50 protein-coding genes and 1 pseudogene (1 of these 51 cut by a window edge) are annotated in these 57,157 nt (G+C 71.0%); 43 read left to right on the top strand and 8 right to left on the bottom strand.

The features are described 5' to 3' along the window. Together ACIPWY_RS25125 and rpsD are read left to right on the top strand one after the other, a co-directional pair. On the top strand, positions 1 to 952 hold the 3' portion of the coding sequence (locus ACIPWY_RS25125; protein WP_383887680.1) for a replication-associated recombination protein A. 419 nt of this gene lie to the left of the window's left edge; the window shows 952 of its 1,371 coding nt (coding positions 420-1,371); the start codon falls outside the window, past its left edge; its stop codon occupies positions 950 to 952. A gap of 389 nt (positions 953 to 1,341) precedes the next feature. Then, positions 1,342 to 1,956 (top strand): 30S ribosomal protein S4, encoded by a 615-nt coding sequence (gene rpsD, locus ACIPWY_RS25120; protein ID WP_100597404.1) that lies wholly within the window; start codon positions 1,342 to 1,344, stop codon positions 1,954 to 1,956. Positions 1,957 to 1,986: 30 nt separating this feature from the next. On the opposite strand, the gene ACIPWY_RS25115 is transcribed toward rpsD, so the two are convergent. Then, positions 1,987 to 4,191 (bottom strand): ATP-binding protein, encoded by a 2,205-nt coding sequence (locus tag ACIPWY_RS25115; protein ID WP_393704057.1) that lies wholly within the window; start codon positions 4,189 to 4,191, stop codon positions 1,987 to 1,989. A 158-nt stretch (positions 4,192 to 4,349) separates the two neighbouring features. Between ACIPWY_RS25115 and ACIPWY_RS25110 the strand changes: the two genes are divergently transcribed. The 13 genes from ACIPWY_RS25110 (at position 4,350) to nusB (ending at position 17,240) form a co-directional block, all read left to right on the top strand. After that, positions 4,350 to 4,820 carry a DUF948 domain-containing protein gene (locus tag ACIPWY_RS25110; RefSeq protein ID WP_362910633.1) on the top strand — a complete coding sequence of 157 codons (471 nt, stop codon included), beginning with the start codon at positions 4,350 to 4,352 and terminating at the stop codon, positions 4,818 to 4,820. 7 nt (positions 4,821 to 4,827) lie between these two features. Further along, the gene (locus ACIPWY_RS25105; protein ID WP_383887675.1) at positions 4,828 to 5,187 is read left to right on the top strand and encodes a DUF6167 family protein; all 360 of its coding nucleotides are present in this window, start codon (positions 4,828 to 4,830) and stop codon (positions 5,185 to 5,187) included. Beyond that, positions 5,187 to 7,856: an alanine--tRNA ligase gene (gene alaS, locus ACIPWY_RS25100; protein ID WP_362910629.1), complete on the top strand. Its 2,670-nt coding sequence runs from the start codon at positions 5,187 to 5,189 to the stop codon at positions 7,854 to 7,856. Before ACIPWY_RS25105 ends, alaS begins: the two co-directional genes overlap by 1 nt. Continuing rightward, on the top strand, positions 7,856 to 8,320 hold the full coding sequence (gene ruvX / locus ACIPWY_RS25095) for a Holliday junction resolvase RuvX (RefSeq protein ID WP_362910628.1): 465 nt from the start codon (positions 7,856 to 7,858) through the stop codon (positions 8,318 to 8,320). Before alaS ends, ruvX begins: the two co-directional genes overlap by 1 nt. A 123-nt stretch (positions 8,321 to 8,443) precedes the next feature. Continuing rightward, positions 8,444 to 10,135, top strand: a complete 1,692-nt coding sequence (gene mltG / locus ACIPWY_RS25090; RefSeq protein ID WP_401535078.1) for an endolytic transglycosylase MltG — start codon at positions 8,444 to 8,446, stop codon at positions 10,133 to 10,135. Continuing rightward, positions 10,135 to 10,959 (top strand): shikimate dehydrogenase, encoded by an 825-nt coding sequence (locus tag ACIPWY_RS25085; RefSeq protein ID WP_362910624.1) that lies wholly within the window; start codon positions 10,135 to 10,137, stop codon positions 10,957 to 10,959. Before mltG ends, ACIPWY_RS25085 begins: the two co-directional genes overlap by 1 nt. Positions 10,960 to 11,114: 155 nt before the next feature. Next, positions 11,115 to 12,299, top strand: a complete 1,185-nt coding sequence (aroC, locus tag ACIPWY_RS25080) for a chorismate synthase (RefSeq protein WP_362910622.1) — start codon at positions 11,115 to 11,117, stop codon at positions 12,297 to 12,299. Then, a complete protein-coding gene (locus tag ACIPWY_RS25075) occupies positions 12,296 to 12,811 on the top strand; it encodes a shikimate kinase (RefSeq protein WP_362910621.1) in 516 nt (171 codons plus the stop codon). Before aroC ends, ACIPWY_RS25075 begins: the two co-directional genes overlap by 4 nt. Continuing rightward, a complete protein-coding gene (gene aroB / locus ACIPWY_RS25070) occupies positions 12,808 to 13,902 on the top strand; it encodes a 3-dehydroquinate synthase (protein ID WP_362910619.1) in 1,095 nt (364 codons plus the stop codon). Before ACIPWY_RS25075 ends, aroB begins: the two co-directional genes overlap by 4 nt. Positions 13,903 to 14,025: 123 nt before the next feature. Beyond that, a complete protein-coding gene (locus tag ACIPWY_RS25065; RefSeq protein ID WP_393704066.1) occupies positions 14,026 to 14,973 on the top strand; it encodes an AAA family ATPase in 948 nt (315 codons plus the stop codon). 93 nt (positions 14,974 to 15,066) lie between these two features. After that, positions 15,067 to 16,185, top strand: a complete 1,119-nt coding sequence (locus ACIPWY_RS25060; RefSeq protein ID WP_393704068.1) for an aminopeptidase P family protein — start codon at positions 15,067 to 15,069, stop codon at positions 16,183 to 16,185. A gap of 51 nt (positions 16,186 to 16,236) precedes the next feature. Beyond that, positions 16,237 to 16,803: an elongation factor P gene (gene efp, locus ACIPWY_RS25055; protein WP_362910613.1), complete on the top strand. Its 567-nt coding sequence runs from the start codon at positions 16,237 to 16,239 to the stop codon at positions 16,801 to 16,803. 2 nt (positions 16,804 to 16,805) lie between these two features. Continuing rightward, positions 16,806 to 17,240 carry a transcription antitermination factor NusB gene (gene nusB / locus ACIPWY_RS25050; RefSeq protein WP_100597416.1) on the top strand — a complete coding sequence of 145 codons (435 nt, stop codon included), beginning with the start codon at positions 16,806 to 16,808 and terminating at the stop codon, positions 17,238 to 17,240. Between the two features lie 165 nt (positions 17,241 to 17,405). Here the strand turns inward: nusB and bldD are convergent, their stop codons facing one another. Continuing rightward, positions 17,406 to 17,906, bottom strand: coding sequence for a transcriptional regulator BldD (gene bldD, locus ACIPWY_RS25045; protein WP_100597417.1), 501 nt, complete (start codon positions 17,904 to 17,906; stop codon positions 17,406 to 17,408). Between the two features lie 243 nt (positions 17,907 to 18,149). Between bldD and pyrR the strand changes: the two genes are divergently transcribed. The 14 genes from pyrR (at position 18,150) to ACIPWY_RS24975 (ending at position 35,117) form a co-directional block, all read left to right on the top strand. Continuing rightward, on the top strand, positions 18,150 to 18,725 hold the full coding sequence (gene pyrR, locus ACIPWY_RS25040; RefSeq protein ID WP_362910610.1) for a bifunctional pyr operon transcriptional regulator/uracil phosphoribosyltransferase PyrR: 576 nt from the start codon (positions 18,150 to 18,152) through the stop codon (positions 18,723 to 18,725). Between the two features lie 81 nt (positions 18,726 to 18,806). Continuing rightward, positions 18,807 to 19,784 carry an aspartate carbamoyltransferase catalytic subunit gene (locus tag ACIPWY_RS25035; RefSeq protein WP_362910608.1) on the top strand — a complete coding sequence of 326 codons (978 nt, stop codon included), beginning with the start codon at positions 18,807 to 18,809 and terminating at the stop codon, positions 19,782 to 19,784. A gap of 6 nt (positions 19,785 to 19,790) precedes the next feature. Further along, a complete protein-coding gene (locus tag ACIPWY_RS25030; RefSeq protein WP_362910606.1) occupies positions 19,791 to 21,077 on the top strand; it encodes a dihydroorotase in 1,287 nt (428 codons plus the stop codon). Next, positions 21,074 to 21,739 carry a hypothetical protein gene (locus ACIPWY_RS25025; RefSeq protein WP_401535067.1) on the top strand — a complete coding sequence of 222 codons (666 nt, stop codon included), beginning with the start codon at positions 21,074 to 21,076 and terminating at the stop codon, positions 21,737 to 21,739. The genes ACIPWY_RS25030 and ACIPWY_RS25025 overlap by 4 nt, the downstream gene beginning before the upstream one ends. Then, positions 21,736 to 22,878, top strand: coding sequence for a glutamine-hydrolyzing carbamoyl-phosphate synthase small subunit (gene carA / locus ACIPWY_RS25020; RefSeq protein ID WP_362910602.1), 1,143 nt, complete (start codon positions 21,736 to 21,738; stop codon positions 22,876 to 22,878). The genes ACIPWY_RS25025 and carA overlap by 4 nt, the downstream gene beginning before the upstream one ends. Next, on the top strand, positions 22,871 to 26,179 hold the full coding sequence (gene carB / locus ACIPWY_RS25015) for a carbamoyl-phosphate synthase large subunit (RefSeq protein WP_362910600.1): 3,309 nt from the start codon (positions 22,871 to 22,873) through the stop codon (positions 26,177 to 26,179). The genes carA and carB overlap by 8 nt, the downstream gene beginning before the upstream one ends. 57 nt (positions 26,180 to 26,236) lie before the next feature. Then, positions 26,237 to 27,346 (top strand): quinone-dependent dihydroorotate dehydrogenase, encoded by a 1,110-nt coding sequence (locus tag ACIPWY_RS25010; protein WP_362910598.1) that lies wholly within the window; start codon positions 26,237 to 26,239, stop codon positions 27,344 to 27,346. Then, positions 27,343 to 28,188 (top strand): orotidine-5'-phosphate decarboxylase, encoded by an 846-nt coding sequence (gene pyrF, locus ACIPWY_RS25005; RefSeq protein WP_362910596.1) that lies wholly within the window; start codon positions 27,343 to 27,345, stop codon positions 28,186 to 28,188. The genes ACIPWY_RS25010 and pyrF overlap by 4 nt, the downstream gene beginning before the upstream one ends. 472 nt (positions 28,189 to 28,660) lie before the next feature. Beyond that, positions 28,661 to 28,984, top strand: a complete 324-nt coding sequence (locus ACIPWY_RS25000) for an integration host factor (RefSeq protein WP_026246651.1) — start codon at positions 28,661 to 28,663, stop codon at positions 28,982 to 28,984. Positions 28,985 to 29,042: 58 nt separating this feature from the next. Then, positions 29,043 to 29,636, top strand: coding sequence for a guanylate kinase (gene gmk, locus ACIPWY_RS24995; protein WP_362910594.1), 594 nt, complete (start codon positions 29,043 to 29,045; stop codon positions 29,634 to 29,636). A 91-nt stretch (positions 29,637 to 29,727) separates the two neighbouring features. Next, positions 29,728 to 30,000, top strand: coding sequence for a DNA-directed RNA polymerase subunit omega (gene rpoZ / locus ACIPWY_RS24990; protein WP_005319902.1), 273 nt, complete (start codon positions 29,728 to 29,730; stop codon positions 29,998 to 30,000). A gap of 132 nt (positions 30,001 to 30,132) precedes the next feature. Next, entirely contained in the window at positions 30,133 to 31,383 is a 1,251-nt protein-coding gene (coaBC, locus tag ACIPWY_RS24985; RefSeq protein ID WP_393704075.1) for a bifunctional phosphopantothenoylcysteine decarboxylase/phosphopantothenate--cysteine ligase CoaBC, read from the top strand. 248 nt (positions 31,384 to 31,631) lie between these two features. After that, on the top strand, positions 31,632 to 32,840 hold the full coding sequence (metK, locus tag ACIPWY_RS24980) for a methionine adenosyltransferase (RefSeq protein ID WP_362910590.1): 1,209 nt from the start codon (positions 31,632 to 31,634) through the stop codon (positions 32,838 to 32,840). 126 nt (positions 32,841 to 32,966) lie between these two features. Next, the gene (locus ACIPWY_RS24975) at positions 32,967 to 35,117 is read left to right on the top strand and encodes a primosomal protein N' (RefSeq protein WP_393704078.1); all 2,151 of its coding nucleotides are present in this window, start codon (positions 32,967 to 32,969) and stop codon (positions 35,115 to 35,117) included. 470 nt (positions 35,118 to 35,587) lie between these two features. Here ACIPWY_RS24975 and ACIPWY_RS24970 read toward each other — a convergent pair whose 3' ends face one another. Next, complete coding sequence (locus ACIPWY_RS24970) at positions 35,588 to 36,127, bottom strand: hypothetical protein (RefSeq protein ID WP_362910586.1); 540 nt, start codon at positions 36,125 to 36,127, stop codon at positions 35,588 to 35,590. Positions 36,128 to 36,386: 259 nt separating this feature from the next. Between ACIPWY_RS24970 and fmt the strand changes: the two genes are divergently transcribed. From fmt to ACIPWY_RS24925, 9 genes are all read left to right on the top strand, one after another. Next, positions 36,387 to 37,331 carry a methionyl-tRNA formyltransferase gene (gene fmt / locus ACIPWY_RS24965; protein WP_362910584.1) on the top strand — a complete coding sequence of 315 codons (945 nt, stop codon included), beginning with the start codon at positions 36,387 to 36,389 and terminating at the stop codon, positions 37,329 to 37,331. Between the two features lie 34 nt (positions 37,332 to 37,365). Further along, positions 37,366 to 38,832, top strand: a complete 1,467-nt coding sequence (locus tag ACIPWY_RS24960; RefSeq protein ID WP_393704081.1) for an RsmB/NOP family class I SAM-dependent RNA methyltransferase — start codon at positions 37,366 to 37,368, stop codon at positions 38,830 to 38,832. Between the two features lie 360 nt (positions 38,833 to 39,192). Next, positions 39,193 to 39,879, top strand: a complete 687-nt coding sequence (rpe, locus tag ACIPWY_RS24955) for a ribulose-phosphate 3-epimerase (RefSeq protein ID WP_393704083.1) — start codon at positions 39,193 to 39,195, stop codon at positions 39,877 to 39,879. 78 nt (positions 39,880 to 39,957) lie between these two features. Next, positions 39,958 to 41,001, top strand: a complete 1,044-nt coding sequence (locus tag ACIPWY_RS24950; protein ID WP_362910578.1) for a sugar-binding domain-containing protein — start codon at positions 39,958 to 39,960, stop codon at positions 40,999 to 41,001. 67 nt (positions 41,002 to 41,068) lie between these two features. After that, a complete protein-coding gene (locus ACIPWY_RS24945) occupies positions 41,069 to 41,509 on the top strand; it encodes a ribonuclease domain-containing protein (RefSeq protein WP_362910576.1) in 441 nt (146 codons plus the stop codon). Then, the gene (locus ACIPWY_RS24940; protein WP_362910574.1) at positions 41,506 to 41,862 is read left to right on the top strand and encodes a barstar family protein; all 357 of its coding nucleotides are present in this window, start codon (positions 41,506 to 41,508) and stop codon (positions 41,860 to 41,862) included. The genes ACIPWY_RS24945 and ACIPWY_RS24940 overlap by 4 nt, the downstream gene beginning before the upstream one ends. 109 nt (positions 41,863 to 41,971) lie before the next feature. Further along, positions 41,972 to 43,414 carry a GuaB1 family IMP dehydrogenase-related protein gene (locus ACIPWY_RS24935; protein ID WP_362910572.1) on the top strand — a complete coding sequence of 481 codons (1,443 nt, stop codon included), beginning with the start codon at positions 41,972 to 41,974 and terminating at the stop codon, positions 43,412 to 43,414. A 337-nt stretch (positions 43,415 to 43,751) separates the two neighbouring features. Then, positions 43,752 to 45,224, top strand: a complete 1,473-nt coding sequence (locus ACIPWY_RS24930; protein ID WP_362910570.1) for an amino acid permease — start codon at positions 43,752 to 43,754, stop codon at positions 45,222 to 45,224. Positions 45,225 to 45,234: 10 nt separating this feature from the next. Next, positions 45,235 to 45,687 carry an Lrp/AsnC family transcriptional regulator gene (locus tag ACIPWY_RS24925; RefSeq protein WP_362910569.1) on the top strand — a complete coding sequence of 151 codons (453 nt, stop codon included), beginning with the start codon at positions 45,235 to 45,237 and terminating at the stop codon, positions 45,685 to 45,687. Positions 45,688 to 45,691: 4 nt separating this feature from the next. Here the strand turns inward: ACIPWY_RS24925 and ACIPWY_RS24920 are convergent, their stop codons facing one another. Next, positions 45,692 to 46,243 carry a hypothetical protein gene (locus ACIPWY_RS24920; RefSeq protein WP_362910567.1) on the bottom strand — a complete coding sequence of 184 codons (552 nt, stop codon included), beginning with the start codon at positions 46,241 to 46,243 and terminating at the stop codon, positions 45,692 to 45,694. Positions 46,244 to 46,545: 302 nt separating this feature from the next. Between ACIPWY_RS24920 and ACIPWY_RS24915 the strand changes: the two genes are divergently transcribed. Continuing rightward, positions 46,546 to 47,343 carry a carbon-nitrogen hydrolase family protein gene (locus tag ACIPWY_RS24915; protein WP_401535052.1) on the top strand — a complete coding sequence of 266 codons (798 nt, stop codon included), beginning with the start codon at positions 46,546 to 46,548 and terminating at the stop codon, positions 47,341 to 47,343. A gap of 59 nt (positions 47,344 to 47,402) precedes the next feature. Continuing rightward, positions 47,403 to 49,121, top strand: a complete 1,719-nt coding sequence (locus ACIPWY_RS24910) for a flavin monoamine oxidase family protein (RefSeq protein ID WP_401535049.1) — start codon at positions 47,403 to 47,405, stop codon at positions 49,119 to 49,121. A gap of 40 nt (positions 49,122 to 49,161) precedes the next feature. Here ACIPWY_RS24910 and ACIPWY_RS24905 read toward each other — a convergent pair whose 3' ends face one another. From ACIPWY_RS24905 to ACIPWY_RS24895, 3 genes are all read right to left on the bottom strand, one after another. Continuing rightward, positions 49,162 to 50,091 carry an LLM class F420-dependent oxidoreductase gene (locus ACIPWY_RS24905; protein ID WP_390016031.1) on the bottom strand — a complete coding sequence of 310 codons (930 nt, stop codon included), beginning with the start codon at positions 50,089 to 50,091 and terminating at the stop codon, positions 49,162 to 49,164. A gap of 104 nt (positions 50,092 to 50,195) precedes the next feature. Next, positions 50,196 to 50,900 (bottom strand): DUF5995 family protein, encoded by a 705-nt coding sequence (locus tag ACIPWY_RS24900; RefSeq protein ID WP_401535045.1) that lies wholly within the window; start codon positions 50,898 to 50,900, stop codon positions 50,196 to 50,198. A 101-nt stretch (positions 50,901 to 51,001) separates the two neighbouring features. Then, on the bottom strand, positions 51,002 to 52,408 hold the full coding sequence (locus tag ACIPWY_RS24895) for a solute carrier family 23 protein (RefSeq protein ID WP_362909045.1): 1,407 nt from the start codon (positions 52,406 to 52,408) through the stop codon (positions 51,002 to 51,004). A 204-nt stretch (positions 52,409 to 52,612) separates the two neighbouring features. Here ACIPWY_RS24895 and ACIPWY_RS24890 point away from each other — a divergent pair, with 204 nt between their 5' ends. Together ACIPWY_RS24890 and ACIPWY_RS24885 are read left to right on the top strand one after the other, a co-directional pair. Beyond that, entirely contained in the window at positions 52,613 to 53,893 is a 1,281-nt protein-coding gene (locus ACIPWY_RS24890) for an alginate lyase family protein (RefSeq protein WP_362909043.1), read from the top strand. Then, positions 53,841 to 54,270, top strand: a pseudogene (locus tag ACIPWY_RS24885) (acyl-CoA thioesterase). The gene ACIPWY_RS24890 and the pseudogene ACIPWY_RS24885 overlap by 53 nt, the downstream one beginning before the upstream one ends. On the opposite strand, the gene ACIPWY_RS24880 reads toward ACIPWY_RS24885, so the two are convergent. Next, positions 54,230 to 55,450 (bottom strand): MFS transporter, encoded by a 1,221-nt coding sequence (locus tag ACIPWY_RS24880; RefSeq protein WP_393706149.1) that lies wholly within the window; start codon positions 55,448 to 55,450, stop codon positions 54,230 to 54,232. The pseudogene ACIPWY_RS24885 and the gene ACIPWY_RS24880 overlap by 41 nt on opposite strands. 140 nt (positions 55,451 to 55,590) lie before the next feature. Between ACIPWY_RS24880 and ACIPWY_RS24875 the strand changes: the two genes are divergently transcribed. Next, positions 55,591 to 56,781, top strand: a complete 1,191-nt coding sequence (locus tag ACIPWY_RS24875) for an ROK family transcriptional regulator (RefSeq protein WP_393706148.1) — start codon at positions 55,591 to 55,593, stop codon at positions 56,779 to 56,781. Positions 56,782 to 57,157: the final 376 nt, after the last annotated feature.

Here is a 57,157-nt window from a genome sequence, read left to right as displayed (position 1 = left end):
GCCGGCCGTCGAGAACCGCTGGGTCACCCTGATCGCGGCGACCACCGAGAACCCCTACTTCTCGATCATCTCCCCGCTCCTGTCCCGCTCCCTGCTCCTCACCCTCGAATCCCTCACGGACGACGACCTGCGCGCCCTGCTCCGGCGGGCTCTCGCCGAGGAGCGCGGTCTCGGCGGCGCGGTCACGCTCCCCGATGAGGCCGAGGCGCATCTCCTGCGCATCGCGGGCGGCGACGCCCGCCGTGCCCTCACCGCCCTTGAGGCGGGCGCGGGTTCGGCCCTCGCCAAGCAGGAGAAGGAGATCACCCTCCAGACCCTGGAGGAGTCCGTCGACCGCGCCGCGGTCAAGTACGACCGGGACGGCGACCAGCACTACGACGTCGCGAGCGCCCTGATCAAGTCCATCCGCGGCTCGGACGTGGACGCCGCCCTGCACTATCTGGCCCGCATGATCGAGGCCGGTGAGGACCCCCGCTTCATCGCCCGCCGCCTGATGATCTCCGCGAGCGAGGACATCGGCCTCGCCGACCCGACGGCCCTGCCCACGGCCGTCGCCGCGGCCCAGGCCGTCGCGATGATCGGCTTCCCCGAGGCGGCGCTCACCCTCAGCCACGCGACGATCGCCCTCGCCCTGGCCCCGAAGTCGAACTCGGCGACAACGGCGATCGGCGCCGCCATGGAAGACGTCCGCAAGGGCCTCGCGGGCCCCGTCCCGCCCCATCTGCGCGACGGCCACTACAAGGGCGCGGCCAAGCTCGGCCACGCCCAGGGATACGTGTATCCGCACGACGTCCCCGGAGGCATCGCCGCCCAGCAGTACGCGCCGGACGCGGTCAAGGGAAAGCGCTACTACCAGCCCACCCGGTACGGGGCGGAGGCCCGGTACGCGGACGTGGCCGAGCGCGTCCGTGAGCGCCTCACCGGCGAGCAGCCGGGCGCGGCGGACGGCTGACGGCGCGTTTCTCCGCGCGCCACCCGCCCCGCGTGACCCCGGTCCACAGCACTCCTCGCCACCCTGTAAACTTCCCGAAGCGCTGCGTCTCGCGTCCGGCCCCGGCCGGCACCACCAGAGCGGGACATGCAGCCGGAACCCCGACGCCGCAAGGCATGGGGATCCAGGAGCGTCGCGCACCGTCGATAGGTGTCGCGGGCAGCCCACCACCATCCCGGACCCCCGGGAAGCGGTCGGTGGGCCACTCGCGTGCTGCACGTATGTGCCCAGACCAGGGAGCGGCTGCCTGCCCCGTCCGCAAGGACAAGGCGGGTTTCCCCGGCTGCGGATGCGACCTCCCTTAACCCTGGTGAAGCCGTATCCACACAGAACAATGAGGTGTTTGGTTCATGACGAACCAGTCCCGCCCCAAGGTCAAGAAGTCGCGTGCCCTCGGTATCGCGCTGACCCCGAAGGCCGTCAAGTACTTCGAGGCCCGCCCCTACCCGCCGGGCGAGCACGGCCGCGGCCGCAAGCAGAACTCGGACTACAAGGTCCGTCTGCTGGAGAAGCAGCGTCTGCGCGCGCAGTACGACGTGTCCGAGCGCCAGCTCGTCCGCGCCTACGAGCGTGCCGCCAAGACGCAGCTCAAGACCGGTGAGGCCCTGGTCATCGAGCTGGAGCGTCGTCTCGACGCCCTGGTTCTGCGTTCGGGCATCGCCCGCACGATCTACCAGGCCCGCCAGATGGTCGTTCACGGCCACATCGAGGTCAACGGCGGCAAGGTCGACAAGCCGTCGTACCGCGTCCGTCCCGACGACGTCGTGATGGTCCGTGAGCGCAGCCGCGAGAAGCCGCTGTTCCAGGTCGCGCGTGAGGGTGGCTTCGCCCCCGACGGCGAGATCCCGCGTTACCTCCAGGTCAACCTGAAGGCCCTGGCCTTCCGTCTGGACCGTGACCCGAACCGCAAGGAAATCCCCGTGATCTGCGACGAGCAGCTCGTCGTCGAGTACTACGCCCGCTGATCATCCGGCGGACGCAGCACTTCCTGCGTTTCAACCCGCCGCCTCCCCGCCCTGCACGGTCGGGGAGGCGGCGGGTTCGCGCGTTTCCGGGACCGGATGCGCGCCCCGGGGCCCCGGCACTGCGGCCGGCCGCGACGCGGTGTCCCGCCCGAGCGCCCGCTCCACGGCCTCCCCGGGCTCAAGGCGCGCCCCGGCCGCCACGAACGACTCGAACCGAGCGTCGCCGAGGATCGCCCGGGCGTCCGACGCACACCGCTCGTGCGGCGCGTTGTAGTGCTCCGAGCCGAACAGCGGCAGCCCCACCGACGGCCAGATCCGGCCCGCCGCGCCCTGGAGCAGCGCCGCCTCGCCCGCGTCTCCCTCCGAGACGGTGACGAGCGCCAGCAGCTCGATGGTCAAAACCGTGCCCAGCAGATCGTGGAACGTGTCCCCGATGACGAGGCACTCGCGCAGCAGCTGACGCGCCCGCACCAGATCGCCCTTGGTCCACTCCGCGTACGCGAGGACATAGAGCGCGTACGCCAGCGTCCACCGCTCGCCGTGGTCCTCGCAGATCAGCCGTACGTCCTCGCACAGCTCGACCGCCGCGGCCAGATCCCCCTGGAACGCCACGGCCATCGCCAGCTCGACCTGGCCCATCAGCACACTGCTGTTCAGCTCACCGATCTCCCGGTACCCGGCGAGCGCCGTCCGCAGCAGCCCCTCGGCGCGCGGCAGATCGTCCGTGACCAGCGCCAGGCAGCCCCTGCGGTGCTCCGCGTACGCGACCGCCGTGGCGTCGCCGATACGTTCCGCCCCGTCACGGCACTCCTGGAGCGCGGCCAGCGCGGGCACGGTGTCGCCCTGAAGGATCGCCACGTAACCGAGCACCCACAGGGCCTTCAGGCGGGACCGGGCGTAGTCGCCGTTCTCGCTCTCCGCGTCGAGCTCCACACTGCGCTCCAGCCAGTGCCGCCCCTCCGACAGCTGGCCGCAGCCCGCCCAGTAGAACCACAGCGTGCTCGCGAGGTACTGCCCCAGATGCGTCTCGCCCGGCTCCGTCAGACAGAACTCCAGTGCCACGCGCAGATTCGGAAGTTCCGCCCCGATCTGCGCCGCCACGTCCGCCTGCCGCGGCGAGAACCAGTCCAGCTCGCACCAGGTGGCCAGGCCCATGTACCAGTCGCGGTGCCTGCGCCGCATCCGCGTGGTGTCGCCCGACACCTCCAGCCAGTCCGCGCCGTACGCCCTGACCGTGTCGAGCATCCGGTAGCGCACCACGGAGTCCGCCTCTTCACGGATCACCACGGACTGCGCGATCAGCTCCGAGAGCACATCGAGGACCGCGTCGGAGTGCAGCCCGTCACCGCTGCAGATGTACTCCGCCGCGTCCAGGTCGAACTGCCCGGAGAACACGGAGAGCCGCGCCCACAGCAACCGCTCCTGCGCCGTGCACAGCTCGTGGCTCCAGCCGATCGCCGTCCGCAGCGTCTGATGCCGCGGCAGCGCCCCGCGCGTGCCGCCCGTCAGCAGCCTGAACCGGTCGTCGAGCCGGCCCAGGACATCGGCGGGCGACAGCGCCCGCAGCCGCCCGGCCGCCAGTTCCACCGCGAGCGGCAGGCAGTCGAGCCGCCGGCAGACCTCGACGACATCCCTCCGGTTCCCGTCGTCCAGCGTGAAGCCGGGCAGCAGCGCGGCGGCCCGGTCGGCGAAGAGTTCAGCCGCGTCCGCCGTGCCGAGCGGCGCCAGCGGGAAGATGCGTTCCCCTTCGACGGACAGGGGCCTGCGCCCCACCGCCAGGATCCGCAGATCCGCCGCCGCGCCCAGGAGTTCCTGTACGAGCGAGGCGCACGCGTCGACGAGATGCTCGAACCCGTCGATGACGAGCAGGAGTTGGCGCTGCCCGAGGTGGTCGAGGAGAACGTCGCGCTGCGGACGGCTCGTGTGGTCGGTCAGTTCGAGGGCCGCTGAGAGCGCGTACTCGACCAGGTTCGGCTCGCGCACCGTGGCGAGGTCCACCCGCCGGACGGCCTCGCAGCCCAGGTGCTCCGCGGCCAGGGCCGCCGCTCTCGCGGAGAAGCGGGACTTGCCGACGCCGCCGGCACCGGTCACGGTGACCAGGCGAACTGTCTCAAGAGCCCGCGTGAGCTCTGCGAGTTCGGCGGCCCGACCGACGAAGCGGTTGAGCTCGCGGGGGAGGTTGCCGGGCGGGGTGGAACCCTCGGGCCTGTCGGCAGGGCGCAGTTCGCGTCGCATGAAGTACGGAGCGTACTCATCCGTAAGCACTCCGTACAATCGGTATGCGTGACTTCGCCCGCGGCGAGCGGGAATCCGGTACGGAGCGCGGACCCCGGCGCGATAGGCTCGGGGGACTATTTCTTTCGGTGTTTTCGATGTTCAGGGAGCGGTGCCCAGTGTCCGGTGGAGAGGTGGCCGGGATCCTGGTGGCCGTCTTCTGGGCGATCCTGGTTTCCTTCCTCGCGGTGGCTCTGGCGAGGCTGGCCCAGACGCTCAGGGCGACCACCAAGCTCGTGGCGGATGTGACCGAGCAGGCGGTCCCGCTGCTTGCCGATGCCTCTGCCGCCGTGCGTTCCGCGCAGACGCAGATCGACCGGGTCGACGCCATCGCGTCGGACGTCCAGGAAGTCACGTCGAACGCGTCGGCACTCTCCTCCACCGTCGCCTCCACCTTCGGTGGCCCGCTCGTCAAGGTGGCCGCCTTCGGCTACGGCGTGCGCCGGGCGATCGGCCGCAAGTCCACGGGTGCCTCCGCAGCCGACGCGCCCGCCAAGCAGTCCCGCCGTACCGTGATCGTGGGCCGCACCGTCCCGTCGGCGCGGCGCAGCAAGCGAGCCACGCGGGACAACCCGAATAAGAGGGACTGACGCAGCGATGTTCCGCCGTACGTTCTGGTTCACCGCGGGCGCAGCCGCCGGCGTATGGGCCACCACCAAGGTCAACCGCAAGCTGAAGAAGCTGACGCCGGAGAGCCTCGCCGCGCAGGCCGCGAACAAGGCGGTCGAGGCGGGCCACCGCCTCAAGGACTTCGCCCTCGACGTCCGCGACGGCATGGCCGAGCGCGAGGCCGAACTCGACGACGCCCTGGGCCTCAACGCCCCGGTCGACGCCGAACTCCCCGCGCAGCGCCGCTTCGCCGTCATCGAGAACCACCTGACGAACAGTCACGTGAAGAACAACCCCAAGTACCTCGACAACACGACGTACTCGTACAACCGGAATGAGGACCACTGATGGAGTCGGCTGAAATCCGCCGCCGCTGGCTGAGCTTCTTCGAGGAGCGTGGCCACAAGGTCGTGCCCTCGGCGTCGCTCATCGCGGACGACCCGACTCTGCTGCTCGTGCCCGCGGGCATGGTCCCGTTCAAGCCGTACTTCCTCGGCGAGGTCAAGCCGCCCGCCCCGCGTGCCACGTCGGTGCAGAAGTGCGTCCGCACGCCGGACATCGAAGAGGTCGGCAAGACCACGCGCCACGGCACGTTCTTCCAGATGTGCGGCAACTTCTCCTTCGGGGACTACTTCAAGGAAGGCGCCATCAAGTACGCCTGGGAGCTGCTCACCAGCTCCGTGGCGGACGGTGGTTACGGCCTCGACCCCGAGAAGCTCTGGATCACGGTCTACCTCGACGACGACGAGGCCGAGCGCATCTGGCACGACGTCGTGGGCGTCCCCAAGGAGCGCATCCAGCGCCTTGGCAAGAAGGACAACTTCTGGTCCATGGGCGTTCCCGGCCCCTGCGGCCCGTGTTCCGAGATCAACTACGACCGCGGCCCCGAGTTCGGCGTCGAGGGCGGTCCGGCCGTCAACGACGAGCGGTACGTGGAGATCTGGAACCTGGTCTTCATGCAGTACGAGCGCGGCGCCGGCATCGGCAAGGAGGACTTCGAGATCCTCGGCGACCTGCCGTCGCAGAACATCGACACGGGTCTCGGCCTCGAGCGTCTCGCCATGATCCTGCAGGGCGTACAGAACATGTACGAGACGGACACCCTGCGCGTCGTGATGGACAAGGCCACCGAACTCACCGGTGTCCGGTACGGCGAGAAGCACGACACCGACGTGTCGATGCGTGTGGTCGCCGACCACATGCGCACCTCCGTGATGCTCATCGGCGACGGCGTCACGCCCGGCAACGAGGGCCGTGGCTACGTCCTGCGCCGCATCATGCGCCGCGCCATCCGCAACATGCGCCTCATGGGTGCCACGGGACCGGTCGTCAAGGACCTCGTCGATGTCGTGATCGACACGATGGGCCAGCAGTACCCGGAGCTCATCACCGACCGCAAGCGCATCGAGACCGTCGCCCTCGCCGAAGAGGCCGCCTTCCTGAAGGCCATCAAGGGCGGCACGAACATCCTCGACACCGCCGTCACCGACACCAAGGCCGCCGGCGGCACGGTCCTCGCCGGCGACAAGGCGTTCCTGCTCCACGACACCTGGGGCTTCCCGATCGACCTCACCCTGGAGATGGCCGCCGAACAGGGCCTGTCCGTGGACGAGGACGGCTTCCGGCGCCTGATGAAGGAGCAGCGGGAGCGCGCCAAGGCCGACGCCCAGGCCAAGAAGACCGGCCACGCCAACGTCGGCGCCTACCGCGAGATCGCCGACGCCGCCGGAGCCACGGACTTCATCGGCTACACGTCGACCGAGGGCGAGTCCACGATCGTCGGCCTGCTGGTCAACGGCGTCTCCTCCCCGGCCGCCTCCGAGGGCGACGAGGTCGAGGTCGTCCTCGACCGCACCCCGTTCTACGCCGAGGGCGGCGGCCAGATCGGCGACACCGGCCGCATCAAGCTGGACAACGGCGCGGTCATCGAGATCCGCGACTGCCAGAAGCCGGTCCCGGGCGTCTACGTCCACAAGGGCGTCGTCCAGGTCGGCGAGGTCACCGTCGGAGCCCCGGCCCAGGCCGTCATCGACGTGACGCGCCGCCGCTCCATCGCCCGCGCCCACTCCGCCACGCACCTCACGCACCAGGCACTGCGCGACGCCCTCGGCCCGACGGCCGCCCAGGCCGGTTCGGAGAACCAGCCCGGCCGCTTCCGCTTCGACTTCGGCTCCCCGTCGGCCGTACCCACGACCGTGATGACGGACGTCGAGCAGAAGATCAACGAGGTGCTCGCCCGCGAGCTGGACGTCATGGCCGAGGTCATGAGCATCGACGACGCCAAGAAGCAGGGCGCCATCGCCGAGTTCGGCGAGAAGTACGGCGAGCGCGTCCGCGTCGTCACCATCGGGGACTTCTCCAAGGAGCTGTGCGGCGGCACGCACGTGCACAACACCGCCCAGCTCGGCCTGGTGAAGCTGCTCGGCGAGTCGTCCATCGGCTCGGGTGTGCGTCGCATCGAGGCCCTGGTCGGCGTCGACGCGTACAACTTCCTCGCTCGCGAGCACACGGTCGTCGCCCAGCTCCAGGAGCTGGTCAAGGGCCGCCCCGAGGAGCTCCCGGAGAAGATCTCCGCCATGCTCGGCAAGCTGAAGGACGCCGAGAAGGAGATCGAGAAGTTCCGCGCGGAGAAGGTCCTCCAGGCCGCCGCCGGTCTCGCCGCGGGCGCCACCGACGTACGCGGGGTCGCCCTCGTCACCGGCCAGGTCCCGGACGGCACCGGCGCCGACGACCTGCGCAAGCTGGTCCTCGACGTGCGCGGCCGCATCCAGGGCGGACGCCCCGTCGTGGTGGCCCTGTTCACGACGGTCAACGGCAAGCCGCTGACGGTCATCGCGACGAACGAGGCCGCCCGTGAGCGCGGTCTGAAGGCCGGCGACCTGGTCCGCACGGCCGCCAAGACCCTCGGCGGTGGCGGTGGCGGCAAGCCGGACGTCGCCCAGGGCGGCGGCCAGAACCCGGCCGCCATCGGTGACGCCGTGGCCTCCGTCGAGCGCCTCGTCGCGGAAACCGCCTGATGCGACGCGGCCGACGACTCGCGATCGACGTCGGGGACGCCCGGATCGGGGTCGCCTCGTGCGACCCCGACGGGATCCTCGCCACCCCGGTGGAGACCGTGCCGGGACGCGATGTCCCGGCCGCCCACCGGCGGTTGAGGCAACTCGTCGAGGAGTACGAGCCGATCGAGGTCGTCGTCGGGCTCCCTCGCTCCCTCAAGGGGGGCGAGGGGCCGGCCGCGGTCAAGGTCCGTGCCTTCGCCCAGGAGCTGGCCGGCGGGATCGCCCCCGTGGGCGTGCGGCTCGTGGACGAGAGGATGACCACAGTGACGGCCAGTCAGGGGCTGCGCGCCTCGGGCGTGAAGTCCAAAAAGGGCCGGTCTGTCATCGACCAGGCGGCCGCCGTCGTCATCCTCCAGCAGGCGCTCGAGTCCGAACGGGCGTCGGGTAAAGCTCCGGGCGAGGGCGTCGAAGTGGTCATCTGATCGCGATACGGTAACGTTCCGCGCGACCGGCGGCGTTCGAACAGCTGCCGCACAGCATCAAGAGGCGGAACGGTTGCCCTGCCACCCAGACGCGGCCGCCGCCTCGCGGCTTGTAGGGGATCGATGACTGAGTATGGCCGGGGCCCGGGCTCCGAACCGTGGCACCCCGAGGACCCGTTTTACGGGGACCAGGGGTGGGGGCAGCAGGCCGCCGACGGCCAGTCTGCCTACGGCGGCCAGGGGCAGTACCACCCTCAGCAGCCGCAGCCGCAGCAGCAGCATCCCCAGGGCCAGCAGCCGCAGCAGCATCCTCAGGCCCAGCAGCAGCCGCAGCAGTACGGCGGTGACTGGGGCACCGGTCAGCACGACCAGTACGGCCAGCAGCAGTACGGCGGCGGCCAGCAGTACGGCGGTCAGCCGCAGGGTGGCGGCTGGGACACCGGTCAGCACGGCCATGTCCCGTACAACCCCGACCCGGTGGACGCGTACGGCGCCCAGCAGCAGCCTGCCGCGTACGGCGGTGAGCAGCCGGACCTCTACGGCACCCCCGACGCCTACCCGCCGCCGGAGCCGCCCGGCCGGCGCGGCGCCGCCCCGGAACCGGAGACGAACTGGGACCCGGGCCCCGATCAGGGTGAGCACGCGTTCTTCGCCGGTGGCGGCGATGACGACGGCGACGACTACGACGACCCGCGTGACCGGGGCGCCCGGCGTGGCCGCGGCGGCAAGAAGCCGAAGAAGCGGCGCAGCGGATGCGCCTGCCTGGTTCTCACCGTGATGTTCGTGGGCGGTGTCGGCGGGGTCGGCTATTTCGGCTATCAGTTCTACCAGAACCGCTTTGGATCGGCGCCGGATTACGCGGGGTCCGGAAATGGTGAATCCGTTTCCGTGGACATTCCCCCGGGCGCGGGCGGCTATGTCATCGGCCAGCGTCTGAAGGACGCGGGCGTCATCAAGAGCGTGGACGCCTTCGTCACGGCGCAGGAGCAGAATCCGCGGGGCAAGACCATTCAGGACGGCGGATATCAGCTCGAGAAGGAAATGTCGGCCGCAAGCGCCGTCGAGCTGATGCTCAGCCCGAAGAGCCGGAACAACCTGATCATTGCTGAGGGCCGCCGCAACGCGTGGGTCTACGAGCAGATCGACACCCGGCTCGGTATCGCCAAGGGCACGACGCAGAAGGTGGCGAAGCAGGACTACAAGAAGCTCGGTCTGCCCTCCTGGGCCATGAACGAGCCGAATGTGAAGGATCCCCTGGAAGGGTTCCTCTACCCGTCCAGCTACGGCGTCGCCAAGGGCGGAAAGCCCGAGACGATCCTGAAGCAGATGGTGTCGCGGGCGACCCAGACGTACGACGCGATGGGCGTCGAGAAGAAGGCCAAGAGTCTTGGCCTCGACAGCCCGTGGCAGCTCATCACGGTGGCGAGCCTCGCGCAGGCCGAGGGCACCAGCCATGACGACTACCGCAAAATGGCCGAGGTCGTCTACAACCGCCTCAAGCCCGGCAACGAGCAGACCAACGGAATGCTGGAGTTCGACTCCACGTACAACTACGTCAAGAACCAGAGCAAGATCGACCTGAGCCTTGCCGAGCTGCGCAAGTACGACAACCGCTACAACACGTACTACTACAAGGGCCTGCCGCCGGGGCCGATCGGAAACCCGGGTGAGCAGGCTCTGAAGGGCGCCATCGACCCGACCAGCGACGGCTGGTACTACTTCATTTCGATGGACGGCAAGACCAGCGAGTTCACCAAGACGAACGAAGAACACCAGAAGCTGGTCGACGAGTGGAACGCGTCGAGGAAGAACTGATGTCAGCAATCAGAAGGGCGGCCGTACTCGGGTCGCCCATCGCCCACTCCCTCTCCCCGGTGCTGCACCGCGCCGCCTACGAGGAACTGGGTCTGAAGGACTGGTCCTACGACCGTTTCGAGGTCGACGAGGTGGCCCTGCCCGACTTCCTCGCCGGGCTCGGGCCCGAGTGGGCGGGCCTCTCGCTGACCATGCCGCTGAAGCGCGCCGTGATCCCGATGCTCGACACGATCAGCGACACGGCCGCCTCCGTCGAGGCCGTCAACACCGTCGTCCTCACCGAGGACGGGCACAAGGTCGGCGACAACACCGACATCCCCGGCATGGTCGCCGCCCTCGCCGAGCGCGGCATCGACAAGGTCGAGTCCGCCGCGATCCTGGGAGCGGGCGCCACCGCCTCCTCCGCGCTCGCCGCCCTCTCCCGGATCTGCGCCGGCGAGATCGTCGCGTACGTACGCAGTGACGCCCGCGCCGCCGAGATGCGGGAGTGGGGCGAGCGGCTCGACGTGGACGTGAAGATCGCGCAGTGGTCGGACGCGGCACGCGCCTTCGCCGCGCCGCTGGTCGTCGCCACGACGCCCGCCGGGACCACGGACGCCCTCGCCGCCGAGGTCCCCGAACGGCCCGGCACCCTCTTCGACGTCCTCTACGACCCCTGGCCCACCCAGCTCGCGGCCCGCTGGTCCGCGTACGGCGGAGCGGTCGTCAGTGGCCTTGATCTGCTGGTGCACCAGGCCGTCCTCCAGGTCGAGCAGATGACGGGGCAGGCCCCGGCGCCGCTCGGTGCGATGCGCCGGGCGGGGGAGCGGGCGCTCGCCGGCTGACCGAGTCGTGCCCGTCCCGGCGTCCGTTCCCGCGTCCGTCTGATGGACCGGCGCCGGGTCGCGTGCGCGGACGTGGGAGGATCGGGGGTGGCGGGCCAGGGCCGCGCACCCGGCCGCGCCATCGCAGTTTCGAGGCGCGAGCAAGAGGAGCACCGTTGAGCAGGTTGCGCTGGTTGACCGCTGGGGAGTCCCACGGACCCGCACTTGTCGCGACGCTGGAGGGACTTCCCGCCGGCGTGCCGATCACCACCGAGATGGTGGCGGACCACTTGGCCCGGCGGCGGCTCGGTTATGGACGAGGCGCGCGGATGAAGTTCGAGCGCGACGAGGTGACCTTCCTCGGCGGCGTTCGGCACGGCCTCACCATGGGCTCGCCGATCGCGGTCATGGTGGGCAACACCGAGTGGCCCAAGTGGGAGCAGGTCATGTCGGCCGACCCGGTCGACCCCGAGATCCTCGCCGATCTGGCGCGCAACGCGCCGCTGACCCGCCCCCGCCCCGGCCACGCCGACCTCGCCGGCATGCAGAAGTACGGCTTCGACGAGGCCCGGCCGATCCTGGAGCGGGCCTCCGCCCGCGAGACGGCGGCCCGCGTCGCGCTCGGCGCCATCGCCCGCTCCTACCTCAAGGAGACGGCCGGCATCGAGATCGTCAGCCACGTCACCGAGCTGGCGAGTGCCAAGGCGCCCTACGGCGTCTACCCGACCCCGGCCGACGTCGACAGGCTCGACGCCGACCCGGTGCGCTGCCTCGACGCGGACGCGTCGAAGGCGATGGTCGCGGAGATCGACCAGGCCCACAAGGACGGCGACACCCTCGGCGGCGTCGTCGAGGTCCTCGCCTACGGCGTGCCGGTGGGCCTCGGCTCGCACGTGCACTGGGACCGGCGACTGGACGCCCGGCTCGCGGGGGCCCTCATGGGCATCCAGGCCATCAAGGGCGTAGAGGTCGGCGACGGCTTCGAGCTCGCGCGCGTGCCCGGCTCGAAGGCGCACGACGAGATCGTGACCACGGACGAGGGCATCAAGCGCACGTCGGGCCGCTCCGGCGGCACCGAGGGTGGCCTCACCACCGGTGAACTGCTGCGCGTGCGTGCCGCGATGAAGCCGATCGCGACCGTCCCGCGCGCGCTGGCCACCATCGACGTCGCGACCGGCGAGGCCGCGAAGGCCCACCACCAGCGCTCCGACGTGTGCGCGGTCCCGGCCGCCGGCATCGTCGCCGAGGCCATGGTCGCGCTCGTGCTCGCCGACGCCGTCGCGGAGAAGTTCGGCGGCGACAGCGTCCCCGAGACCCGGCGCAACGTGCAGTCGTACCTCGACCACCTCCAGATCCGGTGACCGGCCCACTGGTCGTACTCGTCGGCCCGATGGGCGTCGGCAAGTCCACGGTGGGGGAGCTGCTCGCCGAGTGGCTGGCCTGCCCCTACCGGGACACCGACGCGGACATCGTCGCCGCCGAGGGCCGCCCCATCGCGGACATCTTCGTGGACGAGGGCGAGCCCCACTTCCGCGCACTCGAGCGGCAGGCCGTGAGCGCGGCCGTCGCCGAGCACCCGGGTGTGCTCGCGCTCGGCGGCGGAGCGATCCTCGACGAGTCGACGCGGGCTCTGCTCGCGCCGCTCCCCGTCGTCTATCTGTCGATGGACGTCGAGGAGGCGGTCAAGCGGACCGGTCTCAACACCGCCCGTCCACTGCTCGCCGTCAACCCGCGCCGCCAGTGGCGCGAGCTGATGGAGGCCCGCCGCCACCTGTACACCGAAGTCGCCCGCGTCGTCGTACCCACCGACGACCGCACCCCCGAAGAGGTCGCCAGTGCGGTCCTCGACGCCCTGGAGTTGAAGAAGGCATGACCGAGCAGCAGGTGACCCGGATCCAGGTCGGCGGCACGGCCGGCACCGATCCGTACGAGGTCCTCGTCGGGCGTCAGCTCCTCGGTGAACTCGGCGGTCTGATCGGCGAGTCCGTTCAGCGCGTCGCGATCATCCACCCCGAGGCGCTCGCCGAGACGGCTGACGCGCTGCGCGGCGACCTCGCCGAGCAGGGCTTCGAGGTCGTCGCCATCCAGGTGCCCAACGCCGAGGAGGCCAAGACCGCCGAGGTCGCCGCCTACTGCTGGAAGGCGCTCGGCCAGTCCGGCTTCACCCGCACCGACGTCGTCGTCGGCGTGGGCGGCGGCGCCACCACGGACCTCGCCGGGTTCGTGGCCGCGACCTGGCTGCGCGGGGTGCGCTGGATCGCCGTACCGACCACCGTGCTCGGCATGGTGGACGCGGCGGTCGGCGGCAAGACCGGGATCAACACCGCCGAGGGCAAGAACCTCGTGGGGGCCTTCCACCCGCCGGCCGGCGTGCTCTGCGACCTCGCGGCACTGGACTCGCTGCCGGTCAACGACTTCGTGTCCGGGCTCGCGGAGATCATCAAGGCCGGCTTCATCGCCGACCCGGCGATCCTCGACCTGATCGAGTCCGACCCCGAGGCGGCGCGCTCCCCGCAGGGCCCGCACACCGCGGAGCTCATCGAGCGCTCCATCAAGGTCAAGGCCGAGGTCGTCTCCGGCGACCTCAAGGAGTCGGGTCTGCGCGAGATCCTCAACTACGGGCACACCCTCGCGCACGCCATCGAGAAGAACGAGCGGTACAAGTGGCGGCACGGCGCCGCCGTCTCCGTCGGCATGCACTTCGCCGCCGAACTCGGCCGTCTCGCCGGGCGCCTGGACGACGCGACCGCCGACCGGCACCGCACCGTCCTGGAGTCCGTCGGGCTGCCCCTGAGCTACCGCTACGACCAGTGGCCCAAGCTCCTGGAGAACATGAAGGTCGACAAGAAGTCCCGCGGCAACCTGCTGCGCTTCATCGTCCTCGACGGCCTCGCCAAGCCGACGGTCCTCGAAGGACCCGACCCGGCCGTCCTCCTCGCGGCCTACGGCGAAGTGGCCGAATAGCTCCCGTCTTCGGGCACTTCGTGACCTCCCCGGCCGTTCACACAACGGCGGCCGGGGAAGGTACCGTTCGGTAGCGCCTTGTTCGCCGGCGCCAGTTGCCTGTACGAGACGGAGTCGCACCGGATGCAGCACGGAGTGGGTTCGCCGCTGCCGCCGCCCCCTCAGCAGGGGCACGGACCGGCCGCCGGCTGGTCCCAGGCCGGGCATCACCCGGGCCCCGGACCGGCGGGTCCGCCACCGCCTGCACCCGGCTTCGCCGGCCCGCCCGGCCCCTCGGGCCCGGCACCGCACGCCCCGGCGCCCGCCCCGCACCAACCCGCGCCGCACCCCCAGGCCCCGCACGCCCAGCCGCCGCAGGGCCAGCCCCCGCACCCGGGAGTCGTCCCTCAGCACGCCCCCCAGCAGTCCCCGCAGCCCCCCTCGCGGGACACCACGGGCCATGTGCAGCTCCCGCCCGGCGGCCCCGTCGCCATGCCGAGCCCGCCGCCCGCCGCAGGCACGGCCGACGCCACCGGCACGACGCTCGCCGTTCTCCTCATCGGCCCCGCCGGCGCGGGCAAGACGAGCGTCGCCAAGTACTGGGCGGACCAGCGCCGCGTCCCCACGGCCCACATCAGCCTCGACGACGTACGCGAGTGGGTGCGCTCCGGCTTCGCCGACCCGCAGTCCGGGTGGAACGACCACTCGGAGGCCCAGTACCGCCTCGCCCGCCGCACCTGCGGCTTCGCCGCGCGCAACTTCCTGGCCAACGGGATCTCGTGCATCCTCGACGACGCCGTCTTCCCGGACCGCCCGGTCGTGGGCCTCGGAGGCTGGAAGCGGCACGTGGGTCCCGGCCTGCTACCCGTGGTGCTGCTCCCGGGCCTGGAGATCGTCCTCGAGCGGAACGCGGAGCGCAGCGGGAACCGCCGCCTCACGGACGAGGAGGTCGCCCGCATCCACGGCCGCATGGCCGGCTGGTACGGCTCGGGCCTGCCCATCATCGACAACTCCCAGATGGACGTGCCCACCACGGCCCGCATCCTGGACGACGTCCTCGCCCGCTCGATCGCGAGCCCGCCCCAGTGGTAGCGGGCCGCGCAGAGCGCCCTGGAGAGGCCACCTCGCCGCCCGTCCGGACGCGCTGACCAGGCCGCGTTCCTCTGTCACTCGTACGCTCGGTTCATGTCAGAGGTGTACGCGGCCCGTAGGGACCGGCTGAGGGAGCGCGCTGCGGCGGGCGGCAGTGCGGCCGCCCTCGTCTCGCGCCCCGCCAACGTTCGCTATCTCGCGGGTGCGGCGCCCCACGGCGCCGTACTCCTGCTGGGCAAGGGCCCGGGTGCCGAAGGTGACGTCCTGATGTGCCGGCTGCCGCCCGGCGAACAGCCCGCAGAGGGACGGCCCGACGAGTCGCTGCGCGTCCAGGTGCTCGACGCGCCCGCCGGTGACCCCGCCGTCGCCGCCGCCGATGTCGCGCTGTCCGGCGGGGCCGATTCGCTCGCCGTCGAGGAACACCATCTGACCGTCGCCAGGCACCGTGCACTGGGCTCCGTGGCGCCACGGCTGCGCCTCGCCGACCTGGGCAGCGCCGTGGAACAACTGCGCCTCGTCAAGGACGAGGAGGAGATCTCCTGTCTGCGCATCGCCGCCGAGATCGCCGACCAGGCCCTGGGCGAACTGCTCGAATCGATCCTCGTCGGCCGCACGGAACGCCACCTCGCCCTGGAACTCGAGCGCCGCCTCGTCGACCACGGCGCGGACGGCCCCGCCTTCCCGACCTCGGTCGGCACCGGGCCGAACTCGGGCCGCGGTGCCCACCGCCCGACCGATCGCCGCGTAGAAGAGGGCGACTTCCTCTCGGTCTGCCTCGGCGCCGCCTACCGCGGATACCGGTGCGAGATCGGCCGTACGTTCGTCATCGGCACCTCGCCCGCGGACTGGCAGATCGACCTGTACGACCTGGTCTTCGCAGCCCAGAGGGCCGCCCGGGAGAGCCTCGCACCCGGCGCCGAGTGCCGTGAGGTGGACCGCGCGGCACGTCACGTACTGGACTCCGCGGGGTACGCCGACGGCCTCTCACAGCTCACCGGACACGGTGTGGGACTCGAAATCGACGAGGAGCCGCAGTTGGCCCCCGCGGCCATGGGTAAACTGGACCTTTGTGTGCCGGTCACCGTCGAACCGGGGGTCCACCTCCCGGGCCGGGGCGGTGTCCGGATCGATGACACTCTCGTCGTGCGCCCCGAGGCGGACGGCGGACCCGAGCTACTCACCATTACGACCAAGGAGCTGCTCGCGCTGTAACGGCGCGCGCCCCCGGGGTCGTCCATCGTCAGTCCAGGAGATTCCGCAACCGTGGCTTCCACGAACGACCTCAAGAACGGCCTGGTGCTCAAGCTCGACGGGGGCCAGCTCTGGTCCGTCGTCGAGTTCCAGCACGTCAAGCCCGGCAAGGGCCCTGCCTTTGTGCGCACCAAGCTCAAGAACGTGCTCTCCGGGAAGGTCGTCGACAAGACCTTCAACGCCGGCGTCAAGGTCGACACGGCCACGATCGACAAGCGCGACATGCAGTTCTCGTACATGGACGGCGAGTACTTCGTCTTCATGGACATGCAGACGTACGACCAGCTCATGGTCGACCGCAAGTCCGTCGGTGACGCCGCCAACTTCCTGATCGAGGGCTTCAACGCCTCCGTCGCGCAGCACGAGGGCGAGGTGCTCTTCGTCGAGCTGCCGGCCGCCGTCGAGCTCGTCGTCCAGGAGACCGAGCCGGGCGTCCAGGGCGACCGCTCCACCGGTGGCACCAAGCCCGCCACGCTGGAGACCGGCCACCAGATCCAGGTGCCGCTCTTCATCACGACCGGCGAGAAGATCAAGGTCGACACCCGCACGAGCGACTACCTCGGCCGGGTGAACAGCTAACCGTGGCTGCTCGCAACACGGCCCGCAAGCGCGCCTTCCAGATCCTTTTCGAGGCAGACCAGCGCGGAGTCGACGTCCAGACGGTCCTCGCGGACTGGATCCGGCACTCCCGGTCCGACACCCGGCAGCCACCGGTCAGCGAGTACACGATGGAGCTGGTCGAGGGATACGCGCGCAAGACCGCGCGTATCGACGAGCTCATCTCGCAGTACGCCGTCGGGTGGACCCTGGACAGGATGCCGGTCGTCGACCGCAACATCCTGCGCCTGGGCGCCTACGAGCTCGTCTGGGTCGACGACACTCCGGACGCCGTGGTGCTCGACGAGGCCGTGCAGCTTGCCAAGGAGTTCTCCACGGACGACTCCCCGGCCTTCGTCAACGGGCTTCTGGGCCGCTTCAAGGACCTGAAGCCGACGCTGCGCCGCGACGAGGCGTAGCAGGCAGGCAGCGACAGCCGTCAGGCCCGGAGCGGAACACTGAATCAGTGTTCCGCTCCGGGCCTGACGCGTTCCTGGGACGACGGCAGGGCACGGGAACGCCGAAGGGGCGGGCCGCGAAAATGCGGGCCCGCCCCTTGGGCGTGACGTTTCTGCCGACTTCTGTCAGAGGTCGTCGTGTGCGACAGCGCGACGCGCGTCGGCGTCCAGGACGCCCCAGCTGATGAGCTGCTCGGTCAGGACCGAGGGCGACTGGTCGTAGATGACGGCGAGGGTGCGCAGGTCGTCCTGGCGGATCGACAGCACCTTGCCGTTGTAGTCACCGCGCTGCGACTGGATCGTCGCCGCGTAGCGCTGCAGGGGGCCCGCCTTCTCCGGCGGGACGTGGGCCAGGCGCTCCAGGTCGAGAACGAGCTTCGGCGGCGGCTCGGCCGCACCGCCCGGCGTGGTGCCCGGCAGCAGCTCCTGCACCGGCACCCCGTAGAAGTCCGCCAGCTCGGCGAGGCGCTGCACGGTCACGGCACGGTCGCCGCGCTCGTACGAACCGACCACGACCGCCTTCCAGCGCCCCTGGGACTTCTCCTCGACACCGTGGAGGGAAAGGCCCTGCTGGGTGCGGATGGCGCGGAGCTTGGCCCCGAGCTGTTTGGCGTATTCGCTGGACATATAGCTCCCGGACGCTGTATCAACGTGCGGCTCCGCCGCGTGGCTGGTAACTCACTGTGAGGTTACGCAGCGTTACTTGGCTGCGTCAAGCCGAGTGGTCCGTTACCGACCTTCCCTCGGAACGGCGTCTCTCGCACCTCCAGGGGGGTGATCGGCGGTGTTCGGGGCCTGGTACCGTGGATGGCGCAAATCCGACGTCCTTTAAGGTCCGTCCCGTGAGGCGGAGAAGGGGGTCCGTTTTTTATGGACATCAGCAGCTCCGATGAGGCACGCCCCGTACTCGAGGGCCCCGACATCGCGCGGGTACTGACCCGTATCGCTCACGAGATCGTCGAGCGCGCCAAGGGCGCCGAAGACGTCGTGCTCCTGGGCATTCCCACCCGCGGTGTCTTCCTGGCCCGCCGGCTCGCGGACAAGCTCGAAGAGATCACCGGACGGAAGATTCCGGTCGGCTCCCTCGACATCACCATGTACCGCGACGACCTGCGCATGCACCCGCCGCGTGCGCTGGCCCGCACGGAGATCCCCGCCGACGGCATCGACGGGCGCCTCGTCGTCCTCGTCGACGACGTGCTCTTCTCCGGCCGCACCATCCGCGCCGCACTCGACGCCCTGAACGACATCGGGCGGCCCCGCGCCGTGCAGCTCGCGGTCCTCGTCGACCGCGGCCACCGCGAACTCCCCATTCGCGCCGACTACGTCGGCAAGAACCTCCCCACGTCGCTGCGGGAGACGGTCAAGGTCCAGCTCGCCGAGGAGGACGGACGCGACTCCGTGCTGCTCGGCGCCAAGCGGACCGCTCCGGCCGGCGAGCAGTAGCCACCCTCAGCCCGACCCTGAGGGTGCCGCCGCGCGCCCGTATGCCCGAATACTCCTGAACTTTCCTACGGAGCCTCCCCGATGATGCGACACCTCATCTCGGCCGCCGACCTCACCCGCGACGACGCCGTCCTCATCCTCGACACCGCCGAGGAGATGGCCCGGGTCGCCGACCGGCCGATCAAGAAACTGCCCGCCCTGCGCGGCCGCACGATCTGCAACCTCTTCTTCGAGGACTCGACCCGCACCCGGATCTCCTTCGAGGCCGCCGAGAAGCGCCTCTCCGCGGACGTCATCAACTTCGCCGCCAAGGGATCCAGCGTCTCCAAGGGCGAGTCCCTCAAGGACACCGCGCAGACCCTGGAGGCGATGGGCGTCGACGCCGTCGTCATCCGGCACGGCGCCTCCGGCGCGCCCTACCGCCTGGCCACCTCGGGCTGGATCGACGCCCCGGTCATCAACGCGGGCGACGGCACCCACCAGCACCCCACGCAGGCGCTCCTCGACGCGTTCACGATGCGCCGCCGCCTGGTCGGCCGCGACGCCGGGCTCGGCAAGGACCTCGAGGGCAAGCGCATCACGCTCGTCGGGGACGTCCTGCACAGCCGCGTCGCCCGCTCGAACGTCGACCTGCTGCACACCCTCGGCGCCGAGGTCACCCTCGTCGCACCGCCCACCCTCGTCCCGGTCGGCGTCGAGACCTGGCCCTGCGAGGTCTCGTACGACCTCGACAGCACCCTGCCTAAGTCCGACGCGATCATGATGCTGCGCGTCCAGCGCGAGCGGATGAACGCCGCCTTCTTCCCGACCGAGCGCGAATACTCGCGTCGCTACGGCCTGGACGGCGAGCGCATGGCGAAGATGCCCGAGCACGCCATCGTGATGCACCCGGGCCCGATGGTCCGTGGCATGGAGATCACCGCCGAGGTCGCCGACTCCGACCGCTGCACGGTCGTCGAGCAGGTCGCCAACGGCGTCTCCATCCGCATGGCCGTCCTGTACCTGCTTCTGGGCGGCAACGAGCCCGCCGTCACCCACACCCGTACCGAGGAGAAGTAAGAACCCATGAGCAAGATCCTTATCCGAGGTGCGAAGGTGCTCGGCGGCGAGCAGCAGGACGTCCTGATCGACGGCTCCGTCATCGAGGCGGTCGGCACCGGTCTGTCCGCCGAGGGCGCCCAGGTCGTCGAGGCCGCCGGCAAGGTCCTCCTGCCGGGTCTCGTCGACCTGCACACCCACCTGCGTGAGCCCGGCCGTGAGGACTCCGAGACCGTCCTCACCGGCACCCAGGCCGCCGCCTCCGGTGGCTACACCGCCGTGTTCGCCATGGCCAACACCTTCCCCGTCGCCGACACCGCCGGCGTCGTCGAGCAGGTCTACCGGCTCGGCCAGGAGCACGGCTACTGCGACGTGCAGCCCATCGGCGCCGTCACCGTCGGCCTGGAGGGCAAGAAGCTCGCCGAGCTCGGCGCCATGCACGAGTCCGCCGCCGGAGTCACCGTCTTCTCCGACGACGGCAAGTGCGTCGACGACGCGGTGATCATGCGCCGCGCCCTGGAGTACGTGAAGGCCTTCGGTGGCGTCGTCGCCCAGCACGCGCAGGAGCCCCGCCTCACCGAGGGCGCCCAGATGAACGAGGGCATCGTCTCCGCGGAGCTCGGACTCGGCGGCTGGCCCGCCGTCGCCGAGGAGTCGATCATCGCCCGCGACGTGCTGCTCGCCGAGCACGTCGGCTCCCGCGTGCACATCTGCCACCTGTCCACGGCCGGCAGCGTCGAGATCGTACGCTGGGCCAAGTCCCGCGGCATCGACGTGACCGCCGAGGTCACCCCGCACCACCTGCTCCTCACCGACGAGCTGGTCCGCTCGTACAACCCCGTCTACAAGGTCAACCCGCCGCTGCGCACCGAGCGCGACGTGCTGGCCCTGCGCGAGGCGCTCGCCGACGGCACGATCGACATCGTCGCCACCGACCACGCCCCGCACCCGCACGAGGACAAGGACTGCGAGTGGGCCGCGGCCGCCATGGGCATGGTCGGGCTCGAGACCGCCCTGTCCGTCGTGCAGCAGACGATGGTCGAGACCGGACTGCTCGACTGGGCCGGCGTCGCCGACCGCATGTCCGTCAAGCCCGCGCAGATCGGCGGCGCCAAGGGCCACGGACGGCCCGTCTCGGCAGGTGAGCCCGCGAACCTCGTCCTGGTCGACGCCGATTACCGTGGAGCCGTGGACCCCGCAGGCTTCGCCTCGCGCAGCCGCAACACGCCCTACGAGGGGCGTGAGCTGCCCGGACGCGTCACGCACACGTGGCTGCGGGGCAAGGCCACGCTCGTCGACGGGAAGCTCGCGTGACACGACTGACGCAACCACTGGCAGCGCTCGCCGCCGAACAGAAGTCGGCGGACGTGACGGACTGGCCCGACCGGATCGGCTGGATCGTCGGGCTGCTCCTGTTCATCACGCTCGTCTACTGGCTGATGCGCCAGGGCTGGAAGTGGCGCGGCACCCTCCAGGGCGACCTGCCGCCGCTCCCCACCGTGCCGTCCGCGCCCGGTCCGGCCAGACTTGAGCTCAGCGGCCGCTACCACGGCTCCACGACCGCGGGTCAGTGGCTCGACCGCATCGTGGCGCACGGCCTCGGTACCCGCAGCCGCGTCGAGCTCACGCTCACGGACGCGGGTCTGGACGTCGTTCGCCCCGGAGCCACGGACTTCTTCATCCCCGTCGCACAGCTGCGCGAGGCCCGGCTCGACAAGGGCATCGCCGGCAAGGTCCTCACGGAGGGCGGTCTCCTGATCGTCACCTGGGGGCACGGGGACAAGCTGATCGACTCCGGCTTCCGCTCCGACCACGCCGCGGAGCAGGCCGAGTGGGTCGAGACCCTCAACAACATGATCGACACGAACAGCACCGGCAGCACCAGCAGTACGAGCAGCTCAAGCAGCTCAAGCAGCTCAAGCAGCTCAAGCGGCACGAACAGCACGACCATCACGACGGAAGGCACCGCACGATGACGACCTCCACCCGGGGAGCTGCCAACGCTCCCGCCGTACTCGTCCTGGAGGACGGCCGCATCTTCCGCGGCCGCGCCTACGGGGCCGTGGGGGAGACCTTCGGTGAGGCGGTGTTCAACACCGGCATGACCGGCTACCAGGAGACCCTGACCGACCCGTCGTACCACCGGCAGGTCGTCGTGATGACCGCCCCGCACGTCGGCAACACCGGCGTGAACGACGAGGACCCCGAGTCGCAGCAGATCTGGGTCGCGGGTTACGTCGTGCGGGACCCCGCGCGCGTGCCCTCCAACTGGCGCTCGCGGCGCTCGCTCGACGAGGAGCTGCGCAAGCAGGGCGTCGTCGGCATCAGCGGCATCGACACCCGGGCCCTCACCCGCCACCTGCGCGAGCGCGGCGCCATGCGCGTCGGCATCTTCTCCGGCAACGCGCTGCCCGACGACGGCACGATGATCGCCGAGGTGCGCCAGGCGCCCGAGATGAAGGGCGCGAACCTCGCCGCCGAGGTCGCCACCAAGGAGGCGTACGTCGTCCCCGCGATCGGTGAGAAGAAGTTCACCGTCGCCGCCGTCGACCTCGGCATCAAGGGCATGACCCCGCACCGGATGGCCGAGCGCGGCATCGAGGTGCACGTCCTGCCCGCGACGGCCACGGCCGAGGACATCTACGCCGTCCAGCCCGACGGCGTGTTCTTCTCCAACGGCCCGGGTGACCCGGCCACCGCCGACGGCCCCGTCGCGGTCATGCGGGAGGTCCTCTCCCGCAAGACCCCGCTGTTCGGCATCTGTTTCGGCAACCAGATCCTCGGCCGCGCCCTCGGCTTCGGCACGTACAAGCTGAAGTACGGCCACCGCGGCATCAACCAGCCGGTGCAGGACCGCACGACCGGCAAGGTCGAGGTCACCGCGCACAACCACGGATTCGCCGTCGACGCCCCGCTCGACAAGGTCTCCGACACCCCCTACGGCCGCGCCGAGGTCTCCCACGTCTGCCTGAACGACCAGGTCGTCGAGGGGCTCCACCTCCTCGACCAGCCGGCGTTCAGCGTCCAGTACCACCCCGAGGCAGCGGCGGGCCCGCACGACGCGGCCTACCTGTTCGACCGTTTCATCTCGCTCCTGGAGGGCCAGCGTGCCTAAGCGCACCGATATCCAGTCCGTCCTGGTCATCGGTTCCGGACCGATCGTCATCGGCCAGGCCGCCGAGTTCGACTACTCGGGCACCCAGGCCTGCCGCATCCTGCGCGCCGAGGGCCTGCGGGTCATCCTCGTGAACTCCAACCCGGCGACGATCATGACCGACCCGGAGATCGCCGACGCCACGTACGTCGAGCCGATCACCCCCGAGTTCGTCGAGAAGATCATCGCCAAGGAGCGCCCCGACGCGCTCCTGCCCACCCTCGGCGGCCAGACCGCGCTCAACACCGCGATCTCCATGCACGAGCAGGGCGTCCTCGAGAAGTACGGCGTCGAGCTCATCGGCGCCAACGTCGAAGCCATCAACAAGGGCGAGGACCGCGACCTCTTCAAGGGCGTCGTCGAGGCCGTCAAGGAGAAGATCGGCTACGGCGAGTCCGCCCGCTCGGTCATCTGCCACTCCATGGACGACGTCCTCAAGGGCGTCGACACGCTCGGCGGCTACCCCGTCGTCGTCCGCCCCTCCTTCACGATGGGCGGCGCGGGCTCCGGCTTCGCGCACGACGAGGAGGAGCTGCGCCGCATCGCCGGCCAGGGCCTGACCCTGTCTCCCACCACCGAGGTCCTCCTGGAGGAGTCCATCCTCGGCTGGAAGGAGTACGAGCTCGAGCTGATGCGCGACAAGAACGACAATGTCGTGGTCGTCTGCTCCATCGAGAACTTCGACCCGATGGGCGTCCACACGGGTGACTCGATCACCGTCGCCCCGGCGATGACGCTCACCGACCGCGAGTACCAGCGGCTGCGCGACATCGGCATCGCGATCATCCGCGAGGTCGGCGTCGACACCGGCGGCTGCAACATCCAGTTCGCGATCGACCCGGCCGACGGCCGGATCATCGTCATCGAGATGAACCCGCGCGTCTCCCGCTCCTCGGCGCTCGCCTCCAAGGCCACCGGCTTCCCGATCGCCAAGATCGCCGCCAAGCTGGCCGTCGGCTACACGCTCGACGAGATCCCGAACGACATCACCGAGAAGACGCCGGCCTCCTTCGAGCCGACGCTCGACTACGTCGTCGTGAAGGCCCCGCGCTTCGCCTTCGAGAAGTTCCCGTCCGCCGACTCCACCCTCACCACCACCATGAAGTCGGTGGGCGAGGCCATGGCGATCGGCCGCAACTTCACCGAGGCCCTCCAGAAGGCGCTGCGCTCCCTGGAGAAGAAGGGCAGCCAGTTCACCTTCGTCGGCGAGCCCGGCGACAAGGCCGAGCTCCTCGCCGAGGCCGTCCGCCCGACCGACGGCCGCATCAACACCGTCATGCAGGCCATCCGCGCCGGCGCCACCCAGGAAGAGGTCTTCGAGTACACGAAGATCGACCCCTGGTTCGTCGACCAGCTCTTCCTCATCAAGGAGATCGCGGACGAACTGGCCACCGCCGAGCGCCTCGACGTCGACCTGATCGCCGAGGCCAAGCGGCACGGCTTCTCCGACGCCCAGATCGCCGAGATCCGCGGCCTGCGCGAGGACGTCGTCCGCGAGGTCAGGCACGCCCTCGGCGTCCGCCCGGTCTACAAGACGGTCGACACCTGCGCCGCCGAGTTCGCCGCGAAGACCCCGTACTTCTACTCCTCGTACGACGAGGAGACCGAGGTCGCGCCGCGCACCAAGCCCGCCGTGATCATCCTGGGCTCGGGCCCGAACCGCATCGGCCAGGGCATCGAGTTCGACTACTCCTGCGTCCACGCCTCCTTCGCCCTGAGCGACGCGGGCTACGAGACCGTGATGGTCAACTGCAACCCGGAGACCGTGTCCACGGACTACGACACCTCCGACCGCCTGTACTTCGAGCCGCTGACGCTCGAGGACGTCCTGGAGATCGTCCACGCGGAGTCCCTCGCGGGCCCGATCGCGGGTGTCGTCGTCCAGCTCGGCGGCCAGACCCCGCTGGGTCTGTCGCAGGCGCTCAAGGACAACGGCGTACCGGTCGTGGGCACCCCGCCCGAGGCCATCCACGCCGCAGAGGACCGCGGCGCCTTCGGCCGCGTCCTCGCCGAGGCCGGTCTGCCCGCGCCCAAGCACGGCACGGCGACCACGTTCTCCGAGGCCAAGGCCATCGCCGACGAGATCGGCTACCCGGTCCTCGTCCGCCCGTCGTACGTCCTCGGCGGCCGCGGCATGGAGATCGTGTACGACGAGACCCGCCTCGCCTCGTACATCGAGGAGTCCACGGAGATCTCCCCGTCGCGCCCCGTCCTCGTCGACCGCTTCCTCGACGACGCGATCGAGATCGACGTGGACGCGCTGTACGACGGCACCGAGCTGTACCTCGGCGGCGTCATGGAGCACATCGAGGAGGCCGGTATCCACTCCGGCGACTCGGCGTGCGCCCTGCCCCCGATCACGCTGGGCGGCTTCGACATCAAGCGCCTGCGCGCCTCGACCGAGGCCATCGCCAAGGGCGTCGGCGTCCGCGGCCTGATCAACATCCAGTTCGCGATGGCGGGCGACATCCTCTACGTCCTGGAGGCCAACCCGCGCGCCTCGCGCACCGTCCCCTTCACCTCGAAGGCGACCGCGGTGCCGCTCGCCAAGGCCGCCGCGCGCATCTCGCTCGGCGCGACCGTGGCCGAGCTGCGCGAGGAGGGCCTGCTCCCGAAGACCGGCGACGGCGGCACGCTGCCGCTGGACGCGCCGATCTCCGTCAAGGAGGCCGTGATGCCGTGGAGCCGCTTCCGCGACGTCCACGGACGCGGCGTGGACACCGTCCTCGGCCCGGAGATGCGCTCCACCGGCGAGGTCATGGGCATCGACTCGGTCTTCGGCACGGCGTACGCCAAGTCGCAGGCCGGCGCCTACGGCCCGCTGCCGACGAAGGGCCGCGCGTTCATCTCGGTCGCCAACCGGGACAAGCGCACGATGATCTTCCCGGCGCGCGAACTCGTCGCGCACGGCTTCGAGCTGCTCGCCACCTCTGGCACCGCCGAGGTGCTGCGCCGCAACGGCATCAACGCCACGGTCGTGCGCAAGCTCAGCGAGGGCGAGGGCCCGAACGGCGAGAAGACGATCGTCCAGCTCATCCACGACGGTCAGGTCGACCTCATCGTCAATACCCCGTACGGCACCGGCGGCCGCCTCGACGGCTACGAGATCCGTACGGCGGCGGTGGCGCGCAGCGTCCCGTGCCTGACCACGGTGCAGGCCCTGGCGGCCGCCGTACAGGGCATCGACGCCCTCAACCACGGTGACGTGGGCGTCCGTTCACTCCAGGAACACGCGGAACACCTGACCGCGGCCCGCGACTAGCAGCCCACTGAGGGGGACATCGGAAACGGTGTCCCCCTCCGTGTGAGGACACCCACGATGTACAAACTGTTCTTCAACCTCGTCTTCAAGCGCATGGACCCGGAGCAGGCCCACTACCTGGCCTTCCGCTGGATCCGCCTCGCGGCCCGCGTCCCCGTGCTCCGCACGTTCGTCGCGGCCGTCCTCGCGCCCCGGTACAAGGAGCTGCGCACGGAGGCCCTCGGCCTGCGCATGCACGGCCCCTTCGGGCTCGCCGCCGGCTTCGACAAGAACGCCGTCGCGATCGACGGCATGACGATGCTCGGCTTCGACCACATCGAGATCGGCACCGTCACGGGCGAGCCGCAGCCCGGCAACCCCAAGAAGCGCCTGTTCCGCCTCGTGCCGGACCGCGCGCTGATCAACCGCATGGGGTTCAACAACGAGGGCTCCGCCGCCGTGGCGGAGCGCCTGGCGGCCCGCAGGCCCGCCTTCAGGGCCACGGTCGGCGTGAACATCGGCAAGACCAAGGTCGTGCCCGAGGAGGAGGCGGCCGGCGACTACGTGAAGTCGACCGAGCGCCTCGCCGCCCACGCCGACTACCTCGTCGTGAACGTCTCCTCGCCGAACACCCCCGGCCTGCGCAACCTCCAGGCCACCGAGGCGCTGCGCCCGCTCCTGACCGCCGTGCGCGAGGCCGCCGACCGCACCGTCACCTCGCGCCGCGTCCCGCTCCTGGTGAAGATCGCCCCCGACCTGGCCGACGAGGATGTCGACGCCGTCGCCGACCTGGCGGTGGAGCTCGGCCTCGACGGGATCATCGCCACGAACACCACCATCGCGCGCGACGGCCTCGGCCTGACCTCCGACGCGTCCCTCGTGAAGGAGACCGGCGGCCTGTCCGGCGCGCCCCTCAAGGCACGCTCCCTGGAGGTCCTCAGGCGCCTCTACGCCCGCGTGGGGGACGAGATCACCCTGGTGGGCGTCGGCGGCATCGAGAACGCCGAGGACGCCTGGCAGCGGATCCTCGCCGGCGCCACCCTCGTCCAGGGCTACAGCGCCTTCATCTACGAGGGACCCTTCTACGCCCGCGCGATCCACAAGGGCCTCGCCGCCCGCCTGAACACCTCGCCGTACGCCACCCTCGCCGACGCCGTCGGCGCCGACGTGAAGAAGGCCCACGCATGACGGTTCTCGAACCCTTCGGCGCCCGCCTGCGCCACGCCATGGACGAGCGCGGCCCCCTGTGCGTGGGCATCGACCCGCACGCGGCGCTGCTGTCGGCCTGGGGCCTGAACGACGACATCGACGGCCTGGAGCGCTTCACGCGGATCTCCGTCGAGGCGCTCGCCGACACCGTCGCCGTCGTCAAGCCGCAGTCGGCGTTCTTCGAACGCTTCGGCTCGCGCGGCGTCGCCGTCCTGGAGCGCGCCGTCGCGGACCTGCGCGCCGCGGGCACGCTCGTCGTCATGGACGCCAAGCGCGGCGACATCGGCTCCACGATGGCCGCGTACGCGGAGACGTTCCTGCACAAGGACTCCCCGCTCTTCTCGGACGCCCTCACCGTCTCGCCGTACCTCGGCTACGGGTCCCTGAAGCCGGCCGTCGACCTGGCCCGCGAGTCCGGCGCGGGGCTCTTCGTCCTCGCCCTCACCTCCAACCCGGAGGGCGGCGAGGTCCAGCACGCCGTCCGCGCCGACGGGCGCAACGTGGGAGCGACGATGCTCGCCCACCTCGCCGAGGAGAACGCGGGCGAGACCCCCATGGGCTCCTTCGGCGCGGTCGTCGGCGCCACCCTCGGGGACCTCTCCTCGTACGACCTGGACATCAACGGTCCGCTCCTCGCCCCGGGCATCGGCGCCCAGGGCGCGACCCCGGCGGATCTGCCGGGCGTCTTCGGTGCGGCCGCGCGCAATGTCGTCCCGAACGTCAGCCGGGCCGTCCTGAAGGCGGGCCCTTCGGTCGCCGCCCTGCGCGACGCGTCGGTGCGCTTCGCGGACGAGGTCCGCGCGGCGGTCGCCGCCGCCTGACCGGATTTCGATCTGCCCCGAAGGCCCCTGCACGCGCGTGTGGGGGCCTTCGGCATGCCCGTGAGCATCCGGAATGCGGGCACCAGGTCACGGATTCGCTGCTGTTCGAGGTGCTGGGAGGCGCCGCCGAGGTGCGAAAAGGGTCCTCGCGAGGGCCCCCGAGAGCCTCCTTGACCATTCCGTGATGTTTCAGCGGGGCCTCGGGGAGGGGCTCGCATCAGAATCCAGGCAGAAATCCGGGGCTATATGTCTGTAATGTCTGGCTCGGTGGAGGCTGACCAGGACTTTTCGTCTGTTCTCGCTGACTCAGGCGGTCCTGGCCGCTAGTCTCCGTCGAGTGGGGGCACCTCCCACACTCTCAACGCAGTGGGGGAGGAACGGGCGAGCGTATCGCTCGTTGCTCCCCAGGTGAGGGGCGACTAGGTTCCTCACGGTCCGTATCCGACAGTTCGACATCCGAGGTGACGTAGGCGTGGCTCTTCCGCCCCTTACCCCTGAACAGCGCGCAGCCGCGCTCGAAAAGGCCGCCGCGGCTCGCCGGGAGCGGGCCGAGGTCAAGAATCGACTCAAGCACTCCGGCGCCTCCTTGCACGAGGTCATCAAGCAGGGTCAGGAGAACGATGTCATCGGCAAGATGAAGGTCTCCGCCCTCCTCGAGTCCCTCCCGGGCGTGGGCAAGGTCCGTGCCAAGCAGATCATGGAGCGGCTCGGAATTTCCGAGAGCCGCCGCGTGCGTGGACTCGGTTCCAACCAGATCGCGTCCCTGGAGCGCGAGTTCGGCAGCACTGGCGCCTAGTACCGGGTGTCCGGGCCGACTGGTCCGGGCACTACGGGACAGCTGGAATAATCGCTGCATGGCTGCAACATCCCGGGGGACGACCCCCGTACCCCCGGACGTACGTCCGCGGCTGACCGTGCTCTCCGGCCCCTCAGGGGTCGGCAAGAGCACGGTCGTCGCTCATATGCGCAAGGAACACCCCGAGGTCTGGCTGTCGGTTTCGGCCACCACCCGCAAGCCGCGCCCCGGCGAGAAGCACGGTGTCCACTATTTCTTCGTCACCGACGAGGAAATGGACAAGCTGATCGCCAACGGCGAGCTGCTGGAGTGGGCCGAGTTCGCGGGCAATCGTTACGGGACCCCGCGCCGGGCCGTCCTGGACCGTCTCGAGTCGGGCGAACCCGTCCTCCTCGAGATCGACCTCCAGGGCGCCAGGCTCGTCCGTGCGTCGATGCCCGAGGCGCAGCTGGTCTTCCTGGCCCCGCCGAGCTGGGAGGAGCTGGTCCGCCGGCTCACCGGCCGGGGGACCGAGGCCCCCGAGGTGATCGAGCGCAGACTCGCAGCCGCCAAGGTCGAACTCGCCGCCGAGGCGGAGTTCGATACGACCCTTGTCAACACCTCCGTCGAAGACGTGGCCCGTGAGCTGCTAGCCTTGATGAGAGTTGTTTGATCTTCGATCTATTTGTGCTCTCGAATTCCGCCGGAGCGATCCCGCGTTTTCTTGATCACATGTGATCTTCAATCCCATCGGAAGGCAGAGAGTGTCCTCTTCCATTACCGCGCCCGAGGGCATCATCAACCCGCCGATTGATGAGCTGCTCGAGGCGACCGACTCGAAGTACAGCCTCGTGATCTACGCCGCCAAGCGCGCGCGCCAGATCAACGCGTACTACTCGCAGCTCGGTGAGGGCCTGCTCGAGTACGTCGGCCCGCTGGTGGACACCCACGTCCACGAGAAGCCGCTCTCGATCGCGCTCCGCGAGATCAACGCGGGCCTGCTGACCTCCGAGGCCATCGAGGGCCCCGCTCAGTAGGCAATCAGTTTTTCTTGGCCACAGGCCCGGCAGCGCGACTGTCGGGCCTGTGGTGTGTCATGGAGTCGTGCGTCTCCGAGGGGAGTCGTACGTTCCCGAGTGCGGGAATCCGAGTGCGGGGAGGCACGGACCGTGGACAAGCCCAAGGTCGTTCTGGGGGTCAGTGGCGGAATCGCCGCCTACAAGGCGTGCGAGCTCCTGCGCCGGCTGACCGAGTCGGGACACGACGTACGCGTCGTGCCGACGGAATCCGCCCTGCACTTCGTCGGGGAGGCGACCTGGTCGGCGCTGTCCGGCAACCCGGTCTCGACCGAGGTCTGGGAGTCCGTCCACGAGGTCCCGCACGTGCGCATCGGGCAGCACGCCGACCTCGTGATCGTCGCGCCCGCCACCGCCGACATGCTCGCCAAGGCCGCGCACGGCCTCGCCGACGACCTCCTCACGAACACGCTCCTGACCGCCCGCTGTCCGGTCGTCTTCGCCCCCGCCATGCACACGGAGATGTGGGAGCACCCGGCGACGCGGGAGAACGTGGCCACGCTCCGCCGCCGCGGCGCCCACGTCATCGAGCCCGCCGTCGGCCGCCTCACCGGCGTCGACACGGGCAAGGGCCGCTTCCCCGACCCGGTGGAGATCTTCGAATTCGTACGACGGGTGCTCGCCCGTGGCGATCTGGCGGCCACCCAGGATCTCGCCGGACGGCACGTCGTCATCAGTGCAGGCGGCACCCGCGAGCCCCTCGACCCGGTCCGCTTCCTCGGCAACCGCTCCTCGGGCAAGCAGGGTTACGCCCTCGCGCGCACGGCGGTCGCCCGCGGCGCCCGCGTCACCCTGCTCGCGGCGAACGCGACCCTGCCCGACCCGGCCGGTGTCGACGTCGTCCACGTAGGGACGGCCGTACAGCTGCGCGAGGCCGTGCTCAAGGCTGCGCCGGAGGCGGACGTGGTGGTCATGGCGGCCGCGGTGGCCGACTTCCGCCCCGAGACGTACGCCACAGGGAAGATCAAGAAGAAGGACGGACGCGAGCCGGAGCCCATCGCCCTGGTCCGTAATCCGGACATCCTCGCCGAGCTCTCGGCGGACCGGCCGCGCCCGGGGCAGATCGTCGTCGGCTTCGCCGCCGAGACGGACGACGTCCTCGCCAACGGCCGCAAGAAACTGGCCCGCAAGGGCTGTGACCTGCTCGTCGTCAACGAGGTGGGGGAGCGCAAGACCTTCGGCTCCGAGGAGAACGAGGCCGTTCTGCTCGGCGCGGACGGCAGTGAGACCCCGGTCCCGTACGGTCCGAAGGAAGTGCTCTCGGACACGATCTGGGACTCGGTCACCCGACTGCTGCCCGTCGGCGACGCGCGGGCACAGGAGCGGATCTACGACGGCGAGTGAATGCCACTTTCGCTCCAGCGGAGGCCACGAACCGCACGAAACCCTTACAATTCGGGCACCATCCCTCTTCCTAAGAGGGATGGTCGTACCGCAAAATGCAGTGCCGCTGGTCACAGCGCTCCCAAGTGGCGAGACGCGTGGTCCGACGGCCGAGAGTGACCGATAAACTGGTCACGGACGACGCCGGGCGCAGCCCCCGGCCGTCCGCAAATGATCAGCCAGCAGCCGCTGCAACCACAGGGAGCGTTGTGTCCCGTCGCCTGTTCACCTCGGAGTCCGTGACCGAGGGTCACCCCGACAAGATCGCTGACCAGATCAGCGACACCATTCTTGACGCGCTTCTGCGGGAGGACCCGACCTCCCGGGTCGCCGTGGAGACGCTCATCACCACGGGCCTCGTGCACGTCGCCGGTGAGGTCACGACCAAGGCGTACGCGCCGATCGCACAGCTCGTGCGCGAGAAGATCCTCGAGATCGGCTACGACTCCTCGAAGAAGGGCTTCGACGGCGCCTCCTGCGGCGTGTCGGTGTCCATCGGCTCGCAGTCCCCCGACATCGCCCAGGGCGTCGACACGGCGTACGAGTCGCGTGTCGAGGGTGACGAGGACGAGCTCGACAAGCAGGGCGCGGGCGACCAGGGCCTGATGTTCGGCTACGCGTGCGACGAGACGCCCGAGCTGATGCCGCTCCCGATCCACCTGGCGCACCGCCTCTCGCGGCGCCTGTCCGAGGTCCGCAAGAACGGGACGATCCCGTACCTGCGCCCCGACGGCAAGACCCAGGTCACCATCGAGTACGACGGCGACAAGGCCGTCCGCCTCGACACGGTCGTGGTCTCGTCCCAGCACGCTTCGGACATCGACCTCGAGTCGCTGCTCGCCCCCGACATCCGCGAGTTCGTCGTGGAGCACGTCCTGGGTCAGCTCATCGAGGACGGCATCAAGTTGGACACCGAGGGCTACCGCCTTCTGGTGAACCCGACCGGCCGCTTCGAGATCGGCGGCCCGATGGGCGACGCCGGCCTCACCGGCCGCAAGATCATCATCGACACGTACGGCGGCATGGCCCGCCACGGTGGCGGCGCCTTCTCCGGCAAGGACCCGTCCAAGGTCGACCGCTCGGCCGCCTACGCGATGCGCTGGGTCGCCAAGAACGTCGTCGCGGCCGGCCTCGCCAGCCGCTGCGAGGTCCAGGTCGCGTACGCGATCGGCAAGGCCGAGCCGGTGGGCCTCTTCGTCGAGACGTTCGGCACGGCCGCGGTGGACCCGGAGAAGATCGAGCAGGCGATCACCGAGGTCTTCGACCTCCGCCCCGCCGCGATCATCCGCGACCTCGACCTGCTCCGCCCGATCTACGCGCAGACCGCCGCGTACGGCCACTTCGGCCGCGAGCTTCCCGACTTCACCTGGGAGCGCACGGACCGCGTGGACGCGCTGCGCAAGGCCGCGGGCCTGTAAGCGGATCCGCACGGGCGGACGACGCCTGCACCTGAACGGCCCCGGACCGGTTCGGTCCGGGGCCGTCGTGCGTCGCCGCCCCCATCGCGGCGGCCGGTGTCAGTGGCGTCTGGTAGGAATTTGGCTGTGAGCAGCGAGAACGGGCAGGGCGAGGGCGGCGGCGACGGGGCGCCGCCCGAGCAGCTTGCGCTGATTCGCGAGAGCGTGCGGCAGGCCAAGGTTCCGCGGGCCAAGCCGCGGACGTGGCGGGGGGCCGCGCTCGCCAAGGAGCTGCCCGTGGCCCGGGTGCTCGTCGACAAGGGCGTGCTGCATCTCGACCGGTACTTCGACTACGCGGTGCCGGACGAACTCGACGCCGACGCGCAGCCGGGGGTGCGGGTGCGGGTGCGGTTCGGCGCCGGGAAGCACTCCGTGCGGGACGGGCGCCGCGAGGGCGGCGGGCTGATCGACGGGTTCGTCGTCGCGCGGGTCTCCGAGTCCGAGTACCAGGGGCCGCTGGCCGCCCTCGCGCAGGTCGTGTCGCCCGAGCCCGTGCTCGGCCAGGAGCTGCTCGGCCTCGCCCGCGCCGTCGCCGACCGGTATGCGGGAAGCCTCGCCGACGTTCTCCAGCTGGCCGTCCCGCCGCGGAACGCGCGCGCGGAGAAGAAGCCGTCACCCGAGCCGCTCCCGCCACCGCCGGCGCCGGACGCGGGGAGCTGGCGGCGGTACGAGCGCGGGCCGGGCTTCCTGGACGCTCTCGCGTCGGGCGGCGCGCCCCGGGCCGTATGGAACGCGTTGCCCGGACCGGAGTGGGCCGACGAAGTGGCGCGCGCCGTCGCCGCGACCCTCTCCTCGGGGCGCGGGGCCCTGGTCGTCGTGCCCGACGGGCGGGTGGTCGCGCGGGTCGACGCCGCGCTGAGCGCCGTACTCGGTGAGGGGCGGCATGCCGTGCTGACCGCCGACGCGGGGCCCGAGAAGCGGTACCGGGAATGGCTCGGGGTGCGGCGCGGGTCGGTGCGGGCGGTCGTGGGCACGCGGGCCGCGATGTTCGCCCCCGTGCGGGACCTCGGGCTCGTGGTCATCTGGGACGACGGCGACTCCAGCCACGCGGAGCCGCATGCTCCGCAGCCGCATGCACGCGACGTGCTGCTGTTGCGGGCCGCGCACGACAAGTGCGCCTTCTTGCTGGGTGGTTGGAGCTGCACGGTCGAGGCCGCGCAGCTCGTCGAGAGCGGTTGGGCCGCGCCCCTCATCGCCGGGCGTGAGCAAGTGCGGGGCGCCGCACCTCTCGTACGGACCGTGGGGGACGGGGATCTCGCGCGCGACGAGGCGGCGCGGGCCGCGCGGTTGCCGACACTCGCGTGGCAGGTGGTGCGGGAAGGGTTGAGGAGCGGGCCGGTACTGGTGCAGGTGCCACGGCGCGGATACGTACCGCGGCTCGCGTGCGAGCGGTGCCGTGAGCCCGCGCGCTGCCGCCACTGCGCCGGGCCGCTGGAGGCGAGTGAGGGGACCTCCGCCCTGAAATGCGGTTGGTGCGGCCAGGAGGAGAGCGCCTGGCACTGCCAGGAGTGCGGGGGATTCCGGCTGCGGGCGCAGGTCGTGGGGGCGCGCAGGACGGCGGAGGAGCTGGGGCGGGCGTTTCCGGCGGTGCCGGTACGCACGTCCGGACGGGAGCAGGTTCTCGACACGGTGGCGGGGGCGCCGGCCCTCGTGGTGAGTACGCCGGGCGCGGAGCCGGTGGCCGAAGGGGGGTACGCGGCCGCGCTGTTGCTCGACGGCTGGGCGATGCTGGGCCGCCCCGACCTGCGGGCGGGGGAGGACGCGCTGCGGCGCTGGATCGCGGCGGCCTCGCTGGTCAGACCGCAGGGGGCGGGCGGCACGGTGGTGATCGTGGCCGAGCCGACGCTGCGTCCTGTGCAGGCGCTGGTGCGGTGGGACCCGGTGGGGCACGCCGTGCGGGAGCTCTCCGAGCGGGCCGAGCTCGGGTTTCCGCCGGTGTCGCGGATGGCGGCGGTCTCGGGCGCGCCCGAGGCGCTCTCCGAGTTCCTGGCGGCGGTGGAACTGCCGGGTGACGCCGAGGTGTTGGGCCCTGTCCCGGTGCCGGACGCGGCGCCGGGACCGTCACGCCGTCCCGGTGCGCCGCCGCCGGGGGAGCACTGGGAGCGCGTCCTGGTCAGGGTCCCGCCCGGCAGCGGCGCGGCACTCGCGTCGGCGCTGAAGCACGCCCAGGCGGCCCGAATGGCCCGGGGCGGCACGGAGCCGGTACGGGTGCGGGTGGATCCGCCGGATATTGGTTGAGATCCGGCGGATATCGGGCGAGACGGCGTACGTCGTTCGGGGTGGCGCCCTTGGACGGGCCGGCGGCGATGGGCATGGCCGGGTGCCGCAGGGAGGCGGCGTGTGCGGTGGACAACAGGCTGTGTCCCGGGAAGGGGCGCGTCGCGAGGCGGTGTGTGTTCCGAATGGACGTGCCGCCTGCCGGTGAGCGGTGCTGCGCGGACGGAGTTGGCGGTTCGGAGGCGTGTGCCGTCCTTGGGCGGTGCGTTGGCAATCGGCCTGGCGCAGGTGCCGCCCTGAAGCGACGTGTGCCGCCGGATCAACGCACCGCCCCGGCAGAGCTGCCGTCCGGGGAAAGTGCGTCGCCGGGACAGGGCGTCGCCGGGACAACCCGCCGCCCGCAACAACGCGTCGCCCGTGAGCCCCGCCGCCTCCGAACACAGCTCTGCCTCCCCGCACTTGATGTGCGGGGAGGCAGACAGCAGGTGAGGTCAGCCGTTGCGTGGACCGGGGAAGGCCGTGGGGCGGGGGTCTTCGCGTAGGACCGGGCTGCCCGCGGTCGGTTGCGTGGGCATGGAGCGGGCGGCGGGGACGGACGGAATCGTCGCCGTGCCGATGGGGACGGGGGGCCGGGTCCCCACCGTCTCCGTCGCGCGCTCGGCTTCGGCCGCAGCCTGCGCAGCGGCCCTGCGGGCCCCGTACCTGCGGTGCACCGCCTGCTTCGTCACCCCGAGCGCCGAGCCCACCGCATCCCACGAGAAGCCGAGCGAGCGGTCGAAGTCGACGGCTGCGGTCACCAAGGTCTCGACGCTGTCGCGCAGTTCCTGGGCCAGGCGGACGGTCGGGGCGGGGGCGCGCCCGTAGACGACGAAGCCCGCGGAGGGGCCGGAGCGGCGCGGGCGGTAGACGTTGCCGAGCTGGGCGGTGAGGGTGCGCAGTGCGTCCACCTGCCGGCGGACCCGCTCGATGTCCCGTACCAGGAGGTGCAGGCTGGCCCGTGCCTGGGCGTCGTGGGTTGCGTGGTCGGCCATGAACAAGCCTCTCGAACCGGCGTTGAAACGGATCGGGCCGCATCTGTGGCCCTTGGTTGGTCAACTCTTCCTTGACCAACGCGCCAGTTGGTGAGGGGTCACGCTGGAGGGGCGTATGCGCATATGCGCAGGGCGCACGTCGATGCGTACGCCCCCACGCGCAGGCGGCCCCGAATACCGGAGGGAACGCGCCCGTGGAACGGCCATAGACTGGTGTGCTGCCCGTCAAGTCCCTGCCCCGAGAGGCCGAAAGACACCGATGAAGCTCGTCTTCGCAGGCACCCCCGAGGTCGCCGTTCCCGCTCTGGACGCCCTGATCGCCTCCGACCGGCACGAGGTCGCCGCGGTCGTCACCCGGCCGGACGCCCCCGCGGGCCGCGGCCGCAGGCTCGTCGCCAGTCCGGTCGCCGAGCGCGCGGAGGAGGCGGGGATCGAGGTCCTCAAGCCGGCGAAGCCGCGCGACGAGGCGTTCCTGGCCCGGTTGCGCGAGATCGCGCCCGACTGCTGCCCGGTCGTCGCCTACGGCGCGCTGCTGCCGAAGGTCGCCCTCGACGTCCCCGCCCGCGGCTGGGTCAACCTGCACTTCTCGCTGCTGCCCGCCTGGCGCGGCGCCGCCCCCGTGCAGCACGCGATCATGGCCGGCGACGAGATCACCGGAGCGTCGACGTTCCTGATCGAGGAGGGGCTCGACTCGGGGCCCGTCTACGGGACGGTGACGGAGATGGTGCGGCCCACCGACACGAGCGGCGACCTGCTCACCCGGCTGGCCTTCGCCGGCGCCGGGCTGCTCTCCGCGACCATGGACGGCATCGAGGACGGCTCCCTGAAGGCTGTGGCGCAGCCCGTCGACGGCATCACGGTCGCCCCGAAGATCACCGTCGAGAACGCGCACGTCGACTGGACCGCGCCCGCGCTGCGCGTCGACCGCGTCGTCCGCGGCTGTACGCCCGCGCCCGGCGCCTGGACCGTTTTCCGCGATGAGCGCCTCAAGCTCATCCAGGCCGTCCCCGTCCCGGACCGCACCGATCTCGCGCCCGGCGAGCTCGCGGTCGGCAAGAAGAACCTGTACGTCGGCACCGGCTCGTACGCCGTGGAGCTGCTGTGGGTGCAGGCCCAGGGCAAGAAGCCGATGGCCGCGGCCGACTGGGCGCGCGGGGTGCGGATCGCCCCGGGCGAGCGCCTTGGCGGGACCGACGTAGGCTGAACGGGTTCGAGCCGATACCAGCAGCGGAGCACCTTTGAACGACCAGCCCGGCCGGCGTCCCCAGAAGTCAGGTAAGCCCGGCACCTCCGGGAAGCAGGGCAAGCCCGGCAAGCCGTACCGCCGCCCGCAGAAGGACCCGGTCCGCTATCTCGCCTTCGAGGCGCTGCGGGCCGTGGACGAGCGCGATGCGTATGCGAACCTCGTGCTTCCGCCGCTGCTGCGCAAGGCCCGCGAGAAAGGCGACTTCGACGCCCGTGACGCGGCGCTCGCCACGGAGCTGGTGTACGGGACGCTGCGCCGGCAGGGCACGTACGACGCGATCGTCGCCGCGTGTATCGACCGGCCGCTGCGGGAGGTCGACCCGCCCGTTCTCGACGTGCTGAACATGGGCGTCCACCAGCTGCTCGGCACCCGGATCCCCACGCACGCCGCCGTGTCGGCCTCCGTGGAACTGGCGCGGGTCGTGCTCGGCGACGGGCGCGCCAAGTTCGTGAACGCGGTGCTCCGCAAGGTCGCGCAGGACGACCTCGACGGCTGGGTGGAGAAGGTCGCGCCCCCGTACGACGAGGACGCCGAGGACCATCTCGCCGTGGTGCATTCGCATCCGCGATGGATCGTGTCGGCGCTGTGGGACTCGCTCGGCGGTGGCCGGGCGGGCATCGAGGATCTGCTGGAGGCCGACAACGAGCGGCCCGAGGTCACGCTCGTGGCGCGGCCGGGCCGGACCACCGCGGACGTCGTCCTGGACGAGGTCGGCGAGGAGGCGGCGCTGCCGGGGCGCTGGTCGCCGTACGCCGTGCGGCTCACCGAGGGCGGTGAGCCCGGCGCGCTCGACCCCGTGCGGACCGGCCGGGCCGGTGTCCAGGACGAGGGCAGCCAGCTCGTGGCGATCGCCCTCGCGAACGCGCCCCTGGAGGGCCGCGACGAGAAGTGGCTCGACGGCTGCGCGGGCCCCGGCGGCAAGGCGGCCATGCTCGCCGGGCTCGCCTCCGAGCGCGGCGCCGCCCTGCTCGCCGCCGAGAAGCAGCCCCACCGCGCCCGCCTCGTGGCGAACGCGCTCGCGGGCAACCCGGGCCCGTACCAGGTCATCGCGGCCGACGGCACGCGCCCGCCGTGGGGGCCCGCCACCTTCGACCGCGTCCTCATGGACGTGCCGTGCACGGGTCTTGGCGCGCTGCGCCGCCGGCCCGAGGCGCGCTGGCGGCGCCGCCCCGAGGACCTGGAGGGCTTCGCGCCGCTCCAGCGCTCGCTCCTGACCACCGCCCTCGACTCCGTACGCGTGGGAGGCGTCGTCGGTTACGCGACCTGCTCGCCGCACCTCGCCGAGACCCGCGCGGTCGTGGACGACGTCATGAAGCACCACCCCGGCGCCGAACTCATCGACGCCCGCCCGCTGCTGCCCGGCGTACCGGCGCTCGGCGACGGCCCCGACATCCAGCTCTGGCCGCATCTGCACGGCACGGACGCGATGTATCTGGCGCTGATCCGGCGCACCGCCTGACCACAGCCAGACGCGGGCGCCACTGTCCGAACGGTCCCCATCGCCTGACGTGGGCACGCGGCCGACCGTCGGTCCGCGCCCCGTCAGGCGCCGGGGCCGGCGGTCATTTCGGTCGTGGGCGCCGGGGGAGGCGGAGCGCGAGGTACGCCGGGCGGACCGCGAAATCGGTCTCCGCGAACGCCACCCCGGCCGGAGCGTGTGAGGGCGGCGGACGGGCCGGCCAGGACGAGTCGCGCCGAGGTGATGACCGAGCCGGCCGGGGCGCACAGCATGCCATGGGGGCCCGGAGGCGGCATCCGGGGAGCGAGACAGGTCTGGACCGGGGGGAGCAACCGGCGCCGGGCATGGCAGTCTTGGGTCATGGCCGTGCAGATCAACCCCAGCATCCTGTCCGCCGACTTCGCCCGCCTTGCCGAGGAGGCAAAGGCCGTCGAGGGCGCCGACTGGCTCCACGTCGACGTCATGGACAACCACTTCGTCCCGAACCTGACCCTCGGGATGCCGGTCGTGGAGTCCCTGGCGCGGGCCACGGACATCCCGCTGGACTGCCATCTGATGATCGAGGACGCCGATCGCTGGGCCCCGCAGTACGTCGAGGCGGGCGCCGGATCCGTCACCTTCCACGCCGAGGCCGCGGCCGCCCCCATCCGGCTGGCCCGCGAGATCCGCGCCAAGGGCGCCCGCGCCTCCATGGCGCTCAAGCCGGCGACGCCCATCGAGCCGTACGAGGACCTGCTCCCCGAGCTCGACATGCTGCTGATCATGACGGTCGAGCCGGGCTTCGGCGGGCAGTCCTTCCTCGACATCATGCTGCCGAAGATCCGTCGCGCCCGAGAGCTGATCAGCAAGCACGGCCTCGAGCTCTGGCTCCAGGTCGACGGCGGTGTCTCGGCCTCCACCATCGAGCGCTGCGCGGAGGCGGGCGCCGACGTCTTCGTCGCCGGTTCCGCCGTCTACGGCGCCGCCGACCCCGCCCAGGCGGTGCGTGCATTGCGCACGCAGGCGGAGACCGTGTCGAGTGCCGCGGCCTGGGCATGCGGCCACTGAGCCACGGGAACGTGAACGCCGCCCATCAGGGCAGATCAAGTCCGCCACATCTGCAAGGATGAACGGCGAACCCAGGTTGTGAACAGCAGTGAGGAGATCGCCGTGTCGGCACTGTCGCCGGGTCGCTCAGCGATGCGGATGGGACCCGCGGAGCTGGTGCAGGCGGCGGCCATGGCCCGCCGCTTCTATCTCGAGGGCAAATCCAAGATCCAGATCGCCGAGGAGTTCGGCGTGAGCCGCTTCAAGGTGGCCAGGGTCCTGGAGACCGCGCTCGAACGGGATCTCGTACGCATCGAGATCCGCGTACCGGCCGAGCTCGACGCGGAGCGCTCCGACGCGCTGCGCGCCCGCTACGGCCTGCGGCACGCCGTGGTGGTCGAGTCCCCGGCCGAGGCCGAGGAGTCGCCCGACCCCGAGAACCTCGGCGAGGTCGCGGCCGACCTCCTGGGCGAGCTGGTCTCCGAGGGCGATGTGCTCGGCCTGGCGTGGGGCCGCTCGACCATCCACATGGCCGCTGCCCTCGACCGGCTGCCGCCCTGCACGGTCGTGCAGCTCACGGGCGTGTACGACGCCGGGACCGCCGAGCGCGGCTCCGTCGAGGCCGTGCGGCGCGCCGCCCAGGTCTCCGGCGGCGAGGCCCACCCGATCTACGCTCCGATGCTGCTGCCCGACCCGGCCACCGCGGCCGCGCTGCGCAACCAGACGGGCATCGCCCGCGCCTTCGAGTACTTCGACAAGGTCACCGTCGCCTGCGTCTCCATCGGCTCCTGGGAGCCGGGCATCTCCACCGTCCACGACATGCTCAGCGACGAGGAGCGGGCCCACTACGCCTCGCTCGGCGTCGCGGCAGAGATGTCCGCGCACCTCTTCGACGCCGAGGGCCGACGCGTCGGCCGTGACCTGGGCGAGCGGTGCATCACGGTCGAGGCGGACCGTCTGCGGCGGATACCGGAAGTCGTCGCCATCGCGGGCGGTCAGCGCAAGGCGGCCGCCATCGACGCGGTGCTCAGGTCGGGGCTCGTCACCAGCCTGGTCACGGACACGGCCGCGGCGGACTTCCTCCTCACCGCGGGCCCCACGCCGAAGCCGGCGCTGAACCGGGCGGACCCCGACGGGGTCTGAGCCTCTTCGGGCGGCACTCACGTCGCGTGCCGCGCTCACCGGAGGCGGCTGTGGCAGCATCGGCGGCATGCTGCCGCGGCTCCTCACCCGCCTCCCCACTCTCCCCAGCACTTTCCTGCTGGGGAGTTTGCTCGTCGCCCTCACCCTGCAGGTCACCGGGTGCTCCGCACAGGACACACAGCAGGACACACCGGCCGCCCCGGCCCGCTCCACGCCCGCCTGGGCGCGGGGCATGTCCACGGTCCCCGAGTCGCGGCTCCCCGCCGAGGCCCGCACGACCCTGACCCTCATCGACAAGGGCGGGCCGTTCCCGTACGCCAAGGACGGTGCCGTCTTCGGGAACTTCGAGCGGGAGCTGCCCCGGCAGAGCCGCGGCTACTACCACGAGTACACCGTCCCCACCCCCGGCGAGCGGGACCGTGGCGCCCGGCGCATCGTCATGGGGCAGAGTCATGAGACGTACTACACCGATGACCATTACGAGTCGTTCAAGGCGGTGCTGAGATGACCGGAGGTCCCGAGAGGATCCGCGTCCTCGACCTCGAAGGCGTCAAGGACAAGGCCGGGTTCATGGACCGGTGCGTGCGCGACCTGGAGCTGCCGGACTGGTTCGGGCGTAACTGGGACGCGCTCTTCGACGTCCTGACCGATGTCTCCTTCTGGCCCGACGGCAGTGACCAGGCGCTGCTCCTGTCCGTCGTGGGCTGGCGGGCCTACGCCGGCGCCAGGCCCGGGGACTGGGAGACCGCGCTCGACGTCTTCACCGATGCGGTCGACCGCAGGCGTGGCCGAAACCCGAGGCTCGTGATCGCACTGACCCTTGGAGGATCCGACCACAGCCCTTCGCAACCGCCTGTGTAATCGTCCGTGGGCATGTGGTAGCGGTGGCATGGGACAATGAAGTACGTGCTTTCCCCCCACGGGCTGACCTGCTCGGGGGCCACCTCTGATCGACTGGGATGAGCAGCACGTGCGTTTCCTCAACGACATCAAGCCTGCGTACGACCTGACCTACGACGACGTCTTCATGGTGCCGAGCCGCAGCGCCGTGGGTTCCCGTCAGGCGGTCGACCTGGCGTCCCCCGACGGGACCGGCACCACGATTCCGCTGGTCGTCGCCAACATGACCGCGATCGCCGGGCGCCGCATGGCCGAGACCATGGCCCGCCGCGGGGGCCTCGTCGTCATCCCGCAGGACATCCCCATCGAGGTGGTCACCGAGGTCATCTCCTGGGTGAAGACCCGGCACCTGGTCCTCGACACCCCCATCGTCCTCGCCCCGCACCAGACCGTCGCCGACGCGCTCGCGCTGCTGCCCAAGCGCGCGCACAACGCCGGTGTCGTCGTGGACGAGGAGCAGCGGCCCATCGGCGTCGTCACGGACGCCGACCTGACCGGGGTCGACCGGTTCACGCAGCTGTCCGAGGTCATGTCCAAGGACCTGCTCCTGCTCGACGCGGACATCGACCCGCGCGACGCCTTCAACAAGCTGGACCACGCCAACCGCCGCTACGCCCCCGCCGTGGGCGCGGACGGCCGACTCGCGGGCATCCTGACCCGCACGGGCGCCCTGCGCGCGACCCTCTACACCCCGGCCACCGACGCGAACGGCAAGCTCCGTATCGCTGCCGCCGTGGGCATCAACGGCGATGTCGCGGGCAAGGCCAAGCAGCTCCTCGACGCCGGCGCGGACACCATCGTGGTCGACACCGCGCACGGCCACCAGGAGTCGATGATCTCCGCGATCAAGGCCGTCCGCGGTCTCGACCCGCAGGTCCCCATCGTCGCGGGCAACATCGTCGCCGCCGAGGGCGTCAAGGACCTCATCGAGGCCGGCGCCGACATCATCAAGGTCGGCGTGGGCCCCGGCGCCATGTGCACCACGCGCATGATGACCGGTGTCGGCCGGCCGCAGTTCTCCGCCGTCCTTGAGTGCGCCGCCGAGGCGAAGAAGTACGGCAAGCACGTGTGGGCCGACGGCGGTGTCCGTCACCCGCGCGACGTGGCGATGGCGCTCGCCGCCGGTGCGTCGAACGTCATGATCGGCTCCTGGTTCGCGGGCACCTACGAGTCCCCGGGCGACCTCCAGCACGACGCCCAGGGGCGCGCGTACAAGGAGTCCTTCGGCATGGCCTCGGCCCGCGCCGTCAAGAACCGGACCTCCGACGAGTCCGCCTACGACCGCGCCCGCAAGGCTCTGTTCGAGGAGGGCATCTCCACCTCGCGCATGTTCCTCGACCCGGAGCGTCCGGGCGTCGAGGACCTCGTCGACTCGGTCATCGCGGGCGTCCGCTCCTCCTGCACCTACGCGGGTGCCAGCTCCCTCGCGGAGTTCGAGGAGAAGGCCGTCGTCGGTATCCAGTCCGCCGCCGGCTACGCCGAGGGCAAGCCGCTCCACGCCAGCTGGAGCTAGTCGCTCCTCCCGGCAGCACCCTGCCCCGCGCCCCGTTTTCGGGGCGCGGGGTTTCGCTTTTTCCGGCGGTTTTCCAGAGATGTCCCCGGAGTCGGAATGCAACGGACGAAACGGACCGCGCAACGTTCGTCCACACCCGCGCGCACCACGCAACGTTCATGCGCGCATACGCAAGGTTGCTGCATTACAGCTGGGAACAGAAACCCTTTAGAGTCAAGCGCTGTACGTGGCGTGGCGGGGATGGCCTGCTCGGCGGTCCCCGGTCTGGTGTGGGCTGTCGTCGCTGGCCGTTTCCGGCGCGCGCCCACCTGACCGGCAGCGATGAAGGAGCCAGCCCGTGCTCGACCACGGCGCACCACCGCGCACCCGAACAACCGAGACCCCCGCCCCGGGCCTCGGCGCCAGGCTGATGCGGCGCAAGCCGGTAGAAGCGCTGGTCGCAGAGGGTGGCCAGGGTGAGGGCGGCAGTCTGCGCCGCTCGCTCGGCATGTGGCAGCTGACCATGATCAGCATCGGCGCGACGCTCGGCACCGGCATTTTCGTGGTGCTCGGCGAGGCCGTCCCGAAGGCGGGCCCCGCGGTCACCGTCGCGTTCGTCATCGCCGGACTCACGGCGCTGTTCTCCGCGCTCTCGTACGCCGAACTGGCCGGCTCCATACCGGTCGCCGGCTCCTCCTACTCGTACGCTTACGCAACGATGGGTGAACTCGTCGCCTGGGTCTGCGGCTGGTGCCTGGTCCTGGAGTACGGCGTTTCCGTCGCCGCCGTGGCCGTCGGCTGGGGCCAGTACCTCAACGAGCTGCTCGACGGCACCATCGGTGTGACCCTCCCCGACGTGATCTCGTCGGCCCCGGGTGAGGGCGGCGTCATCAACCTGCCCGGTCTGGTCGTCGTCCTGCTGGCGATGGCGTTCCTGCTGGGCGGCGCCCGCGAGTCCGCCGTGATCAACACGATCATGGTCGCAGTGAAGATCGTCGCGCTCGTGCTGTTCTGCGCGATCGGCTTCATGGGCTTCAAGTCCGGCAACTACCGCGACTTCATGCCGCTCGGCACGGCGGGCGTCAGCGCCGCCGGCGCCAGCCTCTTCTTCTCGTACATCGGTTTCGACGCCGCCTCCACGGCCGGCGAGGAGGCCAAGAACCCGAAGCGTGACCTGCCCCGCGCGATCATGCTGTCGCTGCTCATCGTCACCGTCCTCTACGTCCTGGTCGCCGCCGTCGCGGTCGGGGCGTGGAACTGGAAGCAGTTCGAGGGCTCCGAGGCCACGCTCGCGGCGATCATGAACGACGTCACCGGCCAGACCTTCTGGGGCACCATGCTCGCCGCCGGCGCGGTGATCTCCATCGCCAGCGTCGTCCTCACCGTCCTCTACGGCCAGACCCGCGTCCTCTTCGCGATGTCCCGCGACGGACTGGTCCCGAAGGTCTTCGGCAAGGTCAGCGGTAAGACCGGCACCCCGCGCGTGAACACGGTCATCGTGTCGCTCTTCTGCGGCGTGCTCGCCTCGCTCATCCCGCTCGGCAAGCTCGTCGACGCCACCAGCATCGGCACTCTCTTCGCCTTCGGCCTGGTCAACATCGCGGTCATCGTGCTCCGCTACACCCGCCCCGACATGCCGCGCACCTTCAAGGTGGCGCTCGGGCCGGTCTTCCCGGTCCTCGGCTTCGTCTTCTGCGCGTACAACATGTTCAGCCTCGACGCCGTCACCTGGGTGGTCTTCGGTTGCTGGATGGCCGCGGGCCTCGTGTTCTACTTCCTTTACGGGGCCCGTCGCTCCCGACTCGCCTCCGCGCCTGCCCAAGAGAAGTGAACCACCTGCCTTGCTGAACGATCTCGACGAACGCATCGTGCACGCCCTCGCCGAGGACGCCCGCCGCTCCTACGCCGACATCGGCCAGCTCGTCGGCCTGTCCGCGCCCGCCGTCAAGCGGCGCGTGGACCGGCTGCGGGCCACCGGGGCCATCACGGGCTTCACGGTCAGGGTCGACCCGGCCGCACTCGGCTGGGAGACCGAGGGGTTCATCGAGATGTACTGCCGTCGCAACACCTCGCCCGAGGCCATCAAGCGCGGCCTCGAGCGCTACCCCGAGATCGCGTCCGCCTCCACCGTCACCGGTGACGCGGACGCGATCATCCAGGTCTTCGCCGCGGACATGCGGCACTTCGAGCGGGTCCTGGAACGCATCGCGGGGGAGCCGTTCGTGGAGCGGACCAAGTCGGTGCTCGTCCTGTCGCCGCTGATGCGCCGCTACACGTCGGGCTCGCCCGCGTAACGCCTCACTTGGTGGGGTACACCGGGTGCCACGGCAGCACCTCGAAGTCGCCGGTGCCCTTCTTGACCGTCTCGAAGGGCGCCGAGCCGAGGCACAGCGGCACCTTGTTCTTCTCCGTGTCGGGGCTCACCCAGCTGTAGCCGACGCGGTCGTGCCGGCCGTCGTCCTGGACGGTGATGCCGACCCGCTTCCCCTTGAACGGGGTGTCGGACCCGGTGACGACGCCCGTCATCACGGCCACCTTGCCACCCGTCAGCAGGCAGTCGACCCGGCCCTTCGCCCAGCCCCCCTTGCCGTTCAGGTAGTGGCTGAAGGTGAAGGTGCCGTACGCCTTCTCCGGCTGCATGTTGTCCTTCGCCGCCAGATGCGCGTCGAAGGTGAAGGTGATGTCGTCGCCGAGCGGCCGGTACAGCTTCGCCGAGCCGGTCAGCGCGGCGGCCTCCCGTTCCTTGTGCGGCCGGTGCCCGGCGCCGCCGGCCGCGGTCGCCGCGGCCGTGCCCGCCGCTGCCGCCACCAGAAGAGCCGCCGTCGCCGCCAGGATGCGGACGCGTGCCATGGGATCCCCCTGAGTTCACCGTGCTCACCCGGTCCGTCCGGGCGAGATCACGATCCCGCGAAGCGGGCACCCGGCACGTCGGGCCACGGTCGGCTTCCCGCCTCCGCCGCGCGGCGGAGGCCACCCCGTACGGACTGCGACCGAGGGCTCACCCTGGTGCGCAACGAATCGCCGCCGACGGCCCTGGAGGCGCAACGGATCGTACGAGAAGACGCAACAGTCCCGTCTTGTCCCGCCGGTCCGCGGAAACGTACCGTCTTATCCGATCCCCTCCCCCCTTTCGCACGCTCCCTAGGACGCCCATGCCGCCGCTGCGCACCGCCCTGCTCCAGAGCTCCGGCCGCCCCGGGTCCGTCGCCGAGAACCTCAAGGTGCTCGACGACGCCGCGGGCCGCGCCGCCGCGACCGGAGCCCGGCTCCTGGCGGCCCCCGAGATGTTCCTGACCGGGTACGCGATCGGCGACGACGTGGCCCGCCTCGCCGAGCCGGCCGACGGCCCCTCCGCGCAGGCCATCGCCGAGATAGCCGTACGCCACGGCGTCGCCGTGGCCTACGGCTACCCGGAGCGCGACGGGGAGCTGGTGTTCAACTCGGCCCAGCTGATCGCCCCCGACGGCACCCGCCTCGCGAACTACCGCAAGACCCATCTCTTCGGCTGCTTCGAGCGCGACGCGTTCACACCCGGCGACCAGGCCGTCGTCCAGGCCGACCTCGGCGGTGTCCGCATCGGCCTCATGATCTGTTACGACGTCGAGTTCCCGGAGAACGTGCGCGCGCACGCCCTCGCCGGCACCGACCTGCTGCTCGTACCCACGGCCCAGATGCACCCGTACCAGTTCGTCGCCGAGTCCGTCGTGCCGGTGCGCGCCTTCGAGAACCAGATGTACGTCGCGTACGTCAACCGGGTCGGTCAGGAAGGGGAGTTCGAGTTCGTCGGGCTCTCCACGCTCGCCGGGCCCGACGGTGTCGCCAGGGCGCGCGCCGGCCGCGGCGACGAGCTGATCTCCGCTGACGTGGACCCCGCCTTCCTGGCCGCGTCCCGCGACGCCAACCCGTACCTCAGCGACCGCCGCCCGGGCCTGTACACGCCGCTGATCTGAGCCCCGAGCCGCCGCCCCGAACCTTCAGTACCTCAGTTCCCGCAAGGAGTCCGTACCCCATGACGTCCACGGTGCCCAACGCCGTCCAGCACACCGACGCGCAGCCCCCCATCACGATGTTCGGGCCGGACTTCCCGTACGCGTACGACGACTTCCTCGCGCACCCCGCGGGCCTCGGCCAGATACCGGCGACCGAGCACGGCACCGAGGTCGCGGTCATCGGCGGCGGCCTCTCCGGCATCGTCGCCGCGTACGAACTGATGAAGATGGGCCTCAAGCCCGTCGTGTACGAGGCGGACGAGATCGGCGGCCGGCTGCGCACGGTCGGCTTCGAGGGCACCCCCGCCGAGGCCGCCGGGCTGACCGCGGAGATGGGCGCCATGCGCTTCCCGCCTTCGTCGACCGCGCTCCAGCACTACATCGACCTGGTCGGCCTCGAGACGCGGCCCTTCCCCAACCCGCTCGCCCCCGAGACCCCCTCGACCGTCGTCGACCTCAAGGGCGAGTCCCACTACGCGAACACCGTCGACGACCTGCCGCAGGTCTACCGCGAGGTCATGAACGCGTGGAACGCCTGCCTCGAAGAGGGCGCCGACTTCTCCGACATGAACCAGGCGATGCGCGAGCGCGACGTGCCGCGCATCCGCGAGATCTGGTCGAAGCTCGTCGACAAGCTCGACAACCAGACGTTCTACGGGTTCCTCTGCGAGTCGGAGTCTTTCAAGTCCTTCCGCCACCGCGAGATCTTCGGGCAGGTCGGCTTCGGCACCGGCGGCTGGGACACCGACTTCCCGAACTCCATCCTGGAGATCCTGCGGGTCGTCTACACCGAGGCCGACGACCACCACCGCGGCATCGTCGGCGGCTCGCAGCAGCTTCCGCTGCGCCTGTGGGAGCGCGAGCCGGAGAAGATCGTCCACTGGGCGTACGGCACCTCGCTCGCCTCCCTGCACGACAGCGGGAAGCCGCGCCCGGCCGTGACCCGGCTGCACCGCACCGCGGGCAACCACATCACGGTCACCGACGCGTCCGGTGACATCCGCACCTACCAGGCGGCGATCTTCACCGCCCAGTCCTGGATGCTGCTGTCCAAGGTCGCGTGCGACGACTCGCTCTTCCCGATCGACCACTGGACGGCGATCGAGCGCACGCACTACATGGAGAGCTCGAAGCTCTTCGTCCCCGTCGACCGGCCGTTCTGGCTGGACAAGGCCGTCGACGACAGGGGAAATCCGACCGAGCGGGACACGATGTCCATGACGCTCACCGACCGCATGACGCGCGGTACTTACCTGCTCGACGACGGCCCGGACAAGCCGGCCACCATCTGTCTGTCGTACACCTGGTGCGACGACAGCCTGAAGTGGCTGCCGCTGTCGGCGAACGAGCGCATGGAGGTCATGCTCAAGTCGCTCGGGGAGATCTATCCCAAGGTCGACATCAGGAAGCACATCATCGGCAACCCGGTGACCGTGTCCTGGGAGAACGAGCCCTACTTCATGGGCGCGTTCAAGGCGAACCTGCCGGGTCACTACCGCTACCAGCGCCGCCTGTTCACGCACTTCATGCAGGACCGCCTCCCCGAGGACAAGCGCGGCATCTTCCTCGCGGGCGACGACATCTCCTGGACGGCCGGCTGGGCCGAGGGCGCCGTGCAGACCGCGCTCAACGCGGTCTGGGGCGTGATGCACCAGCTCGGCGGCGCCACCGACGGGACGAACCCCGGCCCCGGCGACGTGTACGACGAGATCGCTCCGGTGGAGCTGCCGGAGGACTGACGGGCGTGCGGGCCCCGGCGGACGCCGGGGCCCGCACCGCTCAGACCCCGGCCTCGCGCGCCGCCGTGTACACCTCCGCCGCCACGTCCTTCAGCTCCTCGGCGTCGCGGACGCCGCCCTGGAGGTCGATCAGCATCTCCTCCAGACCCACCGCGTCGTGCGCCACCAGGTCCTCGACGATCTGCGCGACGCTGCCCTGGAACGGGCGGCGGTCGTCGCCCTTGTACTCGTCGCGCGTGTACGTCGTGTTCACCCGCAGCACGCTCTGGATCGGCTCCTTGCGGCCGCGCTCCTCGGCCAGTTCCTGAAGACTCCGCCACTGCTCGGCGAGATCCTCCGCGCCCACGGACGCCGGCATCCAGCCGGCCGCGCGGTCCACGAGCCGCCGGGACGCCTTCGGGCTGTGCGCCGGCAGCAGCACCGGGATAGGCCCGGCGGGCTTCGGCCCCACCACGGACGGCGCGATCGTGGTCAGCTCGCCCTCGTAACTCACCGGGTCGGGCCCCCACACGGCCTCGAACACGTCGAGCAGCTCGTCCAGGACCTGGCCGCGCTTCTCGAACGGGGCCACGGAAGCGGCCGCGTACTCGTCGTGGGACCACCCCGTGCCGATGCCCGCGACGACGCGGCCGCCGCTCGCCGCGTCCAGCGAGGCCAGGGCGCGCGCCAGCTGGAACGGCACGTGCAGCGGGGCGACGAGGACGCTCGTGCCGAGCCTGGCCCGCTCGGTGACGGCGGCGGCCAGGGTGAGGGAGACCAGCGGGTCGGCGACCGAGCGGTACTGGTCCGGCCAGGGGAGGCCCGGGACCCCGTACAGGCCCTGGCGTGCGGGCTCCGGGAACAGGATCCGCTCGAAGACCCACAGGCTCTCGTAGCCGATCTCCTCGGCGGCGCGCGCGACCGCGGGGATGTCGCGCCCGATGTCGTACTGCTTCATCTGAGGGAGGCCGAGGCCGAGTCGGGTCGCCATTTCCGTGCTCCTTCGCGTTCGCATCCGGGATCGCTCGCGTGACTCCTCGTCAACGTACAGCGATCACGCGGGCGTTCCGTGGCTGTGGCGGGCGCGTGGCCGAATCAGTCCGGAAGGGGCGTGAGCATCATGCGGCCGACCAGGCCGACCGATGTGTCGAGGCGCCGGACGAACTCCTCGGTGACGTCCGGGAAACCTCGCAGCGCCCACAGGGTGCGGGCCGCGGCCCACGCGCCGTCCCTGGCGCGCTCCAGGGTCCAGGAGCCGAGCAGATGGGTCAGGGGATCGGCGACCTGGAGCAGATCGGGGCCCGGCATCAGATCTTCGCGGATGCGCTCCTCCAGCGAGACGAGGAGATCGCCTACGCGGTCGAACTCGTCCTCCACACCGGCCGGTTCGCAGCCGAGCGTACGACAGGTGTCCACGACGGCGAGCGCCAGATCGTGGCCGATGTGCGCATTGATGCCCGCGAGCGCGAACTGCAGCGGGCGTACGCCCGGATGGCGCCGGTACTGGAGCAGCGGACGCCAGCAGGCGGGCGGACGGTGGTCGGGGGAGCGGGTGCCGACGGCTGCCAGATAGCGCCCGGCGAAGCGGACGTCCAGCGTGGTCGCGGCTTCGGCATCGGCGAACCGGCCGCCGTCGATGTGCCGGTCGACCTCTTCCGTGACGGACAGATAGACCCGGTTGAAGACGCCCACACCGTCGCCCGCCGGCCAGGACTCGGCCAGCTCACGCATCCGGGACACCACGGAGTCGACCCCGCGCGCGGCGGGCGTGCACTTCGCGAACCGTTCCAACTGCGCCATGGGGGCAGGTTCTCAAGCCTGGGCCGACCGGCGCGGCGCCTGGCCGGGGGCTTCCCCAGAACGAGGGAACGGGCCAGGGCGGCCTGTGCGTCAGGGCGTTCTCACGACCTGGCGGACTGACCGCCGTCGTCCGAGGGCGGGTCGTCGTACGTCGAGGTCCCCGAGTCGAGGAGCGGCTCCTGCGTCTTGAGGTGCGCGGGGGCCAGGGCACGCAGCGCGTGGTAGCCGGTGATGACGACGATGGTGCCCAGCGCGATGCCGCTCAGCGAGAAGTTGTCGGTGAACTTCAGGGACACGTTGCCGACGCCGATGATGATGCCGGCGGCGGCCGGGACGAGGTTCAGCGGGTTGCGCAGGTCGACCTTGGCGCTGATCCAGATCTGCGCGCCGAGCAGGCCGATCATGCCGTAGAGGATGACGGTGATGCCGCCGAGGACGCCGCCCGGGATGGCGGCCACGATCGCGCCGAACTTCGGGCACAGGCCGAAGAGCAGGGCGAAGGCGGCGGCCGCCCAGTACGCGGCCGTCGAGTAGACGCGGGTCGCGGCCATCACGCCGATGTTCTCGGAGTACGTCGTGTTGGGCGGGCCGCCGACCGCGGTGGAGAGCATGGAGCCGACGCCGTCGGCGGAGATCGCGGTGCCGAGCTTGTCGTCGAGGTTGTCGCCGGTCATCTCGCCGACGGCCTTGACGTGTCCGGCGTTCTCGGCGATCAGCGCGATCACGACGGGCAGCGCGACGAGGATCGCCGACCACTGGAACGACGGTGCGTGGAAGGAGGGCAGGCCGATCCAGTCGGCCTTGCCGACGCCGGACAGGTCCAGGCGCCAGTGGTCGACGGCCTCGGCGCCGCCGGAGACCGAGTGGATCCGGCCGAAGATGCGGTCGAACACCCAGGAGATGCCGTAGCCGAAGAGCAGCCCGAGGAAGATCGCGATGCGGGACCAGAAACCGCGCAGGCACACCACGGCCGAACCGGTGAACAGCATCACGAGGAGTGCGGTCCACTGGTCCTGCGGCCAGTACGTCGACGCCGTCACCGGCGCGAGGTTGAAGCCGATCAGCATGACGACCGCGCCCGTGACGATCGGCGGCATGGCGGCGTGGATGATCCGCGCGCCGAACTTCTGCACCGCGAGCCCCACCAGGAACAGCGCGGCGCCGACCACGAACACCGCTCCGGTCACCGTGGCGCTGGTCCCGCCCTGCGCCCGGATCACGGCGGCGACGCCGACGAAGGAGAGCGAGCAGCCCAGATAGCTGGGCACGCGGCCGCGGGTGGCGAGCAGGAAGATCACCGTCGAGACGCCGGACATCATGATCGCGAGGTTCGGGTCGAGACCCATCAGGACGGGCGCCACGAAGGACGCGCCGAACATCGCGACGACGTGCTGGGCGCCGAGCCCGAACGTGCGCGGCCAGGAGAGCCGCTCGTCCGGGCGCACGACGGCGCCTGGAGCCGGGGTGCGCCCATCGCCGTGAAGTTTCCAGCGCACACCGAGGTCCATGTGAGTTCTGCTTTCTGTGGTGCTTTTGTGGCTCGAAATGACCGCCGCCATGTTAATGCGCCGTAAGGCCTCTTTCGCGCCACGCCCGGCGGCCCCGATCTCATCCATGAATCCGTGCCGGAGGCATTGTCACGCCCACCTCGGCGCCCTACGCTCGCACGGCTCGATCCATGAACGTTGTTCAGATATGTGATGGGAGTTGTGATGCGTGCCAGATCCCGTGTGCGTCTCGGTGCTCTGCTCACCGCGGCCGTCGCCCTCGCCGCCGTCGTCGCCGTCCCCGTGTCGGCCCAGTCCGCGACGGCGGGCGTGAGAGCCCCGCGTACGGCCGTCCTCGACGGTGAGCGCCTGCTGCGGACCAAGCAGCGCCTCGACCACGGCGACGGTCAACTCAGGCGCACCGTACGGGACTTGACTGCCCGCGCCGACACCTGGCTGGACCAGGGCCCGTGGACCGTCGTCGACAAGCCGAAGCCCGCGCCCGGCGGCGACGTCCACGACTACCTGAGCCAGGCCCCCTACTGGTGGCCCTCACAGACACCGACCGCCGACAACCCCTGGGGCTGCCCCTACGTCCAGCGCGACGGGCAGCGCAACCCCGAGGTCGACACCGGGACCGACCGCCAGGACGTGGAGAAGGTCTTCGATTCGACCTACGACCTCGCTCTGGCCTGGTACTACACGGGCCGCAAGGAGTATGCGGAGAAGGCCGCCACGATCCTGCGCACCTGGTTCCTCGACCCGGCCACGCGCATGAACCCGAACCTGGACCACGCCCAGTTCATCCCCTGCAAGTACGACGGCCGGGCCATCGGCATCATCGACTTCTCGCAGTCGTACACGAGCGTCACCGACGCCGTCGCGCTCCTCGACACAGGAGCCCCCGGCTGGTCGAAGGGCGACCGCTCGGCGATGGGGGAGTGGAACAAGGACTTCCTCGGCTGGCTCGTGAACAGCGACTTCGGCAAGGAGGAGGGTGCAGCCGAGAACAACCACGGCACGTTCTACGACCTCCAGGTGGCCGCACTCGCCTACGCGACCGGCGACACGGCACTCGCCCGCCGCACCGTCCTCGACGCCCGCACCAAGCGCATCGCCCCGCAGATCGCCGGCGACGGCAGCCAGCCGCAGGAACTCGCCAGGACCCGGAGCTGGCACTACTCGACCTTCGACCTCGTCGCCTACACCCGGCTCGCCCAGATCGGGCGGCATGTGGGCGTCGACCTGTGGTCGTACCGAGGCCCGGACGGGCAGAGCCTGTTCAAGGCGGTCGACTATCTGCTGCCCGCGGCGACCGGGGCGACGGCGTGGCCGCACCCCGAGCTGGAGTTCCACCGGTTCGCGGCGAGCGACATCGTGCACGCCGCCGCCGACGCCGGGAGCGCGGCGGCGAAGCGGGCGGTCCCGCATCTGGAGACGCCGCCCGGCGGGGATCTGTGGGCGCTGCGCCCCGCGGCCGAACAGCTGGACTCGATCGCGGGCTGAGCGGGTCGCTCGGCTCACCGTCCACCCCGACGACCTCGACGCGCTCGGCCTGCTCCACAACGCCCGCTACCGGGCGCCGGCCGAGCGCGCCAGGACCGCGCTGTGGGCGGAGCGCGGCCTCGTCTTCGAGGGCGACGGGCTGGCGGCCGGCGACTTCTGGAACGCCGTCGAGGAACGGCGCATCACGTATGACGCGCCGGTCAACCGCCCCGGTGCGTACGTCGTGCACCTCCGGCCGGACCGGCTCGGCACGACCGGCCTGACGTACGGCTTCTGCTTTTGCTCGGCGGACGGGGGGCGACTTACGCCTACGCCTCGCCCCCTGGAGCGAGATGTTCAGGACCCCTGGCCGTGAGCTCCTGCGGACGCGGGACTGACCTCGGCCTGCTCCGTCCGCTTACGGTCCCCCGTGCGCAGCACCCCCGCGAACACCGCGAGCCCGCACGCCAGGAACGTCACCAGACCGAACGACACCACCAGGCTCGTCGCGTCGGCCAGAGTCCCGATCGCGGAAGGGGCGATGAGTCCCGAGGTGTACGTGATGGTGGCGACGCCCGCGATGGCCTGGCTCGGATTCGGTCCGCTGCGACCCGCCGCCGCGAAGGCGAGCGGCACGACGACCGCGATCCCCAGGCCCATCAGACCGAAACCGGCCATCGCGACCGCCGGGTTCGGCGCCACCACCACGAGCAGTCCGCCGAGCGCGGCGCCCACCCCGCCGACCCGCACGGTGCGCACCGCGCCGAACCGGTCCACGATCCTGTCGCCGACGAGGCGTGCCACGGCCATCGTGAGCGTGAACGCGGTGGTGCACGCTGCCGCGAGTCCTGCGGAGGTGTCCAGGACGTCCCGCAGATAGACCGCCGACCAGTCCAGGCTCGCGCCCTCGGCGAACACGGCGCAGAAGCCGACCGCGCCGATCAGCAGCGCCGACCTGGGCGGCAGCGCGAAGCGTGGCGGCGGCTCCTCGTCCTCCGTGGGGCGCAGGTCGAGCACGCCCGCGCAGGCGACGAAGCCCGCGACCGTCAGGGCCGCCGCGGCGAGCAGGTGGTGCAGCCGGGCGTCGGAGCCCAGGTGCGCGGCCAGCGTGCCCGCCGCCGAACCGATGAGGGCACCCACGCTCCACATGCCGTGCAGGCCGGACATGATCGACCGGTCGAGGCGGTTCTCGACCTCGACCCCCAGCGCGTTCATCGCCACGTCCGACATGCCCGCCGACGCGCCGTACGCGAAGAGGGCCAGGCACAGCACGAGCAGATTCGGCGCGAGCGAGGGCAGGACCAGCGCGAGCGTCCACAGGGCCAGCAGCCCGCGCAGCGCAGTGCGCGCGCCGAACCGGTGGCTCACCCGGCCCGCGAGCGGCATCGCCACCGAGGCGCCGAGCGCGGGGAAGGCGAGCGCGAGACCCAGCTGGCCCGCGCTGACCCCCGCGTGGTCCTGGATCCAGGGCACCCGGGTCGCGAAGGACCCGGTGACCGCTCCATGGACGCAGAAGACGGTCGCGACCGCGATCCGGGCGCGCTTCAACTCCCTTGCCCCGTAACCGACTTCACTCATCCGACCTGCCCCTCCCGATACCGTCCCCAGGCTGCTGGCGTAAACTATCAGGAACCCTGCCTGATAAATAGCCGGTTTCCACCGGTCCCTCCGTACGGCCCCGGTCCCGGCAGCGAAGGCGATCTGGAAGGATCCGCGCCATGCCCGCATCACCGAGTACCGCCCGGGCCATCAACGACCGGCTCGCGCTGCGCCTCCTCCAGAGCGAAGGGCCCCTGACGGCCGGTCAGTTGAAGGAGCTCACCGGCCTGTCCCGGCCCTCGGTCGCCGACCTCGTCGAGCGGCTCACGGCCCGTGGCCTGATAGAGGTCGTCGGGGAGGCCGGCGCCCAGCGCCGCGGCCCCAACGCCAAACTCCACGGGATCGTCTCCGGGCTCGCCCATCTCGCCGCGCTCGACGTCCGCACCGAGGGTGTCACTCTCACCGTCGCCGACCTGGTGGGCACGGTTCTCGCCGAGGCGTCGGCGCCCATCGACGGGGAGGAGGGCACCGGCCCCGCCGTCGAACGGGCCGTCGCCCTGGTCGAGCGCACCGCGAAAGAGGCGGGCGCCGAGCCCCTGCACACCGTGGGAATCGGCGCGCCCGGCCTCGTCGACCCCGTCACCGGCGAACTCCGCGACTCCTCGGGCCTGCCCGAGTGGCACCGCCGCCTCGTCGCCGCCCTCCACGAACGCCTGCCCGCCCGCGTCCTGGTGGAGAACGAGACCAACCTCGCCGCCCTCGCCGAACAGCGCGACGGCGCCGCCCGCGACCGCGACACGTTCGCCCTGCTCTGGCTCGGCCACGGCATCGGCGCCGCGGTCGTCCTCGACGGAGTCCTGCGCCGCGGGGCCTCCGGCGGCACCGGCGAGATCGGCTTCCTGCCCGTGCCAGGCACGTCCGGACTCCCGTCCGCGACCGGGTGCGACGGGGGATTCCACTCGCTGGCCGGATCCGCCGCCATCGCCGAACTCGCCCGCGCCCACGGCCTGGTGGGCCCCTCGGCCGCATCGGGGGAGCCGGCCGCCGCGGCGCTCGTACGCGAAGCCGTGCGGGCGGAGCCCGGGGCGCCCGCCGCCCGCTTCCTCGACGCGCTCGCCGACCGGCTCGTCCTCGGGGCCGCCTCCGTCGTCGCCGTCCTCGACCCCGGCTGCCTCGTCCTGGGCGGCGAGGTCGGCCGCGCGGGAGGCGACCGCCTCGCGACCCTGGTCGCCACCCGCCTCGCCGCCATGTCCCCCCTGCCCACCGAGGTCCGGCCGAGCGCGCTCGGCGGCGCCGCGGTGCTGCGAGGAGCACTGCTCATGGCGCGTGACGGGGCGCAGAACGACGTCTTCGCGCCGACGGACCGCTGAACGAGCGGCAGGGTCTTCTGGTCGGCTCGTGGGCACTGGCGTGCGCGAGGACTCCTTCGGAGCGTGGCGGGGCGCCAGGGTGTCGTCTTCGCGCCTGGGGGCCGCTGAACGGGTGCATGGGTCAGGTGGGTTCGGGTGCGCTGGTGTGCGCGAGGAACTCCTTTGGCGGGCGCAGGGGCCAGGAGGGTTCGCGTGCACCGGCCCGCATGAGGAACCCCTTCGGCGCGTGGCGGGGCGCCAGGGTGTCGTCTTCGCGCCTGCGGGCCGCTGAACGGGTGCAGGGGTCAGGTGGGTTCGGGTGCGCTGGTGTGCGCGAGGAACTCCTTTGGCGGGCGCAGGGGCCAGGAGGGTTCGCGTGCACCGGCCCGCATGAGGA

Origin of the sequence: Streptomyces sp. NPDC090032 (genome assembly GCF_044748025.1) — a bacterium.
Lineage (GTDB): Bacteria > Actinomycetota > Actinomycetes > Streptomycetales > Streptomycetaceae > Streptomyces.
The sequence above is the reverse complement of the archived record's forward strand: the minus strand, read 5'-3'. Positions and strand labels throughout refer to the sequence as shown.

Bases quoted from the DNA above. Each gene is read 5' to 3' on its own strand.
- gmk (WP_362910594.1), top strand. From the start codon at position 29,043: ATGGCTGCAACATCCCGGGGGACGACCCCCGTACCCCCGGACGTACGT.
- aroB (WP_362910619.1), top strand. From the start codon at position 12,808: ATGACCGAGCAGCAGGTGACCCGGATCCAGGTCGGCGGCACGGCCGGC.
- ACIPWY_RS24915 (WP_401535052.1), top strand. From the start codon at position 46,546: ATGCCGCCGCTGCGCACCGCCCTGCTCCAGAGCTCCGGCCGCCCCGGG.
- rpsD (WP_100597404.1), top strand. From the start codon at position 1,342: ATGACGAACCAGTCCCGCCCCAAGGTCAAGAAGTCGCGTGCCCTCGGT.
- ACIPWY_RS24900 (WP_401535045.1), bottom strand. From the start codon at position 50,900: ATGGCGCAGTTGGAACGGTTCGCGAAGTGCACGCCCGCCGCGCGCGGG.
- ACIPWY_RS24910 (WP_401535049.1), top strand. From the start codon at position 47,403: ATGACGTCCACGGTGCCCAACGCCGTCCAGCACACCGACGCGCAGCCC.
- ACIPWY_RS24905 (WP_390016031.1), bottom strand. From the start codon at position 50,091: ATGGCGACCCGACTCGGCCTCGGCCTCCCTCAGATGAAGCAGTACGAC.
- ACIPWY_RS25065 (WP_393704066.1), top strand. From the start codon at position 14,026: ATGCAGCACGGAGTGGGTTCGCCGCTGCCGCCGCCCCCTCAGCAGGGG.
- ACIPWY_RS24895 (WP_362909045.1), bottom strand. From the start codon at position 52,408: ATGGACCTCGGTGTGCGCTGGAAACTTCACGGCGATGGGCGCACCCCG.
- ACIPWY_RS24970 (WP_362910586.1), bottom strand. From the start codon at position 36,127: ATGGCCGACCACGCAACCCACGACGCCCAGGCACGGGCCAGCCTGCAC.
- ruvX (WP_362910628.1), top strand. From the start codon at position 7,856: ATGCGACGCGGCCGACGACTCGCGATCGACGTCGGGGACGCCCGGATC.
- carA (WP_362910602.1), top strand. From the start codon at position 21,736: ATGACGACCTCCACCCGGGGAGCTGCCAACGCTCCCGCCGTACTCGTC.
- ACIPWY_RS25030 (WP_362910606.1), top strand. From the start codon at position 19,791: ATGAGCAAGATCCTTATCCGAGGTGCGAAGGTGCTCGGCGGCGAGCAG.
- ACIPWY_RS25060 (WP_393704068.1), top strand. From the start codon at position 15,067: ATGTCAGAGGTGTACGCGGCCCGTAGGGACCGGCTGAGGGAGCGCGCT.
- rpe (WP_393704083.1), top strand. From the start codon at position 39,193: ATGGCCGTGCAGATCAACCCCAGCATCCTGTCCGCCGACTTCGCCCGC.
- ACIPWY_RS24890 (WP_362909043.1), top strand. From the start codon at position 52,613: ATGCGTGCCAGATCCCGTGTGCGTCTCGGTGCTCTGCTCACCGCGGCC.
- pyrR (WP_362910610.1), top strand. From the start codon at position 18,150: ATGGACATCAGCAGCTCCGATGAGGCACGCCCCGTACTCGAGGGCCCC.
- ACIPWY_RS24940 (WP_362910574.1), top strand. From the start codon at position 41,506: ATGACCGGAGGTCCCGAGAGGATCCGCGTCCTCGACCTCGAAGGCGTC.
- ACIPWY_RS25085 (WP_362910624.1), top strand. From the start codon at position 10,135: ATGTCAGCAATCAGAAGGGCGGCCGTACTCGGGTCGCCCATCGCCCAC.
- ACIPWY_RS24875 (WP_393706148.1), top strand. From the start codon at position 55,591: ATGCCCGCATCACCGAGTACCGCCCGGGCCATCAACGACCGGCTCGCG.
- bldD (WP_100597417.1), bottom strand. From the start codon at position 17,906: ATGTCCAGCGAATACGCCAAACAGCTCGGGGCCAAGCTCCGCGCCATC.
- ACIPWY_RS25010 (WP_362910598.1), top strand. From the start codon at position 26,237: ATGTACAAACTGTTCTTCAACCTCGTCTTCAAGCGCATGGACCCGGAG.
- alaS (WP_362910629.1), top strand. From the start codon at position 5,187: ATGGAGTCGGCTGAAATCCGCCGCCGCTGGCTGAGCTTCTTCGAGGAG.
- pyrF (WP_362910596.1), top strand. From the start codon at position 27,343: ATGACGGTTCTCGAACCCTTCGGCGCCCGCCTGCGCCACGCCATGGAC.
- ACIPWY_RS24920 (WP_362910567.1), bottom strand. From the start codon at position 46,243: ATGGCACGCGTCCGCATCCTGGCGGCGACGGCGGCTCTTCTGGTGGCG.
- fmt (WP_362910584.1), top strand. From the start codon at position 36,387: ATGAAGCTCGTCTTCGCAGGCACCCCCGAGGTCGCCGTTCCCGCTCTG.
- ACIPWY_RS24945 (WP_362910576.1), top strand. From the start codon at position 41,069: ATGCTGCCGCGGCTCCTCACCCGCCTCCCCACTCTCCCCAGCACTTTC.
- mltG (WP_401535078.1), top strand. From the start codon at position 8,444: ATGACTGAGTATGGCCGGGGCCCGGGCTCCGAACCGTGGCACCCCGAG.
- ACIPWY_RS25035 (WP_362910608.1), top strand. From the start codon at position 18,807: ATGATGCGACACCTCATCTCGGCCGCCGACCTCACCCGCGACGACGCC.
- ACIPWY_RS24880 (WP_393706149.1), bottom strand. From the start codon at position 55,450: ATGAGTGAAGTCGGTTACGGGGCAAGGGAGTTGAAGCGCGCCCGGATC.
- ACIPWY_RS25115 (WP_393704057.1), bottom strand. From the start codon at position 4,191: ATGCGACGCGAACTGCGCCCTGCCGACAGGCCCGAGGGTTCCACCCCG.
- ACIPWY_RS25105 (WP_383887675.1), top strand. From the start codon at position 4,828: ATGTTCCGCCGTACGTTCTGGTTCACCGCGGGCGCAGCCGCCGGCGTA.